The organism is Enterococcus sp. DIV0176 (assembly GCF_050528535.1).
GTDB classification, from domain to species: Bacteria; Bacillota; Bacilli; order Lactobacillales; family Enterococcaceae; genus Enterococcus_B; species Enterococcus_B thailandicus.
The window spans coordinates 864,180-921,850 of record NZ_CP172879.1; the positions used below are offsets into that span (position 1 = coordinate 864,180).

51 protein-coding genes and 1 riboswitch (1 of these 52 only partly in view) are annotated in these 57,671 nt (G+C 36.3%); of the genes, 43 read left to right on the forward strand and 8 right to left on the reverse strand.

Annotated features, from left to right (window positions below; genetic code table 11):
* Window positions 1–288 precede the first annotated feature (288 nt).
* Window positions 289–1,476: an elongation factor Tu gene (gene tuf / locus IGJ66_RS04195; protein ID WP_067484820.1), complete on the forward strand. Its 1,188-nt coding sequence runs from the start codon at window positions 289–291 to the stop codon at window positions 1,474–1,476.
* A gap of 70 nt (window positions 1,477–1,546) precedes the next feature.
* Here tuf and mprF read toward each other — a convergent pair whose 3' ends face one another.
* On the reverse strand, window positions 1,547–4,141 hold the full coding sequence (mprF, locus tag IGJ66_RS04200; RefSeq protein ID WP_430617016.1) for a bifunctional lysylphosphatidylglycerol flippase/synthetase MprF: 2,595 nt from the start codon (window positions 4,139–4,141) through the stop codon (window positions 1,547–1,549).
* A 12-nt stretch (window positions 4,142–4,153) separates the two neighbouring features.
* Window positions 4,154–4,870, reverse strand: a complete 717-nt coding sequence (locus IGJ66_RS04205) for an alpha/beta fold hydrolase (RefSeq protein ID WP_430616855.1) — start codon at window positions 4,868–4,870, stop codon at window positions 4,154–4,156.
* A gap of 211 nt (window positions 4,871–5,081) precedes the next feature.
* Between IGJ66_RS04205 and IGJ66_RS04210 the strand changes: the two genes are divergently transcribed.
* The 16 genes from IGJ66_RS04210 to IGJ66_RS04285 all read left to right on the forward strand — a co-directional run bounded on the left by IGJ66_RS04210 (window position 5,082) and on the right by IGJ66_RS04285 (window position 24,149).
* Window positions 5,082–5,714 (forward strand): lysozyme family protein, encoded by a 633-nt coding sequence (locus IGJ66_RS04210; RefSeq protein WP_271027198.1) that lies wholly within the window; start codon window positions 5,082–5,084, stop codon window positions 5,712–5,714.
* A gap of 179 nt (window positions 5,715–5,893) precedes the next feature.
* Window positions 5,894–8,206 carry a cation-translocating P-type ATPase gene (locus IGJ66_RS04215; protein ID WP_176694874.1) on the forward strand — a complete coding sequence of 771 codons (2,313 nt, stop codon included), beginning with the start codon at window positions 5,894–5,896 and terminating at the stop codon, window positions 8,204–8,206.
* 181 nt (window positions 8,207–8,387) lie between these two features.
* A complete protein-coding gene (gene dnaG / locus IGJ66_RS04220; protein ID WP_075491230.1) occupies window positions 8,388–10,226 on the forward strand; it encodes a DNA primase in 1,839 nt (612 codons plus the stop codon).
* 23 nt (window positions 10,227–10,249) lie between these two features.
* Window positions 10,250–11,359, forward strand: coding sequence for an RNA polymerase sigma factor RpoD (gene rpoD / locus IGJ66_RS04225; protein ID WP_067484835.1), 1,110 nt, complete (start codon window positions 10,250–10,252; stop codon window positions 11,357–11,359).
* Window positions 11,360–11,634: 275 nt separating this feature from the next.
* On the forward strand, window positions 11,635–13,875 hold the full coding sequence (locus IGJ66_RS04230; protein ID WP_430616856.1) for a cell division site-positioning protein MapZ family protein: 2,241 nt from the start codon (window positions 11,635–11,637) through the stop codon (window positions 13,873–13,875).
* Between the two features lie 170 nt (window positions 13,876–14,045).
* Window positions 14,046–14,909 (forward strand): CvfB family protein, encoded by an 864-nt coding sequence (locus tag IGJ66_RS04235; RefSeq protein WP_430616857.1) that lies wholly within the window; start codon window positions 14,046–14,048, stop codon window positions 14,907–14,909.
* A 108-nt stretch (window positions 14,910–15,017) separates the two neighbouring features.
* Entirely contained in the window at window positions 15,018–15,476 is a 459-nt protein-coding gene (locus IGJ66_RS04240) for a Fur family transcriptional regulator (protein WP_067484844.1), read from the forward strand.
* A 105-nt stretch (window positions 15,477–15,581) separates the two neighbouring features.
* Window positions 15,582–16,469, forward strand: coding sequence for a site-specific tyrosine recombinase XerD (gene xerD, locus IGJ66_RS04245; RefSeq protein ID WP_067484847.1), 888 nt, complete (start codon window positions 15,582–15,584; stop codon window positions 16,467–16,469).
* An 18-nt stretch (window positions 16,470–16,487) separates the two neighbouring features.
* Window positions 16,488–16,838, forward strand: a complete 351-nt coding sequence (locus IGJ66_RS04250; RefSeq protein WP_067484850.1) for a GNAT family N-acetyltransferase — start codon at window positions 16,488–16,490, stop codon at window positions 16,836–16,838.
* Between the two features lie 17 nt (window positions 16,839–16,855).
* Window positions 16,856–17,626: a segregation/condensation protein A gene (locus IGJ66_RS04255; protein ID WP_308726879.1), complete on the forward strand. Its 771-nt coding sequence runs from the start codon at window positions 16,856–16,858 to the stop codon at window positions 17,624–17,626.
* Window positions 17,610–18,185, forward strand: coding sequence for an SMC-Scp complex subunit ScpB (scpB, locus tag IGJ66_RS04260; protein ID WP_067484853.1), 576 nt, complete (start codon window positions 17,610–17,612; stop codon window positions 18,183–18,185). Before IGJ66_RS04255 ends, scpB begins: the two co-directional genes overlap by 17 nt.
* A complete protein-coding gene (locus IGJ66_RS04265) occupies window positions 18,185–18,901 on the forward strand; it encodes a pseudouridine synthase (RefSeq protein ID WP_430616858.1) in 717 nt (238 codons plus the stop codon). Before scpB ends, IGJ66_RS04265 begins: the two co-directional genes overlap by 1 nt.
* An 82-nt stretch (window positions 18,902–18,983) precedes the next feature.
* Window positions 18,984–19,109, forward strand: a riboswitch (FMN riboswitch).
* A gap of 123 nt (window positions 19,110–19,232) precedes the next feature.
* Window positions 19,233–19,838 carry an ECF transporter S component gene (locus tag IGJ66_RS04270; protein ID WP_067484859.1) on the forward strand — a complete coding sequence of 202 codons (606 nt, stop codon included), beginning with the start codon at window positions 19,233–19,235 and terminating at the stop codon, window positions 19,836–19,838.
* Window positions 19,839–20,228: 390 nt separating this feature from the next.
* Entirely contained in the window at window positions 20,229–21,749 is a 1,521-nt protein-coding gene (locus IGJ66_RS04275; protein ID WP_071869055.1) for a YfcC family protein, read from the forward strand.
* A 130-nt stretch (window positions 21,750–21,879) separates the two neighbouring features.
* Window positions 21,880–23,220 (forward strand): M20 family metallopeptidase, encoded by a 1,341-nt coding sequence (locus IGJ66_RS04280; protein ID WP_430616859.1) that lies wholly within the window; start codon window positions 21,880–21,882, stop codon window positions 23,218–23,220.
* A 188-nt stretch (window positions 23,221–23,408) separates the two neighbouring features.
* A complete protein-coding gene (locus IGJ66_RS04285) occupies window positions 23,409–24,149 on the forward strand; it encodes an alpha/beta hydrolase (RefSeq protein ID WP_075491237.1) in 741 nt (246 codons plus the stop codon).
* A 191-nt stretch (window positions 24,150–24,340) separates the two neighbouring features.
* Here IGJ66_RS04285 and IGJ66_RS04290 read toward each other — a convergent pair whose 3' ends face one another.
* Window positions 24,341–24,562 carry a ferredoxin gene (locus IGJ66_RS04290; RefSeq protein ID WP_067484872.1) on the reverse strand — a complete coding sequence of 74 codons (222 nt, stop codon included), beginning with the start codon at window positions 24,560–24,562 and terminating at the stop codon, window positions 24,341–24,343.
* 31 nt (window positions 24,563–24,593) lie between these two features.
* Between IGJ66_RS04290 and IGJ66_RS04295 the strand changes: the two genes are divergently transcribed.
* The 7 genes from IGJ66_RS04295 (at window position 24,594) to IGJ66_RS04325 (ending at window position 31,824) form a co-directional block, all read left to right on the forward strand.
* Window positions 24,594–25,628 carry a helix-turn-helix domain-containing protein gene (locus tag IGJ66_RS04295; protein ID WP_075491238.1) on the forward strand — a complete coding sequence of 345 codons (1,035 nt, stop codon included), beginning with the start codon at window positions 24,594–24,596 and terminating at the stop codon, window positions 25,626–25,628.
* Entirely contained in the window at window positions 25,612–27,021 is a 1,410-nt protein-coding gene (locus IGJ66_RS04300) for a RecQ family ATP-dependent DNA helicase (protein ID WP_430596746.1), read from the forward strand. Before IGJ66_RS04295 ends, IGJ66_RS04300 begins: the two co-directional genes overlap by 17 nt.
* A gap of 66 nt (window positions 27,022–27,087) precedes the next feature.
* Window positions 27,088–27,705, forward strand: coding sequence for an SAG1386/EF1546 family surface-associated protein (locus IGJ66_RS04305; protein ID WP_067484880.1), 618 nt, complete (start codon window positions 27,088–27,090; stop codon window positions 27,703–27,705).
* A gap of 41 nt (window positions 27,706–27,746) precedes the next feature.
* Window positions 27,747–28,424 carry a (d)CMP kinase gene (gene cmk, locus IGJ66_RS04310; protein WP_071869061.1) on the forward strand — a complete coding sequence of 226 codons (678 nt, stop codon included), beginning with the start codon at window positions 27,747–27,749 and terminating at the stop codon, window positions 28,422–28,424.
* Between the two features lie 149 nt (window positions 28,425–28,573).
* Window positions 28,574–29,806 (forward strand): 30S ribosomal protein S1, encoded by a 1,233-nt coding sequence (rpsA, locus tag IGJ66_RS04315; protein ID WP_067484886.1) that lies wholly within the window; start codon window positions 28,574–28,576, stop codon window positions 29,804–29,806.
* 188 nt (window positions 29,807–29,994) lie between these two features.
* The gene (gene der / locus IGJ66_RS04320; protein ID WP_067484889.1) at window positions 29,995–31,305 is read left to right on the forward strand and encodes a ribosome biogenesis GTPase Der; all 1,311 of its coding nucleotides are present in this window, start codon (window positions 29,995–29,997) and stop codon (window positions 31,303–31,305) included.
* Between the two features lie 243 nt (window positions 31,306–31,548).
* Entirely contained in the window at window positions 31,549–31,824 is a 276-nt protein-coding gene (locus IGJ66_RS04325; protein ID WP_002290178.1) for an HU family DNA-binding protein, read from the forward strand.
* Between the two features lie 380 nt (window positions 31,825–32,204).
* Here IGJ66_RS04325 and IGJ66_RS04330 read toward each other — a convergent pair whose 3' ends face one another.
* From IGJ66_RS04330 to IGJ66_RS04340, 3 genes are all read right to left on the reverse strand, one after another.
* Window positions 32,205–32,810 carry a DUF5067 domain-containing protein gene (locus IGJ66_RS04330; RefSeq protein WP_071869063.1) on the reverse strand — a complete coding sequence of 202 codons (606 nt, stop codon included), beginning with the start codon at window positions 32,808–32,810 and terminating at the stop codon, window positions 32,205–32,207.
* 86 nt (window positions 32,811–32,896) lie between these two features.
* Window positions 32,897–33,241 (reverse strand): ImmA/IrrE family metallo-endopeptidase, encoded by a 345-nt coding sequence (locus IGJ66_RS04335; RefSeq protein ID WP_067484895.1) that lies wholly within the window; start codon window positions 33,239–33,241, stop codon window positions 32,897–32,899.
* A 12-nt stretch (window positions 33,242–33,253) separates the two neighbouring features.
* Entirely contained in the window at window positions 33,254–33,589 is a 336-nt protein-coding gene (locus tag IGJ66_RS04340; RefSeq protein ID WP_430616860.1) for a helix-turn-helix domain-containing protein, read from the reverse strand.
* 266 nt (window positions 33,590–33,855) lie between these two features.
* Between IGJ66_RS04340 and IGJ66_RS04345 the strand changes: the two genes are divergently transcribed.
* The 10 genes from IGJ66_RS04345 to IGJ66_RS04390 all read left to right on the forward strand — a co-directional run bounded on the left by IGJ66_RS04345 (window position 33,856) and on the right by IGJ66_RS04390 (window position 45,161).
* Complete coding sequence (locus IGJ66_RS04345; RefSeq protein ID WP_067484901.1) at window positions 33,856–34,263, forward strand: transcriptional regulator; 408 nt, start codon at window positions 33,856–33,858, stop codon at window positions 34,261–34,263.
* A 252-nt stretch (window positions 34,264–34,515) separates the two neighbouring features.
* The gene (locus IGJ66_RS04350; protein ID WP_430616861.1) at window positions 34,516–35,019 is read left to right on the forward strand and encodes a phage major tail protein, TP901-1 family; all 504 of its coding nucleotides are present in this window, start codon (window positions 34,516–34,518) and stop codon (window positions 35,017–35,019) included.
* A gap of 89 nt (window positions 35,020–35,108) precedes the next feature.
* Window positions 35,109–35,456 carry a tail assembly chaperone gene (locus tag IGJ66_RS04355; protein WP_067484904.1) on the forward strand — a complete coding sequence of 116 codons (348 nt, stop codon included), beginning with the start codon at window positions 35,109–35,111 and terminating at the stop codon, window positions 35,454–35,456.
* Window positions 35,457–35,479: 23 nt separating this feature from the next.
* Window positions 35,480–35,794: a hypothetical protein gene (locus IGJ66_RS04360; RefSeq protein ID WP_249024360.1), complete on the forward strand. Its 315-nt coding sequence runs from the start codon at window positions 35,480–35,482 to the stop codon at window positions 35,792–35,794.
* Between the two features lie 15 nt (window positions 35,795–35,809).
* Window positions 35,810–37,435, forward strand: a complete 1,626-nt coding sequence (locus IGJ66_RS04365; protein WP_430616862.1) for a phage tail protein — start codon at window positions 35,810–35,812, stop codon at window positions 37,433–37,435.
* Window positions 37,436–37,444: 9 nt separating this feature from the next.
* Entirely contained in the window at window positions 37,445–38,233 is a 789-nt protein-coding gene (locus IGJ66_RS04370; protein ID WP_430616863.1) for a distal tail protein Dit, read from the forward strand.
* A complete protein-coding gene (locus tag IGJ66_RS04375) occupies window positions 38,230–41,178 on the forward strand; it encodes a phage tail spike protein (RefSeq protein ID WP_430616864.1) in 2,949 nt (982 codons plus the stop codon). The genes IGJ66_RS04370 and IGJ66_RS04375 overlap by 4 nt, the downstream gene beginning before the upstream one ends.
* 56 nt (window positions 41,179–41,234) lie before the next feature.
* Window positions 41,235–43,703 carry a BppU family phage baseplate upper protein gene (locus IGJ66_RS04380; RefSeq protein WP_430616865.1) on the forward strand — a complete coding sequence of 823 codons (2,469 nt, stop codon included), beginning with the start codon at window positions 41,235–41,237 and terminating at the stop codon, window positions 43,701–43,703.
* A gap of 73 nt (window positions 43,704–43,776) precedes the next feature.
* Window positions 43,777–44,178, forward strand: coding sequence for a phage holin family protein (locus IGJ66_RS04385; protein WP_086271055.1), 402 nt, complete (start codon window positions 43,777–43,779; stop codon window positions 44,176–44,178).
* On the forward strand, window positions 44,178–45,161 hold the full coding sequence (locus tag IGJ66_RS04390) for a peptidoglycan recognition protein family protein (protein WP_376022144.1): 984 nt from the start codon (window positions 44,178–44,180) through the stop codon (window positions 45,159–45,161). The genes IGJ66_RS04385 and IGJ66_RS04390 overlap by 1 nt, the downstream gene beginning before the upstream one ends.
* A 224-nt stretch (window positions 45,162–45,385) precedes the next feature.
* Here IGJ66_RS04390 and IGJ66_RS04395 read toward each other — a convergent pair whose 3' ends face one another.
* The gene (locus IGJ66_RS04395) at window positions 45,386–45,973 is read right to left on the reverse strand and encodes a hypothetical protein (RefSeq protein ID WP_430616866.1); all 588 of its coding nucleotides are present in this window, start codon (window positions 45,971–45,973) and stop codon (window positions 45,386–45,388) included.
* A 735-nt stretch (window positions 45,974–46,708) separates the two neighbouring features.
* Here IGJ66_RS04395 and IGJ66_RS04400 point away from each other — a divergent pair.
* From IGJ66_RS04400 to IGJ66_RS04410, 3 genes are read left to right on the forward strand one after another with little or no spacing between them, the layout of a single operon-like run.
* Window positions 46,709–47,740 (forward strand): hypothetical protein, encoded by a 1,032-nt coding sequence (locus IGJ66_RS04400; protein ID WP_086271109.1) that lies wholly within the window; start codon window positions 46,709–46,711, stop codon window positions 47,738–47,740.
* Window positions 47,741–48,994 carry a tetratricopeptide repeat protein gene (locus IGJ66_RS04405; RefSeq protein ID WP_430616867.1) on the forward strand — a complete coding sequence of 418 codons (1,254 nt, stop codon included), beginning with the start codon at window positions 47,741–47,743 and terminating at the stop codon, window positions 48,992–48,994.
* Window positions 48,995–49,006: 12 nt separating this feature from the next.
* Entirely contained in the window at window positions 49,007–49,582 is a 576-nt protein-coding gene (locus IGJ66_RS04410) for a ReoY family proteolytic degradation factor (RefSeq protein ID WP_430616868.1), read from the forward strand.
* A 276-nt stretch (window positions 49,583–49,858) separates the two neighbouring features.
* Here IGJ66_RS04410 and IGJ66_RS04415 read toward each other — a convergent pair whose 3' ends face one another.
* Window positions 49,859–50,749 (reverse strand): YitT family protein, encoded by an 891-nt coding sequence (locus IGJ66_RS04415; protein WP_067484940.1) that lies wholly within the window; start codon window positions 50,747–50,749, stop codon window positions 49,859–49,861.
* A gap of 151 nt (window positions 50,750–50,900) precedes the next feature.
* Here IGJ66_RS04415 and IGJ66_RS04420 point away from each other — a divergent pair, with 151 nt between their 5' ends.
* The 6 genes from IGJ66_RS04420 to IGJ66_RS04445 form a co-directional block, all read left to right on the forward strand.
* Window positions 50,901–51,248, forward strand: coding sequence for a nucleotide pyrophosphohydrolase (locus tag IGJ66_RS04420; protein ID WP_071869072.1), 348 nt, complete (start codon window positions 50,901–50,903; stop codon window positions 51,246–51,248).
* Between the two features lie 38 nt (window positions 51,249–51,286).
* A complete protein-coding gene (locus IGJ66_RS04425) occupies window positions 51,287–52,495 on the forward strand; it encodes a CCA tRNA nucleotidyltransferase (RefSeq protein WP_430616869.1) in 1,209 nt (402 codons plus the stop codon).
* Between the two features lie 447 nt (window positions 52,496–52,942).
* Window positions 52,943–53,398 (forward strand): hypothetical protein, encoded by a 456-nt coding sequence (locus IGJ66_RS04430; RefSeq protein ID WP_067484949.1) that lies wholly within the window; start codon window positions 52,943–52,945, stop codon window positions 53,396–53,398.
* Window positions 53,399–53,707: 309 nt separating this feature from the next.
* Window positions 53,708–53,983: a hypothetical protein gene (locus IGJ66_RS04435; protein ID WP_067484952.1), complete on the forward strand. Its 276-nt coding sequence runs from the start codon at window positions 53,708–53,710 to the stop codon at window positions 53,981–53,983.
* Window positions 53,984–53,995: 12 nt separating this feature from the next.
* Window positions 53,996–56,098, forward strand: coding sequence for a cation:proton antiporter (locus IGJ66_RS04440; RefSeq protein WP_430616870.1), 2,103 nt, complete (start codon window positions 53,996–53,998; stop codon window positions 56,096–56,098).
* A gap of 155 nt (window positions 56,099–56,253) precedes the next feature.
* On the forward strand, window positions 56,254–57,671 hold the 5' portion of the coding sequence (locus tag IGJ66_RS04445) for an ABC-F family ATP-binding cassette domain-containing protein (protein WP_430616871.1). It continues 469 nt past the right edge of the window; 1,418 of the gene's 1,887 nt are visible here — the first part of the coding sequence; it begins with the start codon at window positions 56,254–56,256; its stop codon lies off the right edge, out of view.

Sequence of the window (57,671 nt, forward strand, 5' to 3'; positions counted from 1 at the left end):
TTCACCTCTGTTCTCTATTATTCCTGAAAAGTTGTGATTCGTCTATTGAATCCGCTCAAACTAATTTTTATTTATAAAAAGGATACAAAAGGTAAGCGTAGAAGAGAGAAGTTCAGCGAAAGTGTTCTTAGTTGACTTTGACCAATTTTGACGTATAATAATCATAGTTCCAACCTTACAAAAAGTAAGGAGGACATATTCGTTTTTATTTTATAAAAAAAGGACTATAATAAAAGCGTGAGAGCTGAAAATTTCAGTGATCTATATTATTTAGGAGGTTTGTAAATTATGGCAAAAGAACATTATGACAGAAGTAAACCACACGTTAACATTGGTACCATTGGACACGTCGATCATGGTAAAACCACTTTAACTGCTGCAATCACAACAGTATTAGGGAAAAAAGGCCTAGCAAATCCTCAAGACTATGCAAGTATCGATGCGGCTCCTGAAGAACGTGAACGTGGAATTACAATCAATACAGCGCACGTAGAGTATGAAACAGAAAAACGTCACTATGCACATATTGATGCACCAGGACATGCGGATTACGTAAAAAATATGATTACCGGTGCGGCTCAAATGGATGGTGCAATCTTAGTAGTATCTGCTACTGATGGCCCGATGCCTCAAACTCGTGAACACATTTTGTTATCACGCCAAGTAGGTGTTAAATATCTAATCGTTTTCTTAAACAAAACAGATTTAGTTGATGATGAAGAATTAATTGACTTAGTTGAAATGGAAGTTCGTGAACTATTAAGTGAATATGGTTTCCCAGGTGATGATACACCTGTAATCAAAGGCTCAGCTTTGAAAGCTTTGCAAGGTGATCCAGATGCTGAAGCTGCAATCATGGAATTAATGGATACAGTTGACGAATATATTCCAACGCCAGAGCGCGACACTGAAAAACCATTATTATTACCAGTGGAAGATGTTTTCTCTATTACTGGTCGTGGTACTGTTGCATCAGGTCGTATTGACCGCGGGGCCGTTCGTGTTGGTGATGAAATTGAAATCGTTGGTATCAAACCAGAAACGCAAAAGGCAGTTGTTACGGGTGTTGAAATGTTCCGTAAAACACTTGATTACGGTGAAGCAGGAGATAACGTAGGTGTGTTACTTCGTGGGATTCAACGTGAAGATATCGAACGTGGACAAGTAATTGCTAAACCAGGTTCAATCACACCACATACAAAATTCAAAGCAGAAGTTTACGTGTTGACAAAAGAAGAAGGCGGACGCCACACACCATTCTTTAATAACTACCGCCCACAATTCTACTTCCGTACAACGGACGTAACAGGTACAATCGTATTGCCAGAAGGTACAGAAATGGTTATGCCAGGCGATAACGTAACAATCGACGTAGAATTGATTCACCCAGTCGCAATTGAAAATGGTACAACATTCTCAATTCGTGAAGGTGGACGTACTGTTGGTTCAGGTATCGTTACTGAAATTGAAGCATAAAAACTTTGAGAAAAACAATTTGTTACAATTAAAAAGGATTCCAGAAATGATTTCTGGAATCCTTTTTTTGCTATTTTTTAAACCATTTTTTAAAGCCTTTTTGTAAAGGATTCATTTTTCCATTTTTTTCGACAGGAGCATTATCGATAATCAGTAATGCAATCATGACATACGCAATCCAGCTATCTCGGGAATAAAGCGTATATCGAGGTGTCCAATGTGTTGCATATTTTTCTTTGTATTCACGTAATCCGTGGAAAGAATAAAAGTGGGAGCCAAATTCATAAACCAAGTAAGCAATTCGTTCTTGAAGAAAACTTTTTCTCGACGTTCCTACATTTGAAAGGGGAGCCATTCCTAAGTTGAACCATTGAATATCTTGTTCTTTCATATGATTGAATAGGTGGATGAATAAGAAATCCATACTACCAGAAGGCGCTTTTTTTGGATCATAGCGCATCAAATCAATTGTTCCAACTTTATTATCAGTATAAGTTGGCATAATGTTAGCAAAGGCAACTATTTCTTGTTCGGAATTTCGGACAACGGCGATGGGGCCGCGTTGGAGATAATCTTCAGCAAAAAAACCTAGAGAGAATCCTTTTTCTTTACGGCTGCCAAGCCAGTTATCTGAGATTTGTTTAAATGTTTGCATTTGTTCTACTGAAAACGGTGGAGAAAGGACTTCGAATGTGAAGCCTTCACGTTCGATTCGATTAATGACTGCTCGCGTGCCCTTCATCTTTTTACCTGAAGTTGTGAATTCAGGTAACTCAACATACGCTTCTTCTCCCATTTTGATAAAATCATAGCCCACATCATGGAGAATCATTACAAGTTCTTCACTTGACTCATAAAAAACAGGTAAGTAGCCAAGACGATCTGCTTCTGTAATAAATGCTTCAATTGCTTTTGGAAAGTCTTCCTTTTTCCCAGAAGGATCACCCATAACAACACATTTATTATTATAAGAAGCAAACTGTAATAATACAGTTGGTTCACCATTTGCTTCGTAAGTAAACATTCGTTTATCTTTCAAGAAAATCAGTTGGCTATCAGAATTCCCTCCATAATTAACAAGTACAGCTTTTGCTTTTTCTTCATCAAAAGCTTCACCGACTAATTTCTTTTTCCCTTGTAAAAAGTGAACAAAGAGAATCATGATCAAGCTAACGGTAACAATGGCTAAGAAACCAGAAAGCCAAATTTTTTCAGATGGGAATAAAAAGAATGAAATAAAATGATGCTTCCGATGTGGAAAGGTTGGCAGATTATAGACGCCAATCACCAGATATAAAATAGTTAATGTGCCAATCAACAAGCCATCGACAGTTAACCATTCCCAAGAATAAACTAATTGTTCTCGGAAAAGTTCATTTTTTGAAGCGATGATGATTACTAATAATAAGGTCAAGAAAATTGATCCAGTTAAGGTAAAATCACCAAGAATAACGTAAAGTAAAGCGAGTCCTACAATGATAATGGTTGGTAAATAGGCACGAGTGACTCGCGCGGCGATTCCTCGTCCCATAATCAATAGTAAGAAACCTAAAATAATGCTTGGAAATTGAATGATAAAATGGAATTTTAGGGGGTTCAAAGTATGTAACCAATGAAACTCCGAAAAAGCTTGTGGAATTGTAGCAGATAATACGAGCATGATTCCAGAAAAATAAAGTAAAACGACAACAATTTTGTGCGCGATTTCTGTTGCCAGTTGTCTAGGAATGCCAGAATATCTTTGATTGAAAGAGGCACCAATATTTTTGAAGAAAAAGACGATGCCTAATAAAAATGGAATAAAGTAATAGAAAATCCGAAAGAGCAAGATCCAGACTACTACAATTTCACGAGGAACTCCAATTGCTGATAACCCAAGAATCATCATTACATCGAAACTTCCAATCTCACCGGGAATCATTGACACAATCCCAATGACAGAAGCTGCAATAAATAAAGGAATTGTTTGCCATAAATCAATCGGAATCTCCATCAAAAAACCGACCGAAAGAAAACTTAGCAATACACCTGTCCATTCCAAAATAGAAACAAGAAGTAGTTGCCCACGTAGCTTCCAAGTCAACCCACCTAAGTATCCTTCTTTCTTTAAGGTAGTGACTAACAAGACAACCGGGAAATATAATCCGCCGCCAATTAACCAAATCCAATATTGTTTGATAAAGGGAGTGACAGGCGTAAAAAGTACCAGCAAAAATGACAACAAACTATAGATAGAGAGTCCTGCCATCAAAAATAAGAAAATTTTTGAGAGGGCCTGCATGACTTTTCTTCCATCCTTTTTTTGTCCGTAAAGTTCTGAACGAAGACCGATACTTACAAAACCACCAAAACCAGCGACATTGTTAATCGAATTGATTAACCAACTAGTTTCGAGTAAATAACTCCAAGATAATTTTTGACCCAATAAACGATTTAAAATTATATCGTAACCAATCATTGGTGCGACACAAAGTAGCCCGATGATGAACATCAAAAATGTTTTCCAAATTGGGATGTCGGAGAAAGTTTGAGCAAGCTGATCGACAGATAAAGTTTTACCAATTGATAAGAGTTCTCCAAAAATAATAACAACAACAGAAATCAAAAAAATTGTTTTAAATAGTCCTAAATGATTTTTAAACCATTGAAGGGCTGTTTTTAACACATAAATCACCTACTATTCTTCTAAAAATTTGAGTACTTCTTGATTGAATCGTTGTGGATCCTGACGCGCTAATTGATGGCCACTTCCTTTTACTAATACAAAGGAGGCGTTAGGTAAAGTTTTCGCCAAGAAAAGGGAGTGTTGGAGCTTAATCACATCTTTTTTCCCAACTAAAATCAGTGTTGGACACGTAATATTACTTAATTGTGTTTCAGTCAAACCAACATTATGTAACAGTAAAGAAATCACTGCTAATTTTTTTCGCAACTTTGGCCAAAACAAGGAAGTAATCCAAATAATGCCATAGTGAAGATAGCTACCAATCAATGGAAGTAGACGAACACCTTGAACCAGGGTGTTTCCAGAGTTTAAAATCAAGCGATGAACATTTTTGGGATAGGAACTTGCAAAAACTAAAGCTAAATTTGCCCCATCACTAAATCCTAAAATGTCTACTTGTTGGATATTTTCCAAAGCTAAAATGGTTGCTAGATCTTCCGCCATTAAGTTGAAGCTCAAATTGGCTGATTCGTTTGTTGAGTTTCCTTGCCCACGACTATCAATTAAATAAACTGTGAAGTGTTGTTCAAAAAGCGGTACTTGTTGTGAAAAAAAGTTTCCATTACCACCATTACCGTGAAGCAAAAAAAGAGGGAATCCACTACCACTTTTTTCATAATAGATTTGACTGCCATCTGCCATTTTTGCATATTTCTTTTCTTTTTCCACATAATCACCTACTGTTTAAATTATAACGATTTTTTCTGTTTTTAGACAATTGTTTTCCTTGAAACTTACCGATCAATTTTGTAAGTTGACAAATTTTATTGGAAAATTTCATTTTTTATTAAGTAATTTACAGAAAACAAGGAAGAAATGGCGAATCTTGAAAAGAAATAGTAAGATAAAAAAAGATGTCTAAATAACTAGGTGATGTGTGATGAAGAAAAAAAGATTTTCAATACTGAAAGCTTTCTTTTTTACAGTAGTGCTCGCGCTGGTCGGAGGCGCAATCTTTTTTGCTAATCGGACGTACCAAGCTGTAAAAAAAGTAGAAGCTTATCAAACAGAAATAACAGAAGCTACGCAAAAATATCAAATGGAAAATTATGAAGCTTTAGTCAAAGCAATCATTTTAACGGAATCAAAAGGTTCTGGTAAAGATTTGATGCAGAGTTCTGAAAGTGCGCATGGGGAAGCTAACGTAATCGATAACCCACAAGAAAGTATCAATCAAGGTGTAAGCTATCTGGCAGAAATGATAACGGAAGCTAAAAAACAAGGTTGTGATTTAGCGACTGCGATTCAAGCGTATAATTTTGGAAAGGATTATATTGCGTATGTAAAAGAAAACGGTGGTGAAAACACAGTTAAGTTAGCTGAAAAATATTCTAAAACAATTTTGAGTCCACTGTTAGGAAATGAAGAGCAAACACAATATCGTTATTGGCGAGTCCAATCCGTTTTATATAATGGTGGTTACCTTTACCATAATGGTGGAAATATGTTTTATGCGGATATTGTTGCGATGAATGAAAAAATTATTCAAGCGTATGAAGAAATGTTTAATTAAGCAAAAATGAACGCACGATCTGTCTGAATTTTATTTAGACAGATTCGAGGGACAGACTTTAATTTTTTAGTTGAGAATCTGTTTGAACCCTAAAAAACAAGTTGTTTTTAAGTCTGGAAACCGCTAGACTTAAAGACGTGATTATTTTTGAAAGTTGGCGAAAAATGGAAAATAAAAAAATGATTGGTCTAACACAGGAAGAAGTTAGGCAAAAGCTGGCTTTAGGTCAGCAAAATGACTATCAAGAAGATGCTTCAAAAACAACTAGACAAATTTTCAGCGATAACATTCTGACATTATTCAATTTCCTGAACTTTGGAATTGGGGTCTGCCTGCTATTAGTTGGTGCGTATTCCAACATGGCTTATATCGCAATCATTATCATGAATATCGTTATCGGAATCTACCAAGAAATTCATGCAAGAAATCTTGTCCGCAAATTGTCGATTGTTTCTCAATCTGAAGTAACAGTTGTGCGAGATGGAAAAGAGCGAGCGATTTCGACGAAAGAACTTGTACTAGATGATTTAGTAAAAATTGGTGCGGGAGAGCAAATTCCTGCAGACCTGGAAGTGTTGAGTGGTCGAGCAGAAGCAAATGAAGCTTTGTTGACGGGCGAATCAGATTTAATTATTAAGGAAGCTGGAGCAGAATTGCTTTCTGGAAGTTTCTTAACAAGTGGTTCAGTCTTTGCAAAAGTGATTCGCGTTGGCGCAGACAACTATGCAGTTCGTTTGACGAGCGAAGCTAAGAAGCACAAGAAAATCCAGTCTGAATTAGTTGACTCAATCAGAAAAGTATCAAAATTTACCAGTTTTGTCATTATTCCATTAGGGATTATTTTATTTCTACAAGCCTTGTTCATCAGAGATGCATCAATCAAACTATCCGTTGTTGCTTCAGCCGCTGCGTTACTAGGAATGTTGCCTAAGGGATTGGTATTATTAATTAGTATTGCTTTGACAACTGGAGTTACGAAGCTAGCAAAAAAACGAATCCTTGTTCAAGACATGTATGCAATTGAAACCTTAGCCCATGTCGATACACTTTGCTTAGATAAAACGGGAACCATTACGGAAGGAAAAATGAGTATCCAACATGTAGAGGCGTTGGATGTACGTTATGAAAAGGCAATTCCAGAAATTATTGGTACTTATTTAGCAGAAAGCAATGATAATAATGTGACGATGCAAGCTTTACGTAATTATTTTGCAGTTTCCAATCGTTACCAAGTAGAAGAAGTCTTAGCGTTCTCTTCTGACCGAAAATGGGGAGCAATGGAATTTCCTGAACTAGGTGTAGTGTACGTTGGGGCACCAGAACGATTAGTTCCAGAAAATCAGTTGCCAGATCGACTAATGTCCGCACAAGCAAATGGCTATCGTGTCTTGATGCTAGGTGTTGCACCTAATCAAAAATTATCAGAGGATAAACCAACCGGTATTGATCCGATTGCTTTATTTGAAATTGACGATCCTATTCGAAAAAATGCACCAGAAACATTAGCTTACTTGCATGAAGAAGGTGTGGATCTAAAAGTTATTTCTGGGGACAACCCTTTTACCGTTTCGAATATTGCGCGACGTGCAGGTTTACCGAATTACGATGCCTATATTGATCTTTCTGATTTAATTAATGAAGAAGATGTACGACAAGCTGCGCATGACTATACAGTTTTTGGCCGAGTAAGCCCTCAACAAAAGAAAATCTTAGTCAATGAGCTAAAGGAAAGTGGTAAAACAGTTGCGATGACAGGTGATGGTGTAAATGATGTGTTAGCACTTCGTGAAGCTGATTGTAGTATTGCAATGGCAGAAGGTGATGGCGCAACTCGTCAAATCGCCAACTTAGTTTTACTGGATTCGGACTTCACGACGTTGCCAGAAGTTTTGTTTGAAGGTCGTCGAGTGGTTAACAATGTGACGAAGGTTTCAGGAATTTTCTTTATCAAAACAATTTATTCTTTCATCTTGTCTATCTTATGTGCGATTACTGCGATTGGGTTCCCATTCATTCCCATTCAAATCACATTGATTGACTTAGCAATTGAAGGATACCCATCTTTCTTCTTATCTTTTGAGCAAGATAAACGAAAAGTCAATTATCGCTACTTGCCAACAGCGCTTATCAATGCATTACCAAATGCACTTTTAGTTGTCTTAAATGTTGTGACAGTTTATCTATTGGGACAACGATTGGATTGGTCGAATGGTGAAACGACAACATTAATGTATTATTTATTGATTGGAATTAGTTGTTTAGCTGTAATCAAAGCTTGTTATCCTTTCAACCCATTACGAATTTTCTTAGCTGTTACGACGGTTGTTGGAATTTATGTGGCAGCGATGCTTTTCCATGGCATTTTAGAAGTGAATTTAGGTGTGGGAAATCAACTTGGCTTATTCGTTGGGCTCATGGCAATAAATATTGTTCTTCGTCTAGCTTATTGGCGTGCCAATATTCAAGAAAAACTGTTGAATAAGTTTGCTTAAACAATTCATTAACTTCTTAAAACGTTATACTTGAAAAAGAACAGGAATATGATACAATCAAACATGTATAATTGTGTCCTTTAAAATCGCGCTGATTTCGGTTGGTGCGATTTTTTACCGGTTATTCTCCTGATAGATTTACTCGATTTTTATGGAGTATACAAATGAGGGGGTGAAAACAATGGTTCAGCGAATTCCTCAGGAAGTGATTGAAAATATTCGGAGTCAAACGAATATCGTTGAGGTGATTGGACAATACGTTCAATTAAAGAAATCTGGAAAAAATTATTTAGGACTTTGTCCCTTTCACGAAGAGAAGACACCTTCGTTTTCTGTAGCTGAAGACAAACAGATTTTTCATTGTTTTGGTTGCGGGAAAGGTGGAAATGTCTTTACTTTTCTTCAAGAACTTGAAGGATTAACTTTTCCAGAATCAGTGGTAAAAGTTGCAGAATTTGAACAAATTCCCTTAGCAGATCAATGGAAACAACAAACGTATGCTACTGATGAAACAAATTCAGCTACGGGCAAGTTACTTACAGCACATGAAAAAGCTGTAGAGGTCTATCACCACATGTTACTACACACGAAAGCTGGACAGCCTGCACTTGATTATTTACTGAATCGTGGGTTAACAATGGAATTAATTGAAGCGTTTAAGATTGGTTTTGCACCAAATGAACGTTCATTTTTAGTTCAAGTGTTCAATAATGAATCATTATCAAGTGATGTTTTTGAGCATTCTGGATTGTTTATCAAGCATGATGATGGTCATTTTTCTGATCGCTTTTATCAGCGCATCATGTTTCCAATCAACAATCCGCAAGGTCGAACGATTGGCTTTTCTGGTCGGTGGTTAGCACCAGAAAAAGGTCAAGAAAAAGATCAACCCAAGTATTTAAATAGTCCAGAGACAGAACTATTTAATAAGCGTCAAGTTTTATTTAACTTGGATAAAGCAAGAAGCGAGATCCGAAAAACTGGTGAAATACTACTATTTGAAGGATTTATGGATGTAATTGCAGCTTGGCAAGCCGGAATCAAAAATGGTTTAGCTTCAATGGGAACCAGTTTAACTGCTCAACAAATCCAGCAAATGGAGCGCTTAACGAAAGACCTGGTGTTTTGTTATGATGGTGACCAAGCAGGATTTGAGGCTACCAATCGTGGAATCGAACTTCTACGTGAAAATAGTCGATTACAGTTATCAATTGTAGTTGTACCAGAAAAGCTAGATCCAGACGAATATTTGCGAAAGTATGGTGAAGCATCCTTTCAGGAATTGATTCAACATGGTCGTGAAACAGTCTTTACATTCAAAACACGCTATCTAAAGCAAAATAAGAATTTGGATAATGAAAAAGATAAGTTAGATTATCTTCAAGAAGTGTTGATTGAATTAAGTAAAGTTGTCTCGCCAATTGAGCAAGATATGTATCTTTCACAACTGACAAGTGAATTTCAAGTTAGTCGTGAAACGATTCAAAAACAATTGCGTGAATTGAAACGAGCAAACCGCCAAGAACAGCAACGGACTGCTGAGCCGAATATACCAATGGTCAAGCAGGAGTTACCGCAACAAAAGCAACCTCTGACGCAAGTCGAAAAAGCGGAGCAAATGTTGTTGTATCGGGTGTTTAAAGAAATTTCTGTTCGGAATTTGCTGAAAGAACAAGAGTTTCAATTTATCCACGATGAGTACGCAGAAATCTATTTTTTGTTTGATGCGTATCTATCACAATATGAAGAGTTTAACCTTGCAGATTTTTTAAACTTTTTGCAAGATGAAAAAATTAGGCGTTTAGTGGTGGAGATTGCCTATTTGCGAGTCGCTGAAGAAAGCTCTACGCGAGAAATTCAAGATTTACTGGCTGTTATCAGTAAATCTGGCTTAGCTGATAAAATAATCGAAAAAAAACAATTGCAGCAAGAAGCCAGACGTACAGGTAATAAACAGTTAGAATTAGAATTGACAATCGAGATCATTAATTTAACGAGACAGTTAAAACAAGCCAAATAGCTACTTGAAGGGGGCCTTCTTTTATGGCAAATGTAACAGATAAGAAAAAGTATGAAGCAGCAGTGACAGCTTTCATCAAAGAACACAAACCTAAAAGACAAGTTGTCTATGATGATCTATCAAACCAACTTGCTACACCATTTACATTGAGTGCTGAAGAAATGGACAAACTAATTCAAAAAGTTGAGGATGCTGGAATCAGTGTTGTCGATGAAAATGGTGATCCATCAATTCACAGTTTAAAAAGTGGTGAGAAAAAAGCTGAAAAAGCAAAAACAGAAGATTTATCTGCACCAACTGGTGTAAAAATCAACGATCCAGTTCGTATGTATTTAAAAGAAATCGGCCGAGTTTCCCTTTTAACAGCTGAAGAAGAAGTAGCACTTGCCTTGAAAATCGAAGAAGGCGACCAAGAAGCAAAACAACGTTTAGCTGAAGCAAACTTGCGTTTAGTTGTAAGTATTGCAAAACGTTATGTGGGTCGTGGTATGCAGTTCTTAGATTTGATCCAAGAAGGAAATATGGGCTTAATGAAAGCCGTTGAAAAATTTGATTACCGTAAAGGATTCAAATTCTCAACTTATGCGACTTGGTGGATTCGTCAAGCAATCACACGTGCGATTGCTGACCAAGCACGTACAATTCGTATTCCAGTTCATATGGTTGAAACAATTAATAAATTGATTCGTATCCAACGTCAACTACTTCAAGACTTAGGTAGAGAACCAACACCTGAAGAAATTGGGGCAGAAATGGACCTACCTACAGAAAAAGTACGCGAAATCTTAAAAATTGCGCAAGAGCCTGTTTCATTAGAAACACCAATTGGTGAAGAAGATGATTCACATCTTGGTGATTTCATTGAAGATCAAGAAGCTACAAGCCCTGCTGAACATGCGGCTTATGAATTATTAAAAGAACAATTGGAAGATGTATTGGATACATTGACTGACCGTGAAGAAAACGTGTTGCGTTTACGCTTCGGTTTAGATGACGGTCGAACAAGAACTTTAGAAGAAGTTGGGAAAGTTTTCGGTGTAACGCGTGAACGTATTCGTCAGATTGAAGCAAAAGCACTAAGAAAATTACGCCATCCATCACGTTCAAAACAATTAAAAGATTTCTTGGAATAAAAACTAAAAAGCTGGCACAAAACGTTAATTCGTTTTGTGTCAGCTTTTTTTAGTTGTTCAAATGGATAATTTTTTTCACATAATCTTTGCTTTCTAAAACTTGTTTTTGTGTGAAAAAATTTTTTTGGTACTTAACAAAATTTTTTTAACTCTTATTTTTAACGTTCGATTTACTGATTTGTTAGAAAATCGTAAAGATAAACTATTGGCTGATAGGCTAGAATGTGATAGATTAAATGTTAGCGTTAAACTTAGTTAAAGGAGCCGATCACTAAGTGAAAAAAAAATGTCCAAAATGTGGATCAAAAAAAATTAAAGGCCAAAAAGTTTGTCCAGATTGCGGCTTTAGCCTTGAAGAAAATGATCAGCACATTCAAAATGAACGAGATGTTGTCGAAACAACAGACCAATCTCTTGAACAAATTCCTGAAGAAAATAATCAACCAGATTTTCCAGATACAGAGTTAAATGACCCAATCGAATGGTCAGAGCTAAAAGATTTGCCACTTGAATCAGTTATGGAATTGTTTGATACGTCTGAAACCCCAGAAGAAACAGCAGTAAAAGAAACTGCAGGTGAACAATTGGAAGAAAAGAAAGAGAAAGTTGTCAAATCTATGAAAAAAAATCAAGATAACCAACCAGAAAATCAAAAAGAAACCAAAGTGAAACAAGAACTTTCGATTGATGAAACGGTTGAAAAAGAAAAACAAGAACGCATTGCACAGCTAAAAGAAAATGTTGAAAAAGAAGATAACCAGTCAATTCTTGCAGCGTACATTCAGGCTCATCGTGAAGACGTGGATGAAGAACAATCAAAAGAATTAATGCAAATGATCCACGAAAAGATTGCTGCTGAACAGGCACCTGAGATTGCAGAAGATGTAGCAGATATCAAAGAAGAAAACCGTACTGACACAGAAGCTATCGTATCTGATTCTGCTAAGAGTGACGACAAAAAAGAAAAAAACATAGAACATTCAGAAGATTTGGCAACAAAAGAAAAAACTGTTGAGCAAGTTGTCGATGACCAGAAATCTAAAGTTGACGAAGCGAAAAAAACAGTAGAAAAAGCAACTGAAGAACCAACAGTTGTTTCTAAGAAACAATCAACAAAAGATGAATCCTTAAAAGTTGCTAAAAAAAATGCAAACAAAGCTGTGCCAGTTCAAGTAAAAAAAGAGAAAATGAGTTCTCAAAAAAATGCCGATGGAGTGAAACAATCAACGAAAGAAACGGTTGAGCAAACAACTGTGAAGCCTGAAAAGCTTGAAAAACCAACTGTAACATCCGCTACAGATAAAGAAGCCTTTCAAAAAGAATCAGAACCGACAATGTCAGAAACAAAACAACCAACTGAACAACCAAAAAAAGCTAAAAAAGGACCTTATCTTTTATTAGCTGCAGTTATTTTATTAGGTGTTGGTGGTTGGGCATACTATGACAATCAGCAAAAAGTCGAAGCCGAGCGAATTGCTGAGGTAGCCAGACAAGAAAAGCAAGTTTCTGAAATGAAACAAGAACTAGCTAGCTTTTATGTTGATGATACAAATGAGTTCATTCGTACAGACCACTTGAATCAAGACCTGCCAAAAATCAAGCAAGAGTTAAAAGAAGTTGACTCTACAAAAGATTATCAAAAATTAAATGAAACATACAACGACATTCAAGAAAAGATAATCAGTATTAAAAAAGTAAATGATTTGTTTACTGAACCTGTGATTGAAGATGATCATTTAGTTGAACAGCCAGTACTAAAAAATACTGATAAAATCGAGGCAATTGAAACAGATGATTCAGCTTTTGGAGCGCTTATTCAAAAAGCACAACAAGAGGCAAAAAAACAACTTGAGCAAATTGAAACAGCTAAAGAAAAAATAAAAGTTGTGTATCAAAATGAAAAAGTTGTTGATTCAGCTACACGGGATCAATACAAAGTAGCGAAAGAAGCGGTTGATAAAATCGTAAACAAAGAACTTGCCGAGCCGTTCAAACAACAATTAACAAAAGTAGATCATCAATTAGCTGAAAAAGAAAAACAAGCAGCTGAGAAAAAGGCTGCGGAAGAAAAAGCAAAACAAGAAGCAGAGCAAAAGGCAAAAGAAGAGCAAGCCGCTGCGGCTCAAGCAGCCGCCCAAGCAGAAAAAGCAGCTCAAGAAGCCGCGAAAGCAAGTACAGCTTCTGGTACAACTACTGTAGGTTCAGGTTCAACAGCAAATCAACCAATCATGGGAACGAATGCAAGTGATGTAGCAGATAGTTCTAATACAGCGTGGAACTGGGCATCTGGAGTGAGAGAAAGTGTCATTGCTACTTGTATTCAACGAGGCTATATTGTCGAAGGCGGCTATAAGTTAGAAAAAGCGCAAATTAAAAATGGTGAGGGCTATTATAATCTTTATGCGACTTCAACCAAATCATCTCTAATGAGTGGTATTGGGGAAAGTGCCTTACCATTTTATATCGTAACAATCAACTGTAAAACAGGTTGGTTTGGCGGGAATGGAAGTAATTAAAAAACTTACTAATCTAACAGATGACTGGCTTAGGCGAATCAGGATGAATGATTCGCCTAAGTTTTTTTATGGAGTACTGCTTCGAACATTGTTCTTGGTGAAAGCTGTATGTTATGATAGCAGAGAAAAGTGACGGGAAATCAAAGCCTTTCAATTAAAAGGAGATCGAAATGAATAATTTATTAGCAAACATATTTACAGGAATTATTATTGATGAAAATGAAAAAAATTATTTTGTCCAAAAAAACGGACAAACTTTTGGATTAAGCAAATCAGAAGGAGAGCATCAAATTGGTGAAGCAGTTGAAGGATTTGGTTATCAAAATCAAAAACACGAAAATCGTTTAACAACATTGATTCCTAAAAGTCGCATTGGTCATTATGCCTTTGGAAACGTAACAGCAACTAGAAGAGATCTAGGTGCTTTTGTTGATATTGGCTTACCAGATAAAGACTTTGTTGTTTCTTTAGACGAGTTACCCACGATGACAGAATTGTGGCCTAAAAAAGGGGATCGATTGATGATTGCCTTGAAGGTGGATGCAAAAGATCGCATTTGGGGTGAACTCGCAGATGAAAAAATCTTTAAGTCATTGAGTAAACATGGGAATGAAGAGTTAAAAAATAAAGATATTTCTGGAACAACGTACCGTTTGAAATTAGCAGGAACGTATGTCTTAACCGATGATTTTTATGTGGCGTTTATTCATCCTTCCGAACGTTATCAAGAGCCACGATTAGGCGAACACGTGAGCGGTCGTGTTGTAGGCGTTCGACCAGACGGCGTTTTGAATATTTCGTTGAAACCACGTGCGCATGAAGCCATCAGTGATGATGCACAAATGATTTTGACAATTTTAGAGCGCTCAGCAGAAAAACAATTACCATTTACCGACAAATCAGATCCGGAAGATATCATGAAAACTTTTGGAATCAGCAAAGGCGCCTTCAAACGTGCAATGGGTAATCTGATGAAGCAAGGATTAATCAAACAAGAAGATGGCGTCACAAAATTAATTGAAAAATCTAATTGAGAATATCTTGCATGTTTTTCTTAACTAGCTTATAATTATTATAATTTAACGGAGTATTATCATTTGTTTATTTGTAATTATTATAAATTGTTGGAGTTGAATTAATGGATGAATGCTATATTGGCAATGAAAAAAACGAAACAACAATTACATGAATCGGGTTTTAAGTTAACTCCGCAGCGAGAGGCGACACTGCTCGTACTTTTAGAAAATGAAAAAGAGCATCTGTCTGCTGAAGAGATTTTCTTTTTAGTTAAGAAAAAAAGTCCAGAAATTGGTCTTGCAACGGTTTACCGAACATTAGAAATTCTAACTGATTTAAAAATTGTCGATAAAGTGAGCTTCAATGACGGATTAGCACGCTACGATTTACGAAAAGAGGGTGCGAAACATTTTCATCACCACTTGTTATGTCTTAATTGTGGTGCTATCGAGGAAGTTGAAGAAGATCTTTTAGGAGAAGTCGAACAAGTTGTTGAAAAAAGATATCATTTTTTAGTGAAAGATCATCGTTTGACCTTTCATGGAATTTGTCACGACTGTCAAGAAAACGAAAAGAAAAAGTAGCCCGTCTGTTAAAAGACGGCTTTTTCTTTGTGCAGATAACGTAAATGGACTATCGAAATAAGGGTGTATCTGATATGATAGAGAAAGCATGAGGTGGGTTATAGTATGAAAGAAGAACTAAGTGAGTACCTTCATTATTTGAATATTGAACGTGGACTCTCGGCCAATACGCGTAAAAGTTATGAACGTGATTTGGAACAATATTTGCATTTTATGGAAGAAAAGAAGATTACCTCTTGGCAAATGGTCGATCGTTATCTAGTTATTCAGTATTTAGAAAAACTACATGAAGAACAAAAGGCGACTGCGACGATTACTCGAATGATTTCTAGCTTAAGAAGATTTCATCAGTTTTTGCGACAAGAACGCTATACAGACCATGATCCTATGCAGCATATTGATACACCAAAGAAGGCGCAAAAATTACCAAGTACATTGACACTTAAAGAAGTCGAAACATTGATTGAAACACCAGATACATCCAAAACATTAGGGATTCGCGACCGAGCAATTTTGGAAGTCATGTATGCAACTGGCATGCGGGTCAGTGAATTAATCAGTCTAAAATTAGGTGATCTTCATCTTTCCCTCGGCTTATTACAAACAATTGGTAAGGGAGATAAAGAACGAATCATTCCTTTAGGAGACTATGCAATTCAATGGTTAGAACGTTATTTGGATGAAGCGCGCCCTCTGTTAGTAAAGGATACTTCCGAACTACATGTATTTGTAAACAATCATGGAAAAGGACTCTCTCGACAAGGAATCTGGAAAAATTTAAAACAATTAGTACAACAAGCAGGTATTCGTAAAGATGTCACACCACATACTTTACGTCACAGTTTTGCTACACATTTATTGGAAAACGGAGCAGACTTACGGACGGTACAAGAACTATTGGGACATGCAGACATCTCAACAACACAAATCTATACACATATCACTAAGAAAAGAATGACAGATGTTTACAAGCAGCATTTTCCAAGGGCTTAATCAGAGGAAGGTGAAACAATGTTAACACATTACCGAAAAGAGAACCGAAAAATTGCAATGGGCTTATTAAGCTTTCATAAAAAATTGACGGATCAAACCGATTTGTTAAAAGAAATCGATGTTTATGAGGCAGAAAATGATTATGAACTGTTTTTCTTCACACCAGAAGACTCGACAAATATTCAAGGAATTATCGGTATTGAATGGATCGACAAGAATCAATTAGTCATTCATGATATTTCGTTGAACCCTTCTTATCGAGGAGAAAACATGGGATTCTTGATGCTAAATGAGCTTCAAGAAAAATATCCAGAAGTGACTTTTTTAGCAACTGAGGTTACGAAACCTTACTTGTCTAAATGGCAATGAAGCATAATGAAGAAAGAGTGAATCATTTGACTGAAATCAATATTAAACTAGATATTTTTGAAGGACCACTGGATTTATTGCTTCATTTGATTCAGCAAATGGAAATTGATATTTATGACATTCCAATTGCGACAATTACTGAGCAATACATGAACTATATTCATACGATGAAAACAATGGAGCTAGCGCTAGCGGGAGAATACCTGGTGATGGCAGCTACATTGATGGCAATCAAAAGTAAAACATTATTGCCTGTTCAGGAACTCGCCATTGAAGATGATTTAACGTGGGAAGAAGATCCACGAGACGAATTGGTTACGCAACTTTTAGAATATCGAAAGTACAAGTATGCAGCAGAAAAACTAGTTGAAAAAGCTGAGGAACGTAGTTTATATTACTCAAAAGAGCCAACGATGGTAGAAGACTTAGCAGAAAAAGAATTGCCTCTCAAACGTGGACAAGTAAAAAAAGTCGATTTATTTCGGGCGATGCAAGCCATTTTGGAGCGCAAACAATTTTCACAAAAAGTGGAAAAGACGATTGCCCCAGACGACACGACAATCGAAGAACGTATGAGTTTTATTAAGGAAAAGCTAGTGAACAGTCAAGCGGGCTGTACATTTGAATCATTTTTTGAAGCACCAACAAAAGCAGAAGTCGTGACGACCTTCATAGCGTTACTTGAACTGATGAAAAATGGACAGATTTTTGCTGAGCAGGCTGAAAATTATGATTCAATCATGCTTTATCCAGTAATAGGAGATACAACGAATGACAAAATTAAGTGAACTAGAAGCTATCCTTTTTGTGGCCGGCGAAGCAGGAATCGGTAGTGAAGAACTAAGCTATTTATTGAATGTTGATAAACAAGAATTAGCTGAATTGATTTTAGCCTTAGAAAAAAAATACCAAGCAACTCTTGATTCAGCGTTACACATTTTTGAAACAGAAGACCATTTCGTCTTAACAACTAAGAAAGAATTAGCGCCACTCTTAAAAAAATATGCGCAAGGATCATCAAATACGTTATCACAAGCAGCAGTTGAAACGTTAGCAATCATTGCTTACAAACAACCAATTACACGTACAGAAATCGAACAAATCAGAGGTGTCCAAGCTTCTGGTCCCGTTCAGCGATTGGTTGCTCATAAGCTAATTGAAGAAAAAGGGCGGGTGGAAGGTCCTGGTCGTCCCATTTTGTATGGAACAACTGGCTATTTCCTTGATTATTTTGGATTAAAAGATTTAACTGAGTTGCCAGATACACAAGAATTAGAAAACGCGTTAAAAGATGATGAATCATTGGATTTATTTTTTGATGGAGTGAGCGAAGGAGAAAAAATGTAATGGAAAGATTGCAAAAAGTAATCGCGCATGCGGGAATTACTTCTCGAAGAAAAGCAGAAGAATTTATTTTAGCTGGTCGGGTAAAAGTCAACGGCACAGTTGTGCGAGAATTAGGTGTAAAAGTTGGAAAACACGATGTTGTTGAAGTAGACGAAGTGCCAGTTTATCAAGAAGAATATGGTTACTATTTACTTTATAAGCCAAAAGGGGTCATTTCTGCAGTATCAGATGATAAAAACCGAAAAGTGGTTACTGACTTGTTGCCGATGGTAAAAGAACGAATTTATCCTGTAGGACGCCTTGATTATGATACATCTGGTATTTTACTATTAACAAATGATGGTGAATTTGCGCAACGTTTGACGCATCCAAAGCATGAGGTAGATAAAGTCTATGTTGCAAAAGTAAAAGGGATCGCTACAAAATCGGTGCTATCTCCTTTAACGAAAGGAATTAAACTAGAAGGACGAAGAACGGCACCTGCTAAAGTTCAAATCTTGTCAGTTGATCCTAAAACGAATCACAGTATTGTTGAGTTAACAATTCATGAAGGACGTAATCACCAAGTAAAAAACATGCTACAGGCAGTTGGCTTACCCGTACAAAAACTGAAACGAGAAAAATATGGTGACCTGACTCTTCAAGGGCTACGTCCAGGAGAGTATCGTGAGTTAAACAAAAAAGAAATCAGTACATTATTAAATCATTCAAAATGAAAGCTTACTTTTTGTAAGAACTAAATGTTGCTTTTTTTTCAAGGCTATGTATAATGTAAGTGTAAACAAAATAATATAAAAGGTTCGTCTTCAGGGGCAGGGTGCAATTCCCGACCGGTGGTTACAGTCCACGACCTATTTCTCTAAGAAATAGCTGAATCGGTGAAATTCCGATACCGACAGTAAAGTCTGGATAAAGAAGATAGAGCTTATTTGACTAATCATTTATCAGATAACTCTAACTCTATTTTCCCTGTGAAAGTAGAGTTTTTTTGTTTGAAAAATTAGTTGGATAGTTCGCTGAAGAGGAGTCCTAACAGGAGGATTTCAAATGAAGAACACACGGGTACAAAAAATGGTCATGGTAGCGATGTTTGCTGCAATCGGATTGGTTTTGCAATTTATTGCTTTTCCAATTATGCCAGCATTTAGTTTTTTAAAAATTGATTTTAGTGATATACCTGTCTTGATCAGTATGTTTTTATTCGGGCCGGTAGCTGGTGTCGCAACAGCTTTCTTACGCTCACTTTTACATTTGGTGACAACAGGATTTTCACCAGACAATTTAGTTGGTGATGTTGCAAGTTTTTTGGCAACGACAATTTTTACGTTACCAATTTTCTACTTCTTCAAACAAAATAAAAAACATGCGAATAGAAACAAAATTTTAGGTGTTGTCACAGGAACTTTAGCAATGACAATTTTCATGAGTATCGCAAACTATTTTGTTATTACACCATTATATCTTATGTTTTTTGGATTGAATGCTAATCAAATGCTAGGTATGCCGTTGGTTAATTATGTATTGATTGGAATTGTTCCGTTTAACTTAATCAAAGGATTTATCGTTAGTGCTGCTTTCTTAGTTTTACACGCTAAGTTATTACCTTGGTTAAGTCGTAAACAGCATGCCTTAGAACAAAGACATACGATTTAAAATGTATATTCAAAAGGACCAGTAATTTTTTGGTCCTTTTTTTTTGAAAAAAAATGCAATAAAACCGCAAATGTAAACGTTTTATTAGTTGTTATTGAGTATTTTATTTTTTTATGCATAAACATGAATTTGTAATGAACGAATGTGAAATTCTTCTCTTTTTAAATGACGAATAGGTTTGTTTGAAAAACAAAAAGACAGGCTACAATTACTTTGAAAGAAGTATCTTAGCTGAAAGGAGGCAATGATTCGTCATTATAAATGGTTTTATGAACAAAAAGTATCATTTATTTGAGATATTATTTTTGTTCTGCCGCTCTTTTTGATAAAATAACGATAGAACCAATGTTACTTGATTCTAAAAAATGAAAAAGGGAAAGGAAGAAGAAAATGGAACAAAAAAAGAAAAAATTTCAGATGCCGTCAGCGTATACGGTCTTATTCATTATCATTGCAATTATCGCTGTCCTTACTTGGTTTATTCCGGCTGGTCACTATAGTGTAGATGATGCAGGCAACATCATTGCTGGATCTTATCAACGAGTAAAACAAAATCCACAAGGTCTTTGGGATATTTTCATGGCACCAATCAATGGGATGTTGGGGGTTGAAGCAGGTGAGCTAACAAGTGCGACACCAGCTGCTATTCCGATTTCGTTCTTTATCTTGATTGTGGGTGGATTTTTAGGAATTATCAATAAAACGGGTGCATTAGATGCCGGAATCGCTTCTGTCGTTAAGAAATTTAAAGGCAAAGAAAAAATGTTGATTCCTGTGTTAATGATTTTATTCGCTTTAGGTGGTTCAACTTACGGAATGGCCGAAGAAACAATTCCTTTTTATGCATTACTAATTCCAGTTATGATGGCGGTTGGTTTTGATACTGTAGTAGCTGTTGCAATCGTTTTAGTTGGTTCGCAAGTAGGCTGTTTGGCATCAACTGTTAATCCGTTTGCCACAGGGGTAGCTTCTCAAGCTGTTGGTATCTCAATGGGTGAAGGAATTGGCTTACGTTTCTTGATGTTTGTGATTTTATTAGGCATTTCAATCGTTTATGTTTATCGTTATGCTTCAAAAATCGAAAAAGATCCAACCAAGTCTTTGGTTTATAGCCAACGACAAGAAGACATGAAACATTTCGATATCGAATCGATTGGTCGTCAAGAAACAATTACAAGCAAACAAAAATCTGTTAATATTTTATTCTTTATTACGTTTGGTATCATGATCATCAGTTTGATTCCTTGGACAACATTGAATGAAAACTTTACTATTTTTGAATCATTAACAAACTGGTTAACAGGACTTCCTGTAATTGGTACAGTATTAGGGATTGACATGTTACCACTTGGTGACTGGTACTTCCCAGAAATCACTATGTTATTCTTAGTTATGGCAATCGTTGTTGCATTCACATACGGCATGAAAGAATCTGAATTTATTTCAGAATTCCTAGCTGGTGCATCAGACTTGATCGGCGTAGCAATCGTTGTTGCTGTTGCTCGTGGTATCCAAGTTGTTATGAACAATGGTTTGATTACTGATACTATTTTACACTGGGGAGAACAAGGATTGAGCACATTATCTTCAAGCGTGTTCATCATTATTACGTTCATCTTCTATATCCCAATGTCATTCTTGATTCCATCAACATCAGGTTTAGCTGCGGCTACAATGGGAATTATGGGACCAATGGGTGAATTTGCTGGTGTAGGTAAAGACTTAGTTATCACTGCTTATCAATCTGCTTCTGGATTGGTTAACTTGATTACACCAACTTCTGCTATTGTTATGGGGGCTGTTGCGATTGCTCGTTTTGACATCTCTGTTTGGTGGAAATTCACAGGTAAACTGATTGCTATTTTATTTGTAGCTATCTGTGTGATTCTCGGTGTTGCAGCAATGATTTAGTTTTGCCTAGACAAAACAGTTAGAAACATCTATCATTAAATAATAAAGTAAACAAAGCTAACTGAGTTGGCTTTAAGAAGACTCGGTAGGCAAACTATCGGGTCTTTTATCTTATTAGGAGGTAAGTGGAATGAAACAATTTGTTACAAAAGAACATCATGAACAAGCGTTACAATCACTTAATGAACTAATCAGAATCCCTTCTGTATTAGATGAAGAGGATACTGGGAAAGGCCATCCTTTCGGAACAAAAGTTGTTGAAGCATTAGATAAGGTTTTAGCAATCAGTGAAGAATTAGGCTTCCGCACATTTAAAGACCCAGACGGCTATTATGGTTATTCAGAAGTTGGTTCTGGTGATAAATTATTTGGTATTTTGTGTCACATGGACGTTGTTCCTGCTGGGGATGAAAAAAATTGGGATACAAAGCCGTTTGATCCAACTGTAAAAGATGGCTGGTTGATTGGACGTGGATCACAAGATGATAAAGGACCATCAATTGCGGCAATGTATGCTGTTAAATCATTGATGGATGCTGGAATTGAATTTAATACACGGATTCGCTTTATTTTTGGGACAGATGAAGAAAACTTATGGCGCTGCTTAGATAAATACAATGAAAAAGAAGAAGGAATCACACAAGGTTTTGCACCGGATGCTGAATTCCCATTGATTTATGCTGAAAAAGGATTACTACAAGCCTATTTGACAGGTCCTGGTACATCTGATTTTTCTGTGAAAGCAGGTGGCGCATTAAACGTCGTTCCTGATGCTGCACCATACGCTGGTGAAAAATTAGAAGAAGTGAAAGAAGCATTGAACAAACTTGGTTTTGATTTTGAAGATCATGGTGACTCAATTATTGTTCTTGGAAAAAGCATTCATGCGAAGGATGCACCAGAAGGCGTAAATGCTATTTCACGTTTGTCTATGGCTTTAGCTGAAGTCTTTAATTTTGCACCAATTGATTTCTTAGGTAAATTAGTGAAAGAAAACGCAACGGGTGAAAATGTTGTTGGAAAGACGAAAGATGAACAATCTGGCGAATTAACAATGAACTTTGCTAGTTTAGAAATTACACCAGAACAAACAAAAATTGGTGTAGACATGCGTATTCCAGTAACATTTAAAAAAGATGATTTAGTAGCAAAACTAACAGAAACAGCTAAAAAATATGAACTAACTTATGAAGATTTTGATTTCTTAGATTCACTATACGTGCCACTAGATAGTGAACTAGTAAAAAATCTTTTGCAAACTTATCGTGATATCACTGGCGACATGACTGAACCATTTGTTTCAGGTGGCGCAACTTTTGCTCGTACAATGAATCAATGTGTGGCATTTGGAGCAATGTTCCCTGATACACCAGATTTCATGCACCAAGCCAACGAACGTTGGGAATTAAGCAGCATGTATAAAGCAATGGAAATTTATGCTGAAGCTGTTTATCGCTTGTGTGCAAAATAAGTAGCTTGTGAGTAATCTTATAGAAACATCTTAATTCTATGAGAGAAAATTTTTTGTACAAGGTTTAATCAAAGAGGTGTGACGATGCTGTCACATCTCTTTTTTTGAAGCAATTAAGAAATTTCTTTCGTCATTTTTTTGAAATACACGTATAATAAATTAAAAGATGATTGAAGGAGGGTGGTTGCTTGAAAAAATTAGGAAAAATATTTTTAGGCTTATTGGTTATTTTAGGTTTGATTAGTGTTGGAAGCTATTATTATTTAAAAGAAAATACTTATGAACCAAGCCAAACCGCATTAACAACCAGTAAAAAAGCGATTGATAATAAGGAGTATCTTTTTTTTAAAAGTCCAAAAAAGAAACTGGCACAACAACATCCAATCATTATTTTTTATCCAGGTGCTTTAGTTGAGCCAGAAAGTTACAGTGTTTGGGCAAATAAACTTTCTGAAACTGGCTACGATGTGGCAATTGTTAAAATGCCACTCAATCTAGCGATACTAGATAAAAATCGTGCAGAAAAAGTGATTGAGGATTTTCCTGATCGCACCTTTGTTTTTGGCGGACATTCACTTGGCGGGGTAATGAGTAGTCGGTATGTTTCTCAAAATGTAACAGATAAGAATAAAGGCATTTTTTTCTTAGCAAGTTATCCTGACAAAAAAGGAGAACTATCTCAGTCGAAAATTCCGGTACTTTCAATTACGGCATCAAAAGATCAAGTATTAAATCACGAAGCATATGAAGAGGCCAAACAATACTTACCTGCACAAACAAAGTATGTGGTGATTAATGGTGGAAACCACAGTGGATTTGGTGCATATGGTGAACAGAAAAAAGATGGAGAAGCAGAAATTACGAACGAAGACCAGCAAATCGCTCTTGTAAATACGATTGAAAATTGGTTGAAGCAAAATGGTTGGTAATCCCTTTCACCACTAGTAAGTAAAAAACGTGAGTCTAGCGAAACAGCTTGAAAAAGTAGCGATTGAGCTAATTTTTTCAGACGGTTTCTGATTGGACTCACGTTTTTTTTTGAGCAGAAGCTTTGCTCATCCTATTTTATAGACAACTCTTCTTATGAAACTCATAATTGAATTGCCGAAGTAATGACAAATTAGTTTTGTTCCTCCAATAGTATTGCTCGAACGGGACACTTCTGATAGGCTTTCTTTACATACTCAGTTTCTGCTTCAGTGACAAATTGTTGATGTGCTTCTGGTTCTTGTGCAAAAAGCACGATTCCTTCTTCATCGTAATCAAAAATATCAGGGGCCTCAATTTGACAAAGACCGCAAGCAATACAACGTTCGGGTACAAGTTTACATAATAGTGACATTTTTAACCATCCTAACTTAAGGAGAATTGCTATGCTTTCATTTATTCTATCTTTATTTCCTACAAGAAACAAGTTGCGAGTCAGTTCTTTTTATCAATTACTGACAGGTAAAAAAACAACTTCAGTATTGATTTTTGGCTTCTTGAATGAATTGTTGCCAGCTCACAGTAGTTTACCAGAACTAACTCAGGAAACCTACCAGCAACGATTAACTGAGTTAGAAACATCAGGCTTGATTCAAATTGAAGAAAATGAAGTTTTCTTGACAACAAGAGGGAGAGAACGTCAAGAGAAATTGAATGTCTTATATCCTGAATTACATTTTGACCTCTACGGTAGAAACTGGGAAGAGGTGTGGCGACTGACAAAATTCGCAATTCAAGTTGTTTCATATTTAGCTGTAAGTCAGTCAGATTACTTACCTGCAGAGACTAGCCCATTTTATACAACTAGAATCAAATCCTGGCTAGCCCATAGCGATTGTTCAAAAGAACAGCTAGCTGATACTTTTTATCACGAGCTATCGGCTTGTTTAAGCAAACTAACGACAGAGCAGGCCAATTTATTAGCCAATCAGTTTTCTGGTTTTGAACAAATCGGTTTACTGCCTTATCAGCTAATTGAGACGAACGAGGATGAAACGACAATTTATTTACAACAGGCGCAAGCTGTTCACGCTTTTTTGAGCCAATTGAAACAGTTTCCGGATTTCTTATTGGCTCAGTTGCTTTTACCTGTTGTGGCACAAAATTACAATCAAAGTATGCTGGTTACACGGCAACTTTTTCTTGAAGGATATTCACTTACTGAAATTATGGCACGTCGTCATTTGAAAAAGGGGACAATCACGGATCATCTAGTTGAATGGGCCTTGTTCTTAGACGACTTTCCGTTTGATCAGTTGATTTCAAAAGAGACGAACCAATTATTAGCTAGTCAAACAGCTCCTGTTCAAACTTGGCGTTACCAAGAGTTAAATGAAACAGGTACACTTGATTATGGTGAATTTCGTTTTTATCAAATACGAGCATTAAAAGGAGGCCAAAAAGATGAACTTATCAGCTGAGTTAAAACGTTATTTTGGCTTTTCAACTTTTCGTCCAGGCCAAGAAGAAATTATTCAAACATTGCTGGATAAAGACGACGTACTAGCTGTCTTGCCAACTGGAAATGGGAAAAGTTTATGTTACCAGTTAACTGGCTATCTATCGGAAGGTTTGGTCATTGTGGTTTCACCCTTGCTATCGCTAATGGAAGATCAGGTTATGCAGTTGCAAAAAATGGGAGAAAAAAGAGTTGTAGCATTTAATAGTTTACTGACTTTTTCAGAACGGAAATACGTTATGGAGCATTTATCTCAATACAAATTTTTATTTTTAAGCCCGGAAATGTTAGTGCAATCAGAAATATTAACACAATTAAAAAGACAAAAAATCGGTCTTTTTGTGGTTGATGAAGCACATTGTGTTTCACAATGGGGGGTTGATTTTCGCCCAGAATATCAACGTTTGGGCGAAATAAGAACACAATTAGCGATTCCAGTGACTTTGGCACTTACAGCTACAGCAACAAGCGCAGTTCAACAAGATATTGAAACTGTGTTATTTACTAACAAACCCAAAATCGTTAAGCATTCTGTGAACAGAGAAAATATCGCTCTATTTGTAAGGGAAACAACTCAAAAGGCAGCTGAGCTAGAAGCCATTATGAAAGAAATCAATGGCGCAACCATTATTTACTGTGCAACTAAAAAAGAAGTGGAGCGTTTGTATGCAGAATTGCGTGGTCGCTTTTCAATTGGCTACTATCACGGTGGTCTAGATGCAAGCCAAAGACGCCAGTTACAGCAACAATTTTCCCAAAATCAATTGCAATTTTTAATTGCAACAAACGCATTTGGTATGGGGATAGACAAAGCGGATATTCGTTATATTATCCATTATGATTTACCAGATAGTCTGGAAAATTATGTACAAGAAATTGGACGTGCTGGCCGCGATCAGAAGCCAAGTACAGCAATTTTATTGTATCAAACAGGAGATGAAGTGATTCATCATTTTTTTAATCAATTAGCGAAAGAGCAGCGTCAAGGTTTTGAAATTTATTTAGCACATGAGCAAGAGATCGAACAACCCTTTGACGAACTTCAGCAAAAATGGCTAGAAATTGTCAAAAAAACAAATCAGCCAGATCAATGGATGGAAAAATTAAAGATTCAAGAAAAAGAGAAGCAGTTTCGTTTATATCAAATGTTACGTTATATTCATGCAACGACTTGTCGCAGAGAATTTATTTTGAACTATTTTGGCGAAAAATTGACAGAAAAACCACAAAATTGTTGTGACATTGATGAAGCATCATGGCTCCTTTTTGCAGAAACAAAAGTAGGAACAAGTAATTTTGAGAATAACTGGGAAGAGATTTTACTAAATTTATTTAAAAAAAACGTGGAGGGGTAATTTTTTTAGGCATGGCCCATTTTCCTATGGTATAATACTCACGAAAGAAATTAGGAGGTAGCAAAGGTGAGCAGAAAAGATAGACATCAATCATCAGAAAATAACGAAACACAAGAACCATGGGAGCAACCAATTTATGACACAGAAGATGAAAATTCTTCAAGAAGCTCTCAAAGACAGCAAAAGAAAGGAAACACTGTTTTCTTGTCACTCTTTTTGTTTTTATTAGTACTTTGTATCGCAATCCCAGCAGGTGCTTACTTCTGGATTAGAAATGGTTCAAGTAATAATGCAGCAAGTTCGTCTTCAACATCGACAACTTCATCAATCGTTGAAAGTTCAACTATGAGTTCAAAAGAAGAGTCAACAACTGTTTCTTCAACTACTGAAACAGTTCAAAGCTCTGAAACAGTAGAATCAAGTATCACTGAGCCTGAAACTTCAAGTTCAGTTGCACCAGTTACACCACCAGCTTCAAGTGAAACAGTAGCACAAGAAGCAGAAACAACGCCTTCTTCATCAACAGAAGTGGCAGCTGGTTCAACGACAGTTGTTCAAGCAGGTGAAGGACCAAAACAAGTAGCTGAGCGTGCTGGAATCACCATTGATCAACTATTCCAATTAAATGGAATGGATCCAAATAATTATATGTTATATCCTGGACAAGAATTACGAGTGAAATAATGTGAGCCGCATTTTGCGGCTTTTTTTTGAGGAGCGTTTTTATGACAAAGATTAGTATTGCAATTGATGGGCCGGCTTCTTCGGGCAAAAGTACTGTAGCAAAAATTTTAGCAAAAGATTTTCAATATATTTACACAGATACAGGAGCCATGTACCGAGCAGTGACTTATTTGGCAATCAAGCATCAAATTTCGTTTGCTGACGAAGCAGGATTAGTTACTTTGATTAAAGAAAATCCGATTTCTTTCCAACAACAAGCAGATGGTCAACATGTGTTTATTTCAGGACAAGATGTAACAGCTGAAATTCGACAACCAGATGTAACGAAAGCTGTTTCGGAGGTTTCTGCGCATGGAAAAGTTCGAGAAGAGCTGGTTGCTATTCAACAACAAATTGGTGAGAACGGTGGCGTAGTAATGGACGGACGTGATATTGGGACAGCCGTACTACCACATGCAGAGGTCAAAATCTTTTTAGTAGCGAGTGTTTCTGAACGAGCACAACGCCGTTATAAAGAAAACCAAGAAAAAGGAATCCCAACTGACTTAGAAACACTAACAAAAGAAATCCAAGAGCGTGATCATTATGATTCAACGCGTGAAATTTCTCCGTTGAAACAAGCAGAAGATGCCGTCCGAATTGATACAACTGGAAAATCTATTTTAGAAGTGGTAGCAATGATTAAAAACGTTGTTTCTGAAAAAGGCTACCAACTGTAAGTATTAATTGACAAAAAACGATGAAATTGGCGGAAAGTCAATAATTTTCAAATAAACCGGGCGAAATCGCTTTATTTTTTTTTAAGAATCAATTAAACTTAAATTAGTACCGTATTTACGGCATAATGTTGGTTAGGAGGACAAGTGTTATGACAGAATTTGATCAAAATCAAGCAGATAGCAATCAGTCAATGGAAGATGCAATGAAGAGCGTTCAAGAAGTTAGTGTTGGCGATGTAGTTAAAGGTGAAGTTTTAGCTATTGAAGACAAACAAGTAATTGTTGGAATCGAAGGTGCTGGCGTTGAAGGTGTCGTTCCAGCAAAAGAATTATCGACATTACCTGTAGATGACATTGATGAACTTGTTCATGTAGGCGATCTTTTAGACTTAGTTGTTATTAGTACAATTGGTAAAGATAAAGAAAACGGAAGTTATTTATTATCAAAACGCCGTTTAGATGCAAAAAAAGTTTGGGAAGACATCGAAAAAGACTTCCAAGCTGGTAAAATTATCGAAGCACCAGTAACAAACGTAGTTAAAGGTGGCTTAGTTGTTGATGTTGGCGTACGTGGATTTGTACCTGCATCAATGGTTGAAGATCACTTTGTAGCTGATTTTTCAGATTATAAAGGTCAAACGTTGAGCTTCAAGATTATTGAAATCGAACCATCAGAAAATCGCTTGATCCTTTCTCATAAAGCAGTAGTTGAATCTGAAAAAGAAGAAAAGAAAAAAGAAGTGTTAACTGCTATTCATGAAGGTGATGTCATTGAAGGGCGTGTTGCACGCTTGACTGACTTTGGTGCCTTTGTTGACTTAGGCGGAATCGACGGACTTGTTCACGTTTCAGAAATTTCACACAGTCACGTAGCAAAACCAAGTGATGCATTGGCTGTTGGGGATGAAGTAAACGTAAAAGTTTTATCAATCAATCCTGAACAAGAACGTGTATCACTATCAATCAAAGATACATTGCCTGGACCTTGGACAGACATTGAAGCCAAAGCACCAGTTGGAGCTGTTTTAGAAGGCACAGTTAAACGACTAACAAGTTTTGGCGCTTTCGTGGAAGTTTTTCCTGGGGTAGAAGGGCTTGTTCATATCTCTCAAATTTCACATAAACATATTGCGACACCTCATGAAGTACTTCAAGAAGGTCAAACAATTGATGTGAAAGTGTTAGAAGTTCATCCAGAAGAACATCGTATTGCTTTAAGTATCAAAGCACTGGAAGAAAAACCAGCTTCTGAAGAAGAACCAAAAAATATTGAATCATATGAATTACCAGAAGAAAATACTGGATTCACAATGGGTGATATTTTAGGTGATGCTTTAAAAGAAGAAGTTGAAGAAACAGCAGACGACGAATCAGATAAATAATTAAGTAACGTCAGTTTATGACTGGGACGAAAGTGAAAGCTTTTGTCTTGGTCTTATTTTTTTCCTTATTGATTACAGATAATCAAGAAAAATGTAAAATAGTTGGATGAATTGAATAACTAAGCTTGAAAGTTTGGGGTTCATTCGTTAAACTAAGTAGGATTGGAAACTTGTGAGGAGGAAAAAATATGGCAAATCCAACAATTGCAATCGTTGGCCGTCCGAACGTCGGTAAGTCTACGATTTTTAACCGCATCGCTGGCGAGCGTATCTCGATTGTCGAAGATACTCCAGGAGTGACTCGTGATCGTATTTACGCAAAAGGCGAATGGTTAGGTCGTGAATTCAGCGTGATCGATACAGGCGGGATTGATTTAGGTGACGAACCATTTATGGAACAAATCAAGCATCAAGCAGAAATCGCGATTGATGAAGCAGATGTGATTATTTGTGTAGTCAGTGGACGAGAAGGTATCACTGATGCGGATGAAATGGTTGCAAAGATTTTATATCGCAGTAATAAACCTGTTATCTTAGCAGTTAACAAAGTAGATAATCCTGAAATGCGTAATGATATTTATGAATTTTATGCATTAGGATTAGGAGATCCATACCCTGTTTCTGGGAGTCATGGTCTGGGAATTGGTGATATTTTAGATGAAGCAGTCAAATATTTTGCCACTGATACAGAAGAAGAAGACGATGATACAATTAAATTTAGTTTAATTGGTCGTCCAAACGTCGGTAAATCTTCTTTAATCAATGCAATTTTAGGCGAAGATCGTGTAATCGTTTCGGACATTGAAGGAACAACTCGTGATGCAATCGATACTCATTTTGTATCAGAAAATGGTCAAAAATTCTTGATGATTGATACAGCAGGTATGAGAAAACGCGGGAAAGTGTATGAAAATACTGAAAAATACAGTGTTATGCGTGCTATGCGCGCTATTGATCGTTCAGATATCGTTTTGATGGTCTTAAATGCTGAAGAAGGAATTCGTGAACAAGATAAACGTGTTGCGGGATATGCACACGAAGCAGGTCGCGGAGTCATCATTGTGGTGAATAAATGGGACTTAGTGAAGAAAGAAACGAACACAATGCGTGATTTTGAACAAGAAATCCGCGATGAGTTCCGTTATCTTGACTACGCACCGATTGTTTTTGTTTCTGCAGTGACGAAACAACGTTTGAATCGTCTGCCAGAAATGATTGAAGATGTCAGCATGAATCAAAATCTACGTGTTTCATCTGCAGTGTTGAACGACATCATCATGGATGCTGTGGCAATCAATCCAACACCAACAGATAAAGGCAAACGTTTGAAGATTTTTTATGCAACACAAGTGGCTGTTAAGCCGCCAACCTTTGTGGTATTTGTTAATGAAGAAGAATTAATGCATTTTTCTTACGAACGATTTTTAGAAAATCAAATTCGTAAGGCATTTACTTTTGAAGGAACTTCGATTCGAATCATTCCAAGAAGAAGAAAATAGGCATTTTACCATAGTCATTCTTTTTTTTCAAAGGATAAAGGTACTTTCTTTTATTACGTTTTAATGACCAAAAAAAGCACGTTAAAATCAGTAAAAACCTTGCCATTAAGCGGTTTATATGATATCGTGATAACAGAATATTGAAGTAAGTCAATATTTCTATTAAACATTCTGGACCACTCAGATTGTTTAATTGGTTGATGTTTTACATCATATCTCTTGTTGAGGAGGTGAATCTAATCCATGGCAAACAAAGCAGAATTAATCGAAAAAGTTGCTTCAGCTACTGATTTAACTAAAAAAGACGCAACTGCAGCTGTAGACGCTGTATTTTCAACTATTCAAGATGCTTTAGCTAACGGCGAAAAAGTTCAATTAATCGGTTTTGGTAACTTCGAAGTTCGCGAACGCGCAGCTCGCAAAGGTCGTAACCCACAAACTGGTGAAGAAATCGAAATCCCAGCTAGCAAAGTACCTGCATTCAAACCAGGTAAAGCATTGAAAGACGCAGTTAAATAATTGTGCAATAAAACCCATTGGAGCTTTAGGGCTCTAATGGGTTTTATCTTTTTTTACATACTATAAAGAGAAAGAGGCGAAAAGGGTACAAAATAATTAAAGACCATTTCTTTCTAAACAGCTTACTGATTTATTTTTTCATGAAACAGAATTTTTTCTTTTTTCTTCTCATTAAGTTGCACATAAGTTTTTTAATCTAATCTTTTTTTCCTTTTCAGAATAAGGATTTTTATATCTTTCTACATACTTAAAAATAGTTCAAGCGCCAATCAATAATTTCATACACAATTTTTAACGTCTCCTGTTGATGTTATAATAAGCATAATGCTAGGTTTATTTATCTTAGACATACCTTTACTTTGAAAGGTGTGTTTTTTGTGCTATTTTACAGGAAAATCAGCACTACCAAAATTATCCCCCATCATACTTTCAGCAGTAAGAGTTACAGGCGTTTCTGTATCTGTCAATTCATAGGCAACTGCACTTGAAATGGAGCCACCGGGTTTAATTTCAGCTGATTGATCTTGTAAATATTTATCATCAGGCAAACTTGCAATAGTTAGTTTATTTACTTTATTTGGATCGTTATCTTGTATCGCTTTAAAATTTAGAATCCATGCAGTGTTGGGCGAAATCGGTGCTGAATTATCATAATCAGGATTTACTAAAGTATCAAACCAAAAAGCAATCACTGGTTTTTCCCCGTAGTCATTGCCAGCTTCACCAGGTTGGATAACTTTATAATCGGTAATCTTAATAGAATAAGAGTTCCCTTTTAACATAGTGCCATCGAAAGTTGCTTCTGACGCAGTTGCAACAAAATCACTTGTAGTTTCTACTTTTGAAGAAGTGGCCTTTGTTTCACTACTCTTTTCTGTAATCTCTTGTTGTGTGCTGCTTGATGCACTAGACTCACTGTTAGGCTTATTTCCGCATGCTCCTAAAAATAATGATGTAAATAATAACCCCAAAATAACTTTTCTCATTCTTAACTCCCCATTTCTTTGATATAATTATGTTGTAAGTATCTCAAAAATGAGGTGGAAGTCCGTGTTCACAGCACGGACTTTTTTTATTTCAGGTGACATTCCCAACCTAACCCCAAATTAAATTCTTCTAGCACACTTGTGTAGTTGAATTGACCATCATTTTCTTGAATCAAATAATTAATCATCGAAGTATTTGCTTCGTTTTCCATTTTTGAATGGAAGACAGGATTAGTGTATAACGCGTTAAAATCTGAATGATTAAGAGCGTGATAGAGTTCATGAAGAATCACTTGTTTTTGTTTTTCTTCCGATTGATTTTGATTAACGACCATCAGTTTCAACTCATCAAAATAATAGCCTCTTTTTTCTAATTCCATTACGACTAGCTCAATTCCATGACTAGCGAGTAGCTCCTTTATTGTTTTCATAAAAAAGACTCCTTACTTACTCATTCGTCCTTCTAAAAATGCGCGAATGGCCTCTCTGTCATTATCAGTCATTGGTTTTCCATCAAAGCTTTTCACATTGTCTAGAATTTTGTCGAGATCCTCAGGTAGTTTTATTTTATCTCCTAGAGCAGGTGTATCTGTTCGTCCAAGCAGATAATCTACAGAAACATGAAAATATTCTGCTACTTTTTCAAGAGTCTCAGCTTTTGGACTACTTGTTCGCCACTGATAAATCACATTTTTAGATAATCCAATATCTTCTGCCAGTTTGTTTAAACTGATTCCCTGTTTTTTTGAAAGTTCTGAAACTCTTTCGTATAAAATCATTGTAAAAGCTCCTTTTTTATATTTTTTTATAAAAATATTGTAAATTATAAAATAATGGGATAATATTATTTATAGATTACTCATAGAAACACAAAACGAATGAGAAGAGTCGTTTTGTTACTTTTATTTTATAGAACTTTGGGATTTGTGTCAATGTAAGTTTGATTTATCTGGTTAATTATATTTTTTTATGAAGATAGTGAGAGGAGAAATTTACAATAAACTATATTTTTTACCTATATAAAATTAGTTAGGAGTGAAGTATTTTGCGAAAATCAACATTTAATTATATTAAGGATATTTTATCCGACTATTATCAAACAGATGCGTATATTAAACAAAGAGAAGAAGAATTACGTCATCCATTCATAGAAGCTGATTTAAATAGTTCGATTCGTGGTCAAGGAAGCCATAGTATAGCAACTGAAAGAATGGCCATCACCATTGCGATGGATCGCCGACTTTGGAATTTGGAAAGGAATCGTGACGTAGTGAAAGATTGTTTGGCGCGTGCGGATGAAAATACGAGAGAAATTATTGAAAAACTCTATTTACAAAAAAATGCAACAGTTAATTTACTAGGAATGAGTCAACGTTTGTTTATTAGTAAAAGTAAGGCTTATGAACTAAGAAATGAATTTTTTGAAACTGTTGCAGATGAGTTAGGTTTGTAACTATGGAAAAACTCAGGAATTTTTTTCATAGTCAACAGGCTAAAATAATATCATCAAGAAAATAAACATTTCAGAATGAACTAACTTGCTTCTTAAAAATGAAGAAAACTAAACTAGAATTGAAAGATTTTCTTGAAGTTATTATAAGGTGGTGATTTCTACTTAGATTAATGTTTTTTGTTTCAAAAAAATTCAAATAAGATGGTCAAAAATGGAGCTATTTTGTTTGAACCAAAAACAGGAGGAAGAAAAATGGAAGCACTAAAAGGAATTGACGTTATTTTGCTTTATCGTTTATTAAGCAAATCAAGTGAAGGACCCGCATGGAAAATGGCGTTTCAAACGGAACACGAAAATGGCTTAACCCGTGAGTCAGAAGCCACTGTGACGAAAGATGGAAATGTCCATACTTTGAGTCCCGTTGAATATGATTTCTCTGCAACTTCGATTGTTGCCAAAGGAGACACACATGTCAACGAGATGAAAAAAGCATTATTAGATGGTGAAATTGTTGAAATTTGGGAAATTAACAAAGCAGAAAATGGAATTGGTGAAGACGCGGATAAATATAAAGCAACTTATTATCAAGCTTATGTTTCGGAATTTACACCAAATGCGACAGCAGAAGATAATGTGGAACTAAGCTTAGCTTTCGCTGTTAACGGTGTTGGTCAGGAAGGATATGCTACGTTATCTGAAGACCAAGCAAAAGTGCTTCAGTATACGTTTAAGGACACTGTTTCTGAAACAGTTTAACCTAATGATGGATTGTGTGGTTTCATGACTAACACAATCCATTTTTTATCAAAAACAATTGAATATCAGAATTAAAAAGGAGAGACAAGATGAACTTAGTGATTAAAGAAAAAGACTACCAATTTGTATTTGGCTATGGTTTTATCAAGGAAATGAATCGTCGTTATTCGGTAACAGAAAATGGCTTAACTTTGAAAATGGGCCTAGAAAGTATTTTATCGAATTTTTTTAATAAAGATGTCGAAACGTTAGTTGAGATGCTAAAAGTTGCAAACAGTACCGAGACACCAAAGGTTAGTGAAGACGATTTAGCAAATTATATCGTGGAAAATGGGTCTGAGGTATTGTTTGAAGAACTCTTAGAAGAGCTAAAAAAGTCGGAATTTACGAAGAACAAGACCTTACAGTTGCTAGAACGCATTCAAGCAAACCAATAAATTTTACTGAGATATACCAGCAAGTGCAACTGAACTGTTTACGTTATTTAGAAATGAATGATTTTCTTGAAATTGATCGAATGACGATTTCTGAATATCAGTTACGACAAAAAGCATATCAGTTAAGACAATTGGATCAAGAATATTTTCTACATCTTGCAGCCTGGAAAAATTATGAAGTTCAAGCCCAGGCTAAAAAGGGGAAAAAACAAGTACCTGTTTATCCAACATTTCAGTCATTCTTTGATTATGAAAAACTACAAGAAAAAATTGTTGGCTATCTACCACAAGGTGAAAATCAAGAATTCTTGGATCTGGTCAAAAAGGCAAATACTTAAGAAAGGAGGTTATTTATGGGAGACTATACAGCGGAAAGTATTCTTGCAGCTTTTAGTGAAGGATCTTTGGGTGCAATGAATACAGGCATTGAGAAGGCAAGCAAAGCAATCAAATCAATGACAAGTAATCTTTCTGGTTTTGACTCACTTAATTCAGTTATTAACACAGTCACTGATTCATTAAAGGAAACGGTCAAGCAATTTGAACAGCTTACTAGTAAAGCTTCAACAATGGATCTAGCTGGTTCCTCTTCAAAGGAAGTAGAAAGTTTTCAAGACCTGATTGGAAAAATTTCCGAGGCAACAAGTGCTGTTAATAATGGGATACAAGGGGCTGGCTTTGGTGAAACGATGGCGGGTTTTGATGATGTTTTAACCACTTATTCTACAGTTGTTGGAATCCAGGATAAGATTGCTGGTTTAGGTACTGCATATCAAGCTTGGACAAAGGCTACGGAAGGTGCAACGATTGCACAGAAATTATTAACGACTGCAATGAATGCGAACTGGATAGCAATTATTATCACTGCTGTCGTGACTTTAGTTTCAACATTGATCTATTTATGGAACACCAATGAAACATTTCGTCAAGCGATCATTACTGCTTGGACAGCAATCCAGTCATTTTTGGAACCAGTAATCACAACGATCACGACTTTTGTTCAGACCATGTTTGCGATGCTCTTAACTTGGTGGCAAACAAATCAGGAGACGATTATGAATGTTGTCAGTACCGTATGGACAAGTATTCAGAATGTTTTTACTGTTGTTTTAGCTGCAATTCAACTAGTTGTTCAAGTTGTTTTGAGTCAAATTCAAGCATATTGGACTGCATGGAGCACGGTAGTACAAGTAATTGTTCAAGCAGCTTGGGCAATCATTTCTAATGTGTTCAAAACAGTATTATCCGTCATTTTGTCAGTAGTCAGTGGTGTGTTTAATCAGATTCAAAATACGATTCATTTTATTATGGGCTTTATTTCGGGAATCATTCAAACCGTATTAGCCTTAATTAAAGGTGATTGGGATGCTGTATTAGCGGGAATTCAGTCAATTGTCAGTACTTTTGGTGATTTTGTAACATCTTCTTTTTCAACCTTTATGGCAACAGCGAAAGAGATTGTCAATGGCATTATTGGAGGAATTCGAGATTTGTTTGGTTCCTTGTCAGAAATCGATCTTTTAGAAGCAGGAAAAGCGATTATTGATGGCTTTATCAATGGTTTAAAAGCAGCCTGGGAAGCAGGAAAAGAATTTGTTACTGGCATTGCAGATTGGATTGTTAAACATAAGGGCCCAGTTAGTTATGACAGTAAAATTTTGATTCCTGCAGGGCAAGCAATGATGTCAGGACTAAATCAAGGATTAACCAATGGCTTCTATACTGTTCGAAAAAATATTGGAACAATGGCGGATCATTTAGCCGATGGATTTCAACCAGTACGCGACTTAGATTTGGAAGCGACATTAACTCGAGCGAACGGTCAGATGAATACACAAGTTGAACATCGAATAAATTCTACAGGTTCCGCAAAGCCAGCAGTATTTACGATTACATTGGGCAAACAGAATTTTAGAGCTTTCGTGGATGATATTTCACAAGCTTTAGGAGAAGGCACAGAATTGAATTTAGAATTTTAGGAGGGAAAAATGGAAGAATGGAAAAATAAATTATATTCATTTAAAGATACCGTGATGAGCTGGCACATGTTCGAACAATTTCTTCCAACTTCTGCCATGAGCTATGATGGTATTTTTTTGGAAGAACTAATTGAAGGTTACCAAACGTTAAAAGTTGAGGGAAGAGAAATGCTTTCAACAGAAATTGAACAACAAGCAATCCAAGTGGGCGCAATTGTGATGAACCAGACACTTCCAGTACGAGAACTGAAAATCACGTATAAACTTGAGGATCGTAATCCAGAAACTTTGCAGTTTAAGTTTAAAACCTTATTGAATCACTTGTATCGATCAAATGATGTTGAGATCCGTTTTTATGATGAGCTAGATTACTATTATTATGGACGTTATACTTCTGCCCAAACAGTCAGTGGTGAATCTAACTCTGTTATTTCTAGTTTTACAATTCTTTGTGTTGATCCATTAAAGTACACGAAAGAATTTGTGACAGATGGTTATGTTGGTATACCAACTTTTTTCCCGGTGACACCACGTAAAATCGAAGCGGTGTTGTCAAATAATCAATCAATTACTATCACTAATGGAAAACAGACCATTAGCATCAGTGATGCACCAATCCAAATCGGTGATAAGATCGTTTTTCAGTTTGCTGAGCAACGTGTATTAGTAAACGGAGCAGACTGGACACCAATCATTGATCTGGACAGTGATTTTGAAAATTTTTGTCTGGAACAAGGGCAAGAGATAAAAAGCAGTAACGGAACACTAAAAATTTATTATAGGGGGGCGACTATTTGAATTCGACAGTTTATTTTTTTGATAACTTTCAGCATTTGATTAAACGAAAAGATGTGAAGAATTTAATTGAAGTTTCTCAAGAAAAAGAAATTACTGCAGAGAAAAAAGAATTATTGAACGACGTGCTTTATGTTACAACGAAATTTGATGAGACAATTGCAAACGCGCAATTTATGGCGGTTCGTGAAAGCGAATCGTCTTTTTCATTGTATCGAATTACTAAAGTAAGTGATCCGAATGAAACGCTTGAATTTACTGGAATTGGTTTTGCACCGGATGAATTGGATTCGTATATTATCAGCCGGGTACTAGCAAAGAATCAATCGATTACTTCTTTACTCAATGAGCTATTGGCTTTTACTAACGGAAACTGGCGGCTGGGTTATGTCGAACCAGAGTTATCTAAGGTTACAGTAACTTTCGATTATCTTTCTGTACGAGAAGCACTAAAGCAATTGCAAACTTTCGGAATGGAGTTTTTATTTTTCTGCACGCTTGATGCGGATGGAATCAAAGATAAGTGGATCGAAGTACACCAGCAGATTGGTTCACTTTCTAATACGCGATTTACTTATGGCAGCAAAGCATTGACTGTGATTAAAGAAGTCGATCAAAGCACTATTTATACTTCAATAATCGGTCGTGGAAAAGGTGAAAATGTTGGAAATGGCCAAGGAAAGCGACTTGATTTTACCAATGTGGAATGGAAAAAAGCAAGCGGAGATCCATTAGATAAACCTAAAGGGCAAGTTTTCATTGAAGATCCTGTAGCAACAAAAAAATTTGGTATCCCACAAAAGAATGGAAAGATGTATAAACGAGAAACGGTTGTTGTTTTTGACGATATTGATGACCCACAAGAATTGTTAAAGAATACTTATCTGACTTTACTGGATTCGGCTAGACCATTGGCGCAATTTCGAGCAGAAGTAACAGACGGTGATGTTATTGGTAATACGGTAACTATTCATAGATATGACAAAGGGTATCATTATGCCACTCGAATCTATAAGACGAAAATCAATCGTTTAACTGGAAAAACAACGGTTGAATTAGGTGACAATTTAACAAAAGATACAAGAAAACAGTCAGCAAAAGTTTCAACTAACTTATCTGATTTGGAAACAACGAAAATGAACTTCTATCAATCGACTGAAATCGGAAAATATCAAGATGATATCATGCGTGGTGCTGGAGAAAATGGTGGCTCTGTTTATCAGGTAAATGGAATTGAAGCGGGGGTTAGCAATAGCCGTGAAGTATATGAAACGGTTTATATGGACGGGAAAAATATTCCTAACTCGAAGTATTTTATGATTGAAAATAATTCTGGAATTTCATTTAAGCAATGTAAGCAAGGCCAATGGAAAACAATCAAAGATGTTCATAATGGTCCTTCAACAACCGCTTGGTCATTAGATGGTCAATTCAATGCGAATTTTATTCGTGCAGGTATTTTGAATGGAGTACTTGTGGAGGGTGTCATGTTGAAATCGGCTCATCGAAATATGACTTACCAAGCCGTTTTAGATAGAGGATCATTAGAATTTCAATACTACAAAGAAACACCAGAAGATTTAAATTACACGAATGAGAATTGGCAAAAGGCAGTTGAGGGGGAAGTTGTAGGTAAAATCGAAGGAACTTCGGGAGCTGGTAAACCAAATGGATTTGCAGTCATCCAGTATCCGGGACAGATTTTTTCCATTAATTCTGCTTATGAAAGTGGTAGTTCAAGAGCTGTTTTCCAGATTCCCAAAGAATCGAATGGCGAAAAGAGGAAGTACAAACTTTTGGGAGAAGGTACGTTTAGTGAGGGAAAGGTTGTCTTTAAAAACGACGTAACGTTTGAAGGGAAAGTACAAGTAAATGGGCGACTAGACGCAAAGGAGCTGTACATTAATGGACAAAAAGTAATCCCAGGTCAAAATGGTGGACCTAACCCCGGTGGGGGCACAAGTACGGGAGGTTATCCAGCAGAGCTGACGACAGATACAGAAAAATGGGCATGGGATTGGTGGGCATTTGCTTTGGCTAATGGCTATAGCCCAATTGCTGCTGCAAGTATCTTAGGTAATATTAGTCGTGAGACTGGAGGAACGATGAATCCAGATTCAGATCAAATCAGCGGTCCAGCATATGGTTGGACACAATGGGATGGGTCTGCATACCCGTTAATTGGTGCGGCAACTTGGGATGGTCGTGAATATGTTCAACGATTGATAACTGCCGCAAGGATTACACAAGACTATCGCTCTTCTGCTGCCCAAGCACGATTGATTGAGTGGTGTATGTATAACGGCCAATGGATTGGAGCAGTGAACCCACTTAGTGTCGAAGCTTTCAAAAATGTTGAAGATCTTTATACAGGAACCTATGCCTTTTTGAAAAACTATGAGCGCGCTGGTGCAGAAGCGTTGAGCGAACGTGTTGAAGCAGCAACTTATTGGTACAACAAGTTTAAAGACTTAAAAGCTAGTGAATCAACTGGAGAAGAAGGCTTGAAACATCTTGAAACGCTATTGAATCAACGAATTGGAAATGGTCAATGCTATGGCTTATCTGCTGAATATTCGGGTTATTTAGGTGGCTGTGGCTTAGGAGCAGGCACACAGTATGGATTAAGTCATGTGATTGGAAATACTTCTGCGGCTTCTGATATTGGGATTGCTTATGATTGGGACGCAGTTGGATGGAAAGTCATTCAAAATCCGACTTACGATCAATTAGTCGTAGGTGCAATTATCAACTGGGCGCGTGGTGGACGAGTCGGTACTTGGTTTGCTGATGATACCTATGGGCACACGGGTGTGATACGCGGATTAGACAATAATCGAATCCAAACTTATGAACAAAATACAGAGCTGGGTATGATTTGTGGAAAATTGGATCGTGAATATTTTAGTGCCAGTGCGATTGCTTCCATTGTTGTGCCGGTGAAATAGTTACTAGAGAGTACCGTGAAAAAATCAAAAATACAGGTTAAGAAGGAGTGGGCAATTTGGCAGAAATTACGCATAAAGTAACTTTATCAACAACGGAACAGAACAACTATACAAATATGATTAGAGTTCGACAAGCAGATGATCAAACACAAGTATTTGATGTCAAAATTATTGAAAATGGCCAAGTTAAAGCATTTACAGGTTTACAGCCATTTTTTTGTTTAATGGCACAAAAAATTACCGGACAAGGTGTTTCGGAGGAGCCTGTAAAAGAATTTGACGGCTCAAAAGGCACGTTAAAACATACTTTATCAGCTAATGCTTTTCAAATGGTTGGACGAAATGAGGCTTACTTTAGTTTTAGAAAAGAATTGTCGACAGGTGAGTGGGTAGAACAGTACAGTACACGTTCATTTTATTATACCGTTGAGAAGTCTATTTACACAGAGCCATTCAAAGACTCAAATTATTGGTTCACGTTTAAAGAACTGTATCGTTTATTTAATCAATATATTGAAGATGGAAAAGCTAGCTGGAAAGAGTTTCTTGAACAGAATCGGGAAATTTTGGAAACAATTGATCCTGGTGGGACCATTTTATCTAGAATGGGTATTTTTAATTCATTTCGTGAATGGGACTACACCATTATGGAAAAAATGAAAAATGAATTTACTGAACATCGTGTAAACGTGAAATGGTTTGGCGCTTTAGCTGACGGTGTCAACGATGACACTGATGCAATACAAGAAGCTATTCGATTTGCCAAAGATCAAAAGTCAAAAGTGTTTTTTCCTTCTGGAAAGTATAAGTTGACTAAAGAACTTATTTTGTTGGAAGGCACACATTTACAAGCCAGTGATGATGTGACATTTCTTCGCTATCACGCGAAAAACTTCACACTCAATTTTGAATTAAGTGATGCGCCGATTTATGAGTACGAAGGAAATGGGAATATCACAATTGATGGTGGTACATGGGATTTCTACACGAACAATCAAAGTTCCGGCCAATGCTTCTTTTTTGCACACGCAAAGAATATAACAATCAAAAATGTCCGCGTTCAAAATATCGTTAACGGGCACGCAGTCGAATTAAACGGAATAGATACTGCAGTTATTAAAGACAGCATTTTTGAAGGTTTTACTGGTAAAAATTTTCGTGGCGCTATTCAACTTGATCTTGATAAAATCGGTGCTTTTGGTGATTTGTATGAAAGTCATCAATCGTTTGACTGCACACCGCCGAAAAATATTCAGGTTTATCGTTGTAAATTTTTATCAACAGAACTTGGATCGTGGGGACGTGCAGTAGAAAGTCATTCGGCTGTGGTTGATAAGCCTTTCGAAAATATAACGATTTCAAGTTGTGAAATACATGATTGTTTAACCGCAGGTATTCGCGGCTACAACTGGACTAACGTACTAATTGAAAATAATCGTTTATATAATTGCGCTGCTGGCATCGTTATCAACACAATTATTGAGCGTCCAGAAGATACTATAGATTCAAACGGTGTTCAAACGAATAAAAGTGTTGATATTGACAAAATAATCATCGTAAACAACGTTGTGATTCAACCACAGGCAGTAGAACAATACGTGTCTAGTATCACTGTTTGGGGGCAAAACACTGGTAAAGTAAAAAATGCAAACATTTCTAACAACGTTTGTAAGGGTGGTAACTGGTCAGGTATTTTTATTTACAAAGCAGAAGACTTTACTGTATCGTCAAACGTTATAACAGATGTTGGAAACAATGGCGTTTCTGTTTCTGGTTCATCAAGAGGCGTCGTGTCGAATAATGTCGTGACATCGTGCAAAGCGAGTGGTGTTTATGTATCAAAATCAGTTAAAGAAGAAACTGCGGTTGAAATCTATTCTAGTAATGTGCAATTCGTGAATAATATCATCAGTAAATGTGACGTTCACGGAATCCATGTAGTCGATAACGCAAAAATGATTGCGATATACGCGAACACATTGACAGATACGTCAACTGTGAATAAAGAGGAAAGTATACTTATTGGGGCTGGTTCGAATTTGTGTCAAGTTGTTAACAATTTTGTCAGTGATTCAATAGCGATTAAGCGAGCAGTTCTCGCATCTAATCAAACAACAGATATTACAGTCAGTGACAATAAAATTGAAAATCCTTCGATTTACACTGAGAGCAGATATATTGCAAATGATAGCGCGATTACAACGATGCCTTTCCAATTTTTATCTGGAATCACAGAGTACACGAGTTCATCTGCAAACAAAGTATCGTTTTCTTTGATTGGTTCTAGGATTTATTGTAAAGGTGCTGTCAAAGGAGTGGATGCAGCAAATAAGCAGTTATTGAAACTGCCTATTCCACCACAAATCCAGCAGTATATGACTGGCATCAGCACAACGATTTCAGGAAGAACAGTAATTACTCGTCTAACAGTAAAGACGGATGGATATTTATATTTAGAAAACAATTCAGAAGCAGTCTACAATGTAAATGATTTTGTGACTGTTGATTTTAGTTACGCATTTTAATTTAAAAGATAGACGAGTTCAATTGAGTACGCTTTTTTACGCAGAAATTTAACAAGAGAAAGGTGGCAACAGATTGATTATTGATAATTTATTACTATGGAATGAATTCCGAGGATTACTAAATAACATCTACATTCAAATTTTTGTTTGGATTGTGATTGCAGATATTGTAACGGGAATCTGCAAAGGGATTTTTGTTAAAGAAACGAATAGTACGAAAGGTTTGATGGGGATTGTAAAACATCTGCTTGTTGTTGGCTTGGTTCTAATTGCTTACCCATATTTGAAAATTATGGGTTTTGAAGGAGTAGCAACAGCATTTGTCTTTTCTTATATTGCTGTTTATGGCATTTCCGTGATTGAAAATCTAGGACAGTTAGGAATTCCTGTACCAGAATTTGTCAAAAACCGTTTTAGTAAATTAAAAGAGACATCAGAAAAACAAGGTGAGGAAGAGAATGGAGGAAAAAAATAATGGTCAAAATTATTAATAATTCCGTTTGCCGAGGTGTGGCAGGTAAGCGGGCTGGGAGTGTAAAAGGCGTTGTCATCCACAACACTTGGACGAACACGACAGCAGAACAAGAAATGAATCGCTTGGCAAATATGACGCCTAAACAATTAGAAACTGGATTTGCCCATTATTATGTGGATGAAAAGACAATTATTCGCACAGAAGATACTTACAATCGCGCATGGCATGTAGCAAATTCTGATGGGAACAATAGTTATTTAGGTTATGAAGTTCGTGGGAATCGTGAAACAGTGAAGGACATTTTTTTACAAGCAGAACAAAATGTTTTTTGGCAAGCTGCGATTGACTTGCATTATTATGGCTTACCAGTAAGCCGTGATACGGTCAAATGTCATCATCAGTTTTCAGCAACTGAGTGTCCGAAGCGATCTTTGATGGAACATTGCGGATACGATTCGACTTTTGCAGTACCAACAGAAATTACCGGTAAAATGCAAGATTACTTTATTACTCAAATCAAAAAATATTATGATAATCCAGCTTTGCAGCCAGATGGAAGTAGTGAAGGAAACAATGAACATGATGAAATTATTGCTGAAAGCCCTGCAAAAACGGTTAATGGTATGACAGCAAAATTAGAAAAATTCACTGAATATCCAGTCGGCTCATTCCGTGAAGCTGGTTGGGCACATGCAGGAAAAGAAAAATTTAACTACTGCTTTATTTTTTTGATGGATGCAACAAACGGTCAAGAAATTGACCGTCAAAAAGCAAAAGATATTGATCGTCCTGATGTGAACGCAGCTTACGGGTTATCAAGCGACAATAGACCGGGGTTTGATGGGAGTCTTGATATCACTAAACATACTGGTAAAAAAGCTTATGTTAAAATTCGTTTGACTAATGATGTTAATGGTAATACAGTAGGCGGTGCAAAAGACGTTGATTTCAAAGAATATGTTTTAACGATTCCAAAACGATAAAAATACACACAAACAAACTATGAAATTTAACAGACAGAGGAAATTTATTTTCATAAATTTTGATCAAATAAAACAGAAAAGTGTCTGAAACACGAATCAAAATGATTCTGCTTCAGACACTTTTTCATGAATAGACGGCGACCAAAAAGCAAGGCTTTCTTACAACTACTTACTTTTGTCCCCGTCTCGTTCTACATAGAAATAAAAATGATTCACTTAGGCTATCAACTGATATATCCATTATTTTTTAACGCTTTTTGATGTTCACAAGGTTCCCCAACGATTGTGAAATTAGTAATTCTAGCGCTTTCTTGTTGATTCGTCCAATCATAAGTGTAGTTTTTCCCAGTCCAGATGCTATCACAAGCAAAACAATGATATTCCACTTCAATTAGTCCAGCTGGATTTTCAGCTTGGATCCACCCAATACATTTAGCTGTGCCATTTGTAATCGTAGCTTGGTCTAAATCAAAATCATAAGGATTATAAGTAAATTCTGTTAAAGGTATCGCTTTAGTAGCTAGTGCTTTTGCTAATACTGGATCGACTGTAACTTTTTCTTCTGGCACTTGCTGCTCTGCTGATGTTTGTTTTTCTGGTTGCAGCTGTGTCGTTTGCTGGGTTGTTTCAGTAATTCCTTCATTTGAAGTGGTTGAAGAAGCAGTCTGTTGGACTATTTCTTGCGTTGATACGGATGGTTCTGTTTTTTCTTTTGATGTTAGAAGTGGGAAGGCGAGTAACCCCAAGATAAAAACACCAACTAACACTACAATTCCTGCCAATACACCCACAATCACTTGCCATGTTTTCATTCTTTTCTCCTCCATTCAAGTTTAATTTTATTCCTCAATTAACAGTCCGTAAATATAAAGTTTTGCTAATAAACATAAAATAAAAACCGAAATAGAACTATAAAGCAACGGATTGCTTTATTCACCATCCGAGGGTTGCTTCAATATTTTTCTGAACTTGTTGCGGATTGGTAGGCTTTTCACTTTGAAGTCTAGTTGAGTCAGCAGTTGTAGCATTTGCAGACGCTGGAACAGATTGCTTAATACGAGGGGCTTTTAATAATTCAAGATAATCTAATTATTTTTGCAACAATGTTTTGATTAAGTCCTATTGGGTAGTCTTTTCTGGAGATTTACTTTTTTGGTAAATTGATTGTAGTCGAGTGTTAGTTGTGATAATTATTATCGAAATGATTTTAGTTGTTGAAATGATTTCAATTGTGATTGCTGAATGTTCAGAATTATTCTTGGTAGCATAACTTACTAAAAACAACAGTGAACAAGTAAAGTTGCGGAATCAAAACTATCTTTTTATTCTTTTCATCGTTAAACATACTTTCCTTTTGAAGAGGCTTCCTTTTATTAGTAGTAAAATACATAAAAATAATTTAGTGTGGTTCATTTAATTATTTTTTGAGTGAAAAGTTTCTCTTTTGGGTTGAAGAAGATGTATTGGTTTTCTTTTCTTTTCAGGATTTTCCTGAATAATGGTAAAATAAAGAAAAGGGGGGATGCGTGTTGGAACTTACGTTTTCCATGGTTAATCAAACCACGACGATTTCTTACGGCGAAACGTTAAGCAGTCTGTTAAAACCATTGGCTATCAGAGAACCAATCTTGTTCTTAACGAATCAGCGTTATTATGATTTGTTTTCAGAAAAGATGAATCAATTCTTTGCGGATCAGGCGAATATTGATTGGTATATTTGCACGAATAGTGCGCAATGCAATAACTTAACAGAGCTTGCGCATCTCTTAGACTATGTGAAACGTTTTCCGGAAAATCAACGACTGATCGTGATTGGATTTGGAAATGAAGGGATTATGGAATTAGCTAGTTTTTTTCAAAAACACACGATCCTTTCAACGAAACTTTGGTTGATTCCTGTATCTGCCCGTTCGTTTGGTGGAGCATTGACAAACAAACGCAGCATTTTACAGTCGCCTTATCAGGCTGTATTAGAAACAGAAAATTTGCCAGAACGAATTTTCTTTGACCAAACGATTAGTGATCGCCAAGTTGAAGGCAAACAGATCGACTTTTTGACGTTCGTTGTTTGTGGATTGATTTGTGATTATGGTTTCTTACAGAACTTGTACAAAAATTACTCAACACAGCAAAAATTACACAACGTGCCTTTTGCTGGGATGCTCGAAGAAATGATTCATTTTTACCAGGAAGAGGCGGAAAATCTTGCAACTTATGGTAAACTATTTGAGCAAGCTTTTTATCTAACAGAAAACGGACATTTATTATCAGCAAGCATGAAAAAATTTTTAGGATTACTTTTTCAACTAGTTTGGAACATTGAGCGTAACGAGATTTCTTTTCAATTAAAAAATTTTTTTATTTGGTTGAAGCATCTTGGTTATCCAATTGATTGGCTGGAACAGTTATCTGAAGCTGAATATTTAGAAAATGTCTTGATTTTAGCAGAAAAAAGCAAAAAGATTCTTGTTTTAGAAAAAATTGGTATAATAGAAGGATACCATTCGCCAAATGAGAATGAATTGTTGAAAATGATGACAAGATATCAAAGGATTGTCAATGAGATTAGAGGGAATTGAATGAAAACATACAGTGAAAAAATGTTACAAGCCTTGTCTGAAGAAGATTTAGCACAGGCTCAACTATTACTTGTACAGGCGTTAAAGGAAGATCCAGCAGACGTTTTAGCTGAATTGGGTGAAGAATTGTTAGCGATTGGTTTTTTAGAAGAAGCAAAACAAATTTTTGAACAACTTGTAGCGCAATATCCTGAAAATGATGGCTTAAATATTCCATTAGCAGAAATTGCGATTGAAGATAATGAGATTGACGAAGCATTTACGTATCTAGAAAAGGTAAGTAAAGAAAGTGATTATTATCCGCAAGCGTTATTGGCAATTGCTGATTTGTATCAAGTAATTGGTATTCCAGAAGTAAGTGAAGCAAAGTTAAAAGAAGCTGCTAGTTTGCTTCCTGATGAACCTTTGATTCAATTTGCTTTAGCAGAATTGTATTTTTCAGTGAATCGCTTTAAAGAAGCTGCTGTCATTTATGACAACTTGTTAAATAGCCAGATCAAAGAAATTTCTGGCATTTCGATGCAAGAGCGTCTAGGTCAATCACTAAGCATGCAAGGCGAATTTGAGGCAGCAATCAAACCATTAGAAGCAGCATTAGAGGAAGATCGCACAGATGATCGATTGTTCCAGTTAGCTTTTACAAACTTACAATTAAAAGAAAACCAACAAGCAATCAATTACTTACAAGAACTACGAACAGTTAATCCTCAGTACCAATCGCTTTATCTGTATTTAGGACAAGCGCTACAGGAAGAAGAATTGATTGAAGAAGCACAAACGGTATTGGAGGAAGGAATCAAAGAAAATCCTTATCAAGTTGAATTGTATCATTTGGCTTCTGAAAATGCTTTTCGTTTGCGTGACAAAGAAAGTGCAGAAAAATTATTATTGCAAGCTCTTGAACTAGGTGAAAAACAAGATGATACGTTATTGACTTTAAGTAATCTTTATTTAAATGAAGAACGTTATGAAGACGTTATTAATGCAGTCAACCAAATGGAAGAAACAGCAAATCCATATGCCGAATGGAATTTGGCTCATGCATATAATGAATTAGAAGATTTTGCTGTCGCAGCGCTCCATTACGAGCAGGCTTTCCACGAGTTGCAACATGAACCAGATTTCTTGAAAGAATACGCATTTTTCTTACGAGAAGAAGGAAAGCTGGATCAAGCAAAAGAACTATTAAAACATTACTTACATCATGAACCTGGAGATATGGAGGCCCTGTCTTTACTAGATGATCTATCATAAGGGGTGATCAAGATGTTTATAAATGTGCGGGAAAAAAAGAATTTTTTAACGTGGATGGTGAACCATGTTTCATTTAGTCGCCGTGAAGTTTTTTGGATTTTGAATTACTTGTCAAATCATGAAGCGATTTTGAAAAATGTTCATTTTGTTGAGGGGGCGGATCAAACTACCCGTGGGTTACAAATCAGTGACCTGTCTGTAGCTGGTGAACCGATGAAATTGTTTTTAAAAGGGAAAGTGTTTACGGATACAGATCAAATTTTTCACGAAATTCGATTGAATCGAACAGAACCGTTGTATGTGGAATGTTTCTTTGAAGACGCTTGGCAAACGAGTGAATATCTATCAATTTTAGAAGAAAATCCTTTTGCTACTTGGGATTTAACGATTGCAGAAGAAGAAACAGAAGCAGTCGAAAGGTACTTCCATGCAAAAGAGCAAGAGGCCCAGTTAAAGATGCTTTACGCACAAATTGATCAAGCATTAGAAGACGGAAATAAGGATGCGTTTTTGAAACTATCCGATGAAGTCAATCGTCAAATTTTAGCAGATGCACAAAGAGCGTCAAATAAAAATGGTGTTAGCTAAACAAAGAGTTTGTGGCTTCAAGCGATTAGCTTCAAGCAATAAGGATACTTTTCATAAAAATAGCTCTCTCTATTTTTATAAAAAGAGGACTTATTGACAAAGAAGCTGCTTGGGGAACACCGTGAATAAGGTTGTGGCGCAAAACGTTCAGCTCTGACAAGATAGCGAGCAAGCACTCAAAATAGCTCTTCATATTTTGAAGTGAATGAAAGCTATGTGGAGGAGTTGTTTGGGAACACCGTTTATTTAGAAGAAAGGGCTGTGACAATATTTTTGTCACAGCCCTTTTTTTTGTCTGAATCTCAATCGTTTGGTTTGAGGTCTCAAATAGGTGAAACCTTCACCGGCAACTTCATGAACATTGATGACTGAGATGAATGCTTGTTCATCAATTTCATGAATGATTTGCTTGGCAGAGGTCAATTCACTGGAACTAACAACTAAGTAAATCAATTTTTTTGAATGACCAGAAAAGCCACCTTCACCATTTAAAAAGGTGACGCCACGTTGTAATCCAGTCATCAATAAAGGCGCCAGTTCTTCGCTTTTATTTGAAACCACTAATAGACCTTTGGCAGAATAACCACCATCAAGAATTGAATCAACTACTCGACTAAACACATAAGAAACAATCAGGGTGTACATCATTCGCTTCAAATCAAGATAAGTTAATGAAGCAAGCAACACGATAATATCAAAAGTGAGTAATGAACGCCCCATAGAAATACCATAGTTTTTTTCTAAAATACGTGCGATGATATCACTACCGCCAGTCGTTCCTCCCATCCGATAGACCAAACCGCTACCCACGCCAGCAATAAGACCTGCTAATAAGGCAACAATCAATAAATCATGCTCTAAATTGATTTCGATGGGAACACGTTGCCAAACCCAAAGAGCAACTGATAAGGAAACAGTTCCTAAAATGGTGTATGCTAATGAACGTTTGCCAAGAATTTTTCCACCAATGAGAATCAACGGAATATTGATAAGCAAAGTTGTATAAGCGGGATCAATGCCAAAGAGTGCGCGTAAAATCAAAGTAATCCCCGAAACGCCACCTTCAGCTAAGTGGTTGGCGATATTTAAATAGACAAGTCCAAAGGCGTAGATACTTGTTCCGATAATAATAAAGAAAACCTCTTTAATTGTTTTTGATACTGTCATGTGATCCCTGCTTTCGATAAAAATAGCTGAAAAAGTTAGAAAATTTTTTCAATTCAATATTTAATGTAGCATGGAATTTTCATTTTCACAATTGCTCTTAGCTATGTTTTGCTGTAAAGTTTTGTTAGGATAGTCTTGAAAGGGGAACGTTATGAAGAAAGAACGGACATTAAGAAGTATGCAGATGGAAGTGGATGAGTATATCCAGCAATTCAAGGTCGGTTATTTTTCCCCATTAGCTCAAATGGCACGCTTGACAGAAGAAGTCGGTGAGCTTGCGCGAGAAGTCAATCACTCTTATGGTGAAAAGGCGAAAAAGAAAACAGAGAAAGAAAATTCTGTCGCACAAGAGTTAGGTGATGTACTTTTTGTTACAATGATTATGGCTAATTCACTGGATATCGATTTGACAGAAATTTTCGAGAAAAATATGGAAAAATTCAATCAAAGAGATCGCTATCGTTTTGAGAGAAAAGATGGCCAAGTCGACGAAGGATAAACAGCCAATCAAAGAGAAATACTAAAGAGGTAGAAAAAATGAAATTAGAACAATTACCGCTGGAGTACCAACGAGCGATTCCAGTTTTACAAAAATTAGAACATGCTGGGTATGAAGCTTACTTTGTAGGCGGAAGTGTTCGTGACATTTTATTGCATCAGGAAATTCATGATGTGGATATTGCAACGAGTGCGTTTCCACAAGAAATCAAAGCGTTGTTCCCAAGAACGATTGATGTCGGTATTGAACACGGAACTGTTTTGGTGTTAGAAGAAGAGGAACAATATGAAATCACAACCTTTCGAACCGAATCAACTTATCAAGATTTTCGTCGCCCAGATAAAGTCGAATTTGTTCGTTCGCTTGAAGAAGATCTAAAGCGACGTGATTTTACTATCAATGCGTTTGCTTTAAAAGAAGATGGAAAGATTATCGACCTTTTTGATGGTTTAGATGATTTGCATAATCATGTTTTGCGAGCTGTAGGAAATCCTCATGAACGGTTTCATGAAGATGCATTACGAATGATGCGTGGGCTACGATTTGTCAGTCAACTGGGCTTTGAATTAGAATCAGAAACACTTGAAGCAATCAAAGAAAATCATGCTTTGCTGGAAAAAATCTCAGTGGAGCGAGTCAATATCGAATTTGTTAAAATGTTACTGGGAAAAAATCGTCAAGCAGGTTTGCGGGCATTTGTCGAAACCGAATGTTACATCTATTGTCCTGGTTTAAGTGGAAAAGGGGAAGCATTACTACGAATGGCTGATTTGCCAGAAGTCCCCTTGAAAACAGAAAGCCAAGCATGGGCACTATTGCTAAATCAATTGGATTTATCTGGTTCAGCAGTCCGACCTTTTTTAAAAGAATGGAAGTGTTCCAATCAAATGATTAAAGAGGTGCAGGCACTGGTTCAAGGTTTGGCTTTACGTCAAGAAGGACCATTGTTGCCAACAGCTCTTTATCAGTTAGGTGAAACAGCAGCTGTTCAAGTAGAAGAGCTGATGGTTTACTTTGAGAAAATGCCTGAGCTTGCGAAAGTGAGACAAGCTTATCAAGAACTTCCAATCAAATCGTTACGAGAATTAGCAATTGATGGAAAAATTTTACTAGCTACGATGGATCGAAAACCGGGTCAATGGGTCAGTGAGGCGCTACAATCAGCAGAAGAGGCTGTCATTAACCAAGTAGTGAAAAATGAGCGGGAAGCATTATTGACTTACGTGAAGGAGCAACTAAGTAACTAGAGTGTGAAGAGAGGAACCATGACAAAAAAGTATTTTTGTAGCTCCTCTTGTCCTAACAGATGTTGTTTCCAAAACAACTTATTAATCTAGCCTCTGTTCACTTCAAAAGTTTGAAAGCTATTTGATGTTTGCTCGTTAACTTGTTGGAGCTAAACGTTTTGCGCCACAACCTTAACTACGGTGTTCTCCAAGTAACTCCTCGAAATAGCTTGCAGCCACTTCAAAATAAGTCTAAATTATTCAAAAATTTAGGAAATAATTTCTGATAATTTATTCTTATTTGTTGGAGCTGAGCACTTCGTGTACAATCTTTTTTGAACCATGAAAAAAGTTTTGGTTCGCACCATGTTCTGACTGATTTTTAGAACTTAAAATGTGACCACTTACATTTGTTATGCTAAACTTGTAGTGCAATGCTGATTATTATTTGGAAGAAGGAGATTTTTTATGAAAAAAGAAATGACAGCGCTAAAATTTTATTTCCGTAATGGAGAAACTTGGACGATTGATCGTCGTCATATCGGTGACTTATGGATCAAACAAATTACAACGAGTTTTGGACGAATCAATGGAAGTGAATTTGTTGAAATTCATCCATGTGCTGGATTTAAAATCGAAATTTTTCAAGAAGGCGATTCAGTTGCAACTCATGACATCAACTTGGGTGGCTTAGAAATGGGTATGTTTAGCCGTGCGTTAAAATATGAAGATATTGAACGAATGGAAATTTTGTATCGTAATGGTGCGCCTGACATGGTTTATTTCCCTTATATGGACAAAGGAACAGAAGGTTTGGATAATCAATATCAATCAACAAAAATTAGTGAACAAACTGGAAGCTTGTACATCGTAATCAATCCTGAACAGCGTGTAGAAGAAGTTTACGGTCAATTTTTCGAATAGAGAAAGTAGTAAAATGTATTTGTTTTTTTCCTCGATAACAATGGGGCGAAAAATGAATACATTTTTTGCTATGTTTACTTGTAAAATTGCTTGGTATAATGGAATGAAAACTTCATTTTTGTTTTCTGAAAAAACTTTTTAATTTTTTTGCGGAAAACTTGCTATCTTGCATCTTTTGGAATAGAATAGGGTCTTGAAAAATCATTGTAAACAGCAAACAGGGCAGTAGTAAAACAAAAGTTGAATTTAGAGACAAGAGTTCATAGTTTTGCTATCAGATGTGCAGTTTGTATATAGGAGATCTGAAAAATGAGAGAGAGTTTTGAAAAACAAAAAAGACTGTTGCATGATCGCTATGGGGCATTTTCGATGGAAGATCGTCGTCGGATTCTTTGCTATTTACGAAAGAAAAATATTTTAACGTATCGTCAAATGGAACGTTTGAAGCATGAATTACTTCGTTTAGAATCAAAACGAGTACAGTGTGAATTAGATGGCAATGAAGTACAAGCTGAAGCTGTCGAAAGTAAGATTTTGAAAAAAAAGGAACAATTTTTAAAGGTACTTGCACAAAATAAAAAATAGAGGAGATGGGCCATGGAATTTGCTGAGTTAGTAATCATCTTTGCTGTAACGATTACTGCATCAAATATAGTCAGCCGCATCTTACCGGTAATACCAGCACCATTAATTCAAATATTTCTTGGAGTTATTTTAGGTCTAACTGAATGGGGAGAATCCATCAGCTTTGAACCAGAATTGTTTCTGGTGATGATTATTGCTCCTTTATTGTTTCGTGAAGGTGAAAAAGCAGATGTTACGTCGATTCTTAAAAATTTCGATACGATTTTATTTTTAGCCTTTGGTGGGGTCATTTTGACGTTACTTGGCGTAGGGATGACACTGTCATTTTTATTACCAAGTTTGCCCTTTGCTGCCTGTTTTGCTTTTGGTGCGGCACTTGGCCCGACAGATGCCGTTGCCGTTAGTTCATTATCAGGACGAGTGAATATTCCCAAAAAAGCTATGCATATCTTAGAAGGCGAAGGATTGCTAAATGACGCATCAGGTGTTACAGCCTTCCAATTTGCTTTAGCTGCATTGATTACAGGCTCTTTTTCTGCAGTAAATGCAGGGGTGAGTCTAGTGATCTCAAGTTTGGGTGGGGCACTTGTTGGTTTCTTGTTGGTTTGGGTTAAACGAAAAGTAATCAATATGATTGAAAAAGCTTCGGCTAGAGATGTAACAGGGTATTTATTAATCGAACTTTTGCTACCCTTTTTAGCTTATGTGTTAGCAGAAGTTTTTGGTGTTTCGGGAATTATTTCCGCGGTCGTTGCTGGAATATTACAAGCATCCAGTTTTCGGAAAATCACGATTTTTGATGCGGAGTTATCTAGTTTATCCAATAGCACTTGGACAACTGTGACATTTACGTTGAATGCACTCGTGTTTATTTTCTTAGGAATTGAATTGACGCAAGTCTTTTCTCCTGTTTGGGAAAATGGGTTATATTCTAACTGGATGTTGATTCTTGTCATTTTGTTGATCTCAGTTATGTTATTTGTTATTCGTTTTGTTTCAATTACAGCTTTTTATTTATTTAAAGGTGGCTTAACCAGATTTAAAGAGGAACTCAACGAAATTTTAATTTTAACCTTTGGTGGAGTTAAGGGAACAGTCAGTTTAGCAACGATTTTTATTTTGCCGCTAACAATTAATGGAATGGTCTTTCACCAACGATCATTGCTGTTGTTCTTAACTGCAGGAGTTATCTTGGTTACATTAGTTGTGGGGATACTCGCACTACCAATTTTAACTGAAGAACAAGAAATAAATGGAACAGATTTAAACGCACTGATGATTTTAGAAGAAGTTGTTGAAAGTTTGCGTCAAGAGGCAAAAGAATTACCGAAAAATTCGAAAGAGTATCTGGCAACAGAAGCTGTGATTGAAAATTATCAAGAGCGAATTCGAGAACTGTACTTTGAAGACTTAACGGAAGATGAAAAACAAGAAGTGCAAGAAATCCAAGCACTTATTTTATCGATTGAACGAGATGGCTTAGATGAAAGCTATCGTTCAGGAAAATTGACAGTCAATGGTTATCGTTTCTATTCACGATTTTTATCACGTTTTGAACGCTCAATCACAGGTGAGATTCTCTCATTCATCGGTTTTTGGCTATTATTTGTTCGTCGAGTGATTCGAATTATTTTACATCCAAAAATGTTTTGGGAACGTCGTAAAAGAGAACAACAAACAATTGTTACGAAAAAAGATATTAGTGATGTAAGAGATGTTTATCATAAAAACACGCAATTAATCATCGAAAGTTTGGATAACTTAACAGATGTGTATGGCGATGTGATGATTCAATTTTTTATTGAACAAAGAAAAGCGCAAGAAATGCGTATGATGTCGAAAAACTTTTTCTCTACGATGATGATTCAACAAGAAACTTTGTTTACGAAAAAAATGCTTCGAGGCTACTATTTAGAACGAAAAGTTGTTGATGAATACGAAGTTGCTGAAAAAATTACGACTTTTTCAGCGAATGATTATCGAAAAAATATCAATCTTTTAGAGTCCTATACAATGAACAAACCAGCTGATGTTTCACCTTTACGATTTGCGTATAGTCGAAAAAAGCGTGAGCTGCAAACGAAAAAATTGAAGCAACAGGTTCACGACAAATAATTGATGTAAGTAATGGCATTAAGCAAGCTTGAAAGAAAAATCATGGTGATTTTTGTTTCAAGTTTGCTTTTTTATTTTTGAAAACAGTTAAGTGAAAAAGTCTCATTATTCATATGGATTTTATGATACAATAACCGAGATAAGGAGGGGACAAGTTGAAAGAATTAAAAGTAACTGACCTCAAAAAAACTTACGGCGAAAAAGATTTGTTTAATCAAATTTCTTTTTTGATTCATGAAAAAGATCGGATTGGATTAATTGGAACGAATGGTACTGGTAAAACCAGTCTCTTAAATATCTTAGCCGGCATAGATAGTGGTGATGGTGATCGTCAAACAGTTTTTTATCCGACGAATTATCGAATAGGCTATTTGTCACAATCAACAGATTTTTCAGATGATTTAACCGTTCTACAAGCAGTTTTCCAAGGAACAAGTCCACTCATTCGAACGGTACGTGCTTATGAAGAAGCTTTGTTACGTTTAAGTGCTAATGGGGATGATCCACTCGCACAAAAACAGTATGCACAAGCGGAAGAAGCAATGAATAAAGAAGACGCTTGGACAACAGATACCAATGCAAAAATTATTTTGCAAAAACTAGGTATCAGTGAATTAGACAAAAAAATCGGCGCACTTTCTGGTGGTCAAAAGAAACGCGTGAGCTTAGCTCAGGTCTTGATTGATGAACCAGATTTGTTATTGTTAGATGAACCAACAAACCATTTGGATTATGCAGCAATTGAATGGCTTGAATCATATTTGAAACAGTATCGTGGCGCATTGCTAATGGTTACCCATGATCGTTATTTCTTAGATCGAGTGACGAATCGAATCTTTGAGTTGGCATTTGGAGAGCTTCATGAATATAAAGGAAATTATGAAGCCTATGTTCTAGAAAAAGCGGAGCGAGATCGTGTAGAAGTCGAACAAGAAGAAAAACGTAAACGACTATATAAGCAAGAACTTTCTTGGATTCGCGCGGGTGTTCAAGCACGAGGAACAAAGCAGCAAGCCCGAATCAATCGTTTTGAAGATTTAAAAGAAAACTTGTATCAGGTAAACCAAGAAGCGGACCTTGAATTGAACATCGCAACACAGCGTCTTGGAAAAAAAGTTTTAGAAATCAAAGATGGCTATTATTCCATTAACAACCAAATTTTATTAGCTGATTTACAATTATTGATTCAAGCAAAAGAACGACTAGGAATTACTGGGAAAAATGGCGCCGGAAAATCCACCTTGTTAAATATTTTGGCAGGGCGAATGACTTTGGATAGTGGCACGTATTCTATTGGTGAAACAGTCCGATTAGCATACTACACACAGGAAAACGAGGAAATGGCACCAGACCAACGAATGATTTCTTATTTGCAAGAAGCTGCAGAAGAAGTTAAAACTGCTGACGGTGCTCAAATCGGTGTAGCCGAATTATTGGAACGATTTTTATTCCCACGGTATATGCACGGTACTCGAATCGGCAAACTTTCTGGTGGAGAAAAACGACGTTTATATTTATTAAAACTCTTGATTCAGCAGCCAAATGTTTTATTATTAGATGAACCAACCAATGA

Excerpts from the sequence above, each read along its gene's own strand:
- IGJ66_RS04350 (WP_430616861.1), top strand. The coding sequence starts at position 34,516 with ATGGAAGCACTAAAAGGAATTGACGTTATTTTGCTTTATCGTTTATTA.
- IGJ66_RS04325 (WP_002290178.1), top strand. The coding sequence starts at position 31,549 with ATGGCAAACAAAGCAGAATTAATCGAAAAAGTTGCTTCAGCTACTGAT.
- IGJ66_RS04235 (WP_430616857.1), top strand. The coding sequence starts at position 14,046 with ATGAATAATTTATTAGCAAACATATTTACAGGAATTATTATTGATGAA.
- cmk (WP_071869061.1), top strand. The coding sequence starts at position 27,747 with ATGACAAAGATTAGTATTGCAATTGATGGGCCGGCTTCTTCGGGCAAA.
- IGJ66_RS04265 (WP_430616858.1), top strand. The coding sequence starts at position 18,185 with ATGGAAAGATTGCAAAAAGTAATCGCGCATGCGGGAATTACTTCTCGA.
- IGJ66_RS04280 (WP_430616859.1), top strand. The coding sequence starts at position 21,880 with ATGAAACAATTTGTTACAAAAGAACATCATGAACAAGCGTTACAATCA.
- IGJ66_RS04415 (WP_067484940.1), bottom strand. The coding sequence starts at position 50,749 with ATGACAGTATCAAAAACAATTAAAGAGGTTTTCTTTATTATTATCGGA.
- IGJ66_RS04420 (WP_071869072.1), top strand. The coding sequence starts at position 50,901 with ATGAAGAAAGAACGGACATTAAGAAGTATGCAGATGGAAGTGGATGAG.
- IGJ66_RS04365 (WP_430616862.1), top strand. The coding sequence starts at position 35,810 with ATGGGAGACTATACAGCGGAAAGTATTCTTGCAGCTTTTAGTGAAGGA.
- der (WP_067484889.1), top strand. The coding sequence starts at position 29,995 with ATGGCAAATCCAACAATTGCAATCGTTGGCCGTCCGAACGTCGGTAAG.
- IGJ66_RS04300 (WP_430596746.1), top strand. The coding sequence starts at position 25,612 with ATGAACTTATCAGCTGAGTTAAAACGTTATTTTGGCTTTTCAACTTTT.
- IGJ66_RS04340 (WP_430616860.1), bottom strand. The coding sequence starts at position 33,589 with ATGATTTTATACGAAAGAGTTTCAGAACTTTCAAAAAAACAGGGAATC.
- IGJ66_RS04425 (WP_430616869.1), top strand. The coding sequence starts at position 51,287 with ATGAAATTAGAACAATTACCGCTGGAGTACCAACGAGCGATTCCAGTT.
- IGJ66_RS04355 (WP_067484904.1), top strand. The coding sequence starts at position 35,109 with ATGAACTTAGTGATTAAAGAAAAAGACTACCAATTTGTATTTGGCTAT.
- IGJ66_RS04240 (WP_067484844.1), top strand. The coding sequence starts at position 15,018 with ATGAATGCTATATTGGCAATGAAAAAAACGAAACAACAATTACATGAA.
- IGJ66_RS04430 (WP_067484949.1), top strand. The coding sequence starts at position 52,943 with ATGAAAAAAGAAATGACAGCGCTAAAATTTTATTTCCGTAATGGAGAA.
- IGJ66_RS04370 (WP_430616863.1), top strand. The coding sequence starts at position 37,445 with ATGGAAGAATGGAAAAATAAATTATATTCATTTAAAGATACCGTGATG.
- IGJ66_RS04410 (WP_430616868.1), top strand. The coding sequence starts at position 49,007 with ATGTTTATAAATGTGCGGGAAAAAAAGAATTTTTTAACGTGGATGGTG.
- IGJ66_RS04290 (WP_067484872.1), bottom strand. The coding sequence starts at position 24,562 with ATGTCACTATTATGTAAACTTGTACCCGAACGTTGTATTGCTTGCGGT.
- IGJ66_RS04335 (WP_067484895.1), bottom strand. The coding sequence starts at position 33,241 with ATGAAAACAATAAAGGAGCTACTCGCTAGTCATGGAATTGAGCTAGTC.
- IGJ66_RS04405 (WP_430616867.1), top strand. The coding sequence starts at position 47,741 with ATGAAAACATACAGTGAAAAAATGTTACAAGCCTTGTCTGAAGAAGAT.
- IGJ66_RS04295 (WP_075491238.1), top strand. The coding sequence starts at position 24,594 with ATGCTTTCATTTATTCTATCTTTATTTCCTACAAGAAACAAGTTGCGA.
- scpB (WP_067484853.1), top strand. The coding sequence starts at position 17,610 with ATGACAAAATTAAGTGAACTAGAAGCTATCCTTTTTGTGGCCGGCGAA.
- IGJ66_RS04390 (WP_376022144.1), top strand. The coding sequence starts at position 44,178 with ATGGTCAAAATTATTAATAATTCCGTTTGCCGAGGTGTGGCAGGTAAG.
- IGJ66_RS04275 (WP_071869055.1), top strand. The coding sequence starts at position 20,229 with ATGGAACAAAAAAAGAAAAAATTTCAGATGCCGTCAGCGTATACGGTC.
- rpoD (WP_067484835.1), top strand. The coding sequence starts at position 10,250 with ATGGCAAATGTAACAGATAAGAAAAAGTATGAAGCAGCAGTGACAGCT.
- IGJ66_RS04395 (WP_430616866.1), bottom strand. The coding sequence starts at position 45,973 with ATGAAAACATGGCAAGTGATTGTGGGTGTATTGGCAGGAATTGTAGTG.
- xerD (WP_067484847.1), top strand. The coding sequence starts at position 15,582 with ATGAAAGAAGAACTAAGTGAGTACCTTCATTATTTGAATATTGAACGT.
- dnaG (WP_075491230.1), top strand. The coding sequence starts at position 8,388 with ATGGTTCAGCGAATTCCTCAGGAAGTGATTGAAAATATTCGGAGTCAA.
- IGJ66_RS04250 (WP_067484850.1), top strand. The coding sequence starts at position 16,488 with ATGTTAACACATTACCGAAAAGAGAACCGAAAAATTGCAATGGGCTTA.
- IGJ66_RS04400 (WP_086271109.1), top strand. The coding sequence starts at position 46,709 with ATGGTTAATCAAACCACGACGATTTCTTACGGCGAAACGTTAAGCAGT.
- IGJ66_RS04215 (WP_176694874.1), top strand. The coding sequence starts at position 5,894 with ATGATTGGTCTAACACAGGAAGAAGTTAGGCAAAAGCTGGCTTTAGGT.
- IGJ66_RS04270 (WP_067484859.1), top strand. The coding sequence starts at position 19,233 with ATGAAGAACACACGGGTACAAAAAATGGTCATGGTAGCGATGTTTGCT.
- tuf (WP_067484820.1), top strand. The coding sequence starts at position 289 with ATGGCAAAAGAACATTATGACAGAAGTAAACCACACGTTAACATTGGT.
- IGJ66_RS04440 (WP_430616870.1), top strand. The coding sequence starts at position 53,996 with ATGGAATTTGCTGAGTTAGTAATCATCTTTGCTGTAACGATTACTGCA.
- IGJ66_RS04435 (WP_067484952.1), top strand. The coding sequence starts at position 53,708 with ATGAGAGAGAGTTTTGAAAAACAAAAAAGACTGTTGCATGATCGCTAT.
- rpsA (WP_067484886.1), top strand. The coding sequence starts at position 28,574 with ATGACAGAATTTGATCAAAATCAAGCAGATAGCAATCAGTCAATGGAA.
- IGJ66_RS04330 (WP_071869063.1), bottom strand. The coding sequence starts at position 32,810 with ATGAGAAAAGTTATTTTGGGGTTATTATTTACATCATTATTTTTAGGA.
- IGJ66_RS04210 (WP_271027198.1), top strand. The coding sequence starts at position 5,082 with ATGAAGAAAAAAAGATTTTCAATACTGAAAGCTTTCTTTTTTACAGTA.